This window comes from Pseudomonas sp. SCB32 (assembly GCF_009189165.1).
GTDB lineage: Bacteria > Pseudomonadota > Gammaproteobacteria > Pseudomonadales > Pseudomonadaceae > Pseudomonas.
Map to the genome: position 1 here is coordinate 3,729,878 of NZ_CP045118.1, position 55,854 is coordinate 3,785,731.

The 55,854-nt window shown below is 65.3% G+C and carries 53 protein-coding genes (2 of these 53 only partly in view); 28 read left to right on the plus strand and 25 right to left on the minus strand.

All coding sequences use genetic code 11. The features are described 5' to 3' along the window. From GA645_RS16975 to sdhC, 5 genes are all read right to left on the minus strand, one after another. Positions 1-2,228, minus strand: partial view of a 2-oxoglutarate dehydrogenase E1 component gene (locus GA645_RS16975; protein ID WP_152224165.1) — the 5' portion only. Its footprint begins 604 nt before the window's first position; the window shows 2,228 of its 2,832 coding nt (coding positions 1-2,228); its start codon is at positions 2,226-2,228; the stop codon falls past the left edge of the window. 246 nt (positions 2,229-2,474) lie between these two features. Beyond that, positions 2,475-3,182: a succinate dehydrogenase iron-sulfur subunit gene (locus tag GA645_RS16980; RefSeq protein ID WP_152224166.1), complete on the minus strand. Its 708-nt coding sequence runs from the start codon at positions 3,180-3,182 to the stop codon at positions 2,475-2,477. 11 nt (positions 3,183-3,193) lie between these two features. Next, the gene (gene sdhA / locus GA645_RS16985) at positions 3,194-4,966 is read right to left on the minus strand and encodes a succinate dehydrogenase flavoprotein subunit (RefSeq protein ID WP_152224167.1); all 1,773 of its coding nucleotides are present in this window, start codon (positions 4,964-4,966) and stop codon (positions 3,194-3,196) included. A 3-nt stretch (positions 4,967-4,969) separates the two neighbouring features. After that, positions 4,970-5,338 carry a succinate dehydrogenase, hydrophobic membrane anchor protein gene (gene sdhD, locus GA645_RS16990; protein WP_152224168.1) on the minus strand — a complete coding sequence of 123 codons (369 nt, stop codon included), beginning with the start codon at positions 5,336-5,338 and terminating at the stop codon, positions 4,970-4,972. Continuing rightward, positions 5,332-5,718, minus strand: a complete 387-nt coding sequence (gene sdhC, locus GA645_RS16995; RefSeq protein WP_178119568.1) for a succinate dehydrogenase, cytochrome b556 subunit — start codon at positions 5,716-5,718, stop codon at positions 5,332-5,334. Before sdhC ends, sdhD begins: the two co-directional genes overlap by 7 nt. A 352-nt stretch (positions 5,719-6,070) precedes the next feature. Here sdhC and gltA point away from each other — a divergent pair, with 352 nt between their 5' ends. Beyond that, the gene (gene gltA / locus GA645_RS17000; RefSeq protein ID WP_152224169.1) at positions 6,071-7,354 is read left to right on the plus strand and encodes a citrate synthase; all 1,284 of its coding nucleotides are present in this window, start codon (positions 6,071-6,073) and stop codon (positions 7,352-7,354) included. 274 nt (positions 7,355-7,628) lie between these two features. On the opposite strand, the gene GA645_RS17005 is transcribed toward gltA, so the two are convergent. Both GA645_RS17005 and GA645_RS17010 read right to left on the minus strand, forming a co-directional pair. Continuing rightward, entirely contained in the window at positions 7,629-8,237 is a 609-nt protein-coding gene (locus tag GA645_RS17005) for an START domain-containing protein (RefSeq protein ID WP_152224170.1), read from the minus strand. A 112-nt stretch (positions 8,238-8,349) separates the two neighbouring features. Beyond that, a complete protein-coding gene (locus tag GA645_RS17010; protein WP_152224171.1) occupies positions 8,350-8,604 on the minus strand; it encodes a YkgJ family cysteine cluster protein in 255 nt (84 codons plus the stop codon). Positions 8,605-9,282: 678 nt separating this feature from the next. Here GA645_RS17010 and cax point away from each other — a divergent pair. Together cax and GA645_RS17020 are read left to right on the plus strand one after the other, a co-directional pair. Beyond that, positions 9,283-10,353 carry a calcium/proton exchanger gene (gene cax / locus GA645_RS17015; protein WP_152224172.1) on the plus strand — a complete coding sequence of 357 codons (1,071 nt, stop codon included), beginning with the start codon at positions 9,283-9,285 and terminating at the stop codon, positions 10,351-10,353. Between the two features lie 352 nt (positions 10,354-10,705). Beyond that, positions 10,706-11,371 carry a hypothetical protein gene (locus tag GA645_RS17020; protein WP_152224173.1) on the plus strand — a complete coding sequence of 222 codons (666 nt, stop codon included), beginning with the start codon at positions 10,706-10,708 and terminating at the stop codon, positions 11,369-11,371. 232 nt (positions 11,372-11,603) lie between these two features. Here the strand turns inward: GA645_RS17020 and tcuA are convergent, their stop codons facing one another. From tcuA to GA645_RS17035, 3 genes are all read right to left on the minus strand, one after another. Beyond that, complete coding sequence (gene tcuA, locus GA645_RS17025; RefSeq protein ID WP_152224174.1) at positions 11,604-13,067, minus strand: FAD-dependent tricarballylate dehydrogenase TcuA; 1,464 nt, start codon at positions 13,065-13,067, stop codon at positions 11,604-11,606. 12 nt (positions 13,068-13,079) lie between these two features. After that, positions 13,080-13,388, minus strand: a complete 309-nt coding sequence (locus GA645_RS17030; RefSeq protein ID WP_256675948.1) for a hypothetical protein — start codon at positions 13,386-13,388, stop codon at positions 13,080-13,082. A gap of 247 nt (positions 13,389-13,635) precedes the next feature. Next, positions 13,636-14,514 carry an NAD(P)-dependent oxidoreductase gene (locus GA645_RS17035; protein ID WP_152224175.1) on the minus strand — a complete coding sequence of 293 codons (879 nt, stop codon included), beginning with the start codon at positions 14,512-14,514 and terminating at the stop codon, positions 13,636-13,638. A gap of 102 nt (positions 14,515-14,616) precedes the next feature. On the opposite strand from GA645_RS17035, the gene GA645_RS17040 reads away from it, so the two are divergent. Together GA645_RS17040 and GA645_RS17045 are read left to right on the plus strand one after the other, a co-directional pair. Continuing rightward, positions 14,617-15,168 (plus strand): exonuclease domain-containing protein, encoded by a 552-nt coding sequence (locus GA645_RS17040; protein ID WP_152224176.1) that lies wholly within the window; start codon positions 14,617-14,619, stop codon positions 15,166-15,168. 110 nt (positions 15,169-15,278) lie between these two features. Beyond that, positions 15,279-15,560: a pyrimidine/purine nucleoside phosphorylase gene (locus GA645_RS17045; protein WP_152224177.1), complete on the plus strand. Its 282-nt coding sequence runs from the start codon at positions 15,279-15,281 to the stop codon at positions 15,558-15,560. Positions 15,561-15,703: 143 nt separating this feature from the next. Here the strand turns inward: GA645_RS17045 and GA645_RS17050 are convergent, their stop codons facing one another. Together GA645_RS17050 and GA645_RS17055 are read right to left on the minus strand one after the other, a co-directional pair. Next, a complete protein-coding gene (locus tag GA645_RS17050; RefSeq protein ID WP_152224178.1) occupies positions 15,704-16,621 on the minus strand; it encodes a GTP-binding protein in 918 nt (305 codons plus the stop codon). Next, positions 16,618-18,366 carry an amidohydrolase gene (locus GA645_RS17055; RefSeq protein ID WP_152224179.1) on the minus strand — a complete coding sequence of 583 codons (1,749 nt, stop codon included), beginning with the start codon at positions 18,364-18,366 and terminating at the stop codon, positions 16,618-16,620. The genes GA645_RS17050 and GA645_RS17055 overlap by 4 nt, the downstream gene beginning before the upstream one ends. A gap of 123 nt (positions 18,367-18,489) precedes the next feature. On the opposite strand from GA645_RS17055, the gene GA645_RS17060 reads away from it, so the two are divergent. Beyond that, positions 18,490-19,536, plus strand: a complete 1,047-nt coding sequence (locus tag GA645_RS17060) for an AraC family transcriptional regulator (protein WP_152224180.1) — start codon at positions 18,490-18,492, stop codon at positions 19,534-19,536. A gap of 83 nt (positions 19,537-19,619) precedes the next feature. Here GA645_RS17060 and GA645_RS17065 read toward each other — a convergent pair whose 3' ends face one another. Then, on the minus strand, positions 19,620-20,036 hold the full coding sequence (locus GA645_RS17065) for a VOC family protein (RefSeq protein ID WP_152224181.1): 417 nt from the start codon (positions 20,034-20,036) through the stop codon (positions 19,620-19,622). A gap of 17 nt (positions 20,037-20,053) precedes the next feature. Continuing rightward, positions 20,054-20,479: a YciI family protein gene (locus GA645_RS17070; RefSeq protein WP_152224182.1), complete on the minus strand. Its 426-nt coding sequence runs from the start codon at positions 20,477-20,479 to the stop codon at positions 20,054-20,056. Between the two features lie 410 nt (positions 20,480-20,889). Between GA645_RS17070 and GA645_RS17075 the strand changes: the two genes are divergently transcribed. The 6 genes from GA645_RS17075 to GA645_RS17100 all read left to right on the plus strand — a co-directional run bounded on the left by GA645_RS17075 (position 20,890) and on the right by GA645_RS17100 (position 27,405). Next, positions 20,890-21,357 (plus strand): YbaK/EbsC family protein, encoded by a 468-nt coding sequence (locus GA645_RS17075; protein WP_152224183.1) that lies wholly within the window; start codon positions 20,890-20,892, stop codon positions 21,355-21,357. 275 nt (positions 21,358-21,632) lie between these two features. Next, complete coding sequence (locus GA645_RS17080) at positions 21,633-22,856, plus strand: SfnB family sulfur acquisition oxidoreductase (RefSeq protein WP_152224184.1); 1,224 nt, start codon at positions 21,633-21,635, stop codon at positions 22,854-22,856. Positions 22,857-23,035: 179 nt separating this feature from the next. Continuing rightward, positions 23,036-24,406, plus strand: a complete 1,371-nt coding sequence (locus GA645_RS17085) for an LLM class flavin-dependent oxidoreductase (RefSeq protein ID WP_152224185.1) — start codon at positions 23,036-23,038, stop codon at positions 24,404-24,406. Beyond that, complete coding sequence (locus tag GA645_RS17090; protein ID WP_152224186.1) at positions 24,406-25,071, plus strand: methionine ABC transporter permease; 666 nt, start codon at positions 24,406-24,408, stop codon at positions 25,069-25,071. Before GA645_RS17085 ends, GA645_RS17090 begins: the two co-directional genes overlap by 1 nt. 311 nt (positions 25,072-25,382) lie before the next feature. Next, complete coding sequence (locus GA645_RS17095) at positions 25,383-26,153, plus strand: MetQ/NlpA family ABC transporter substrate-binding protein (RefSeq protein ID WP_152224187.1); 771 nt, start codon at positions 25,383-25,385, stop codon at positions 26,151-26,153. A 190-nt stretch (positions 26,154-26,343) separates the two neighbouring features. Further along, positions 26,344-27,405: a methionine ABC transporter ATP-binding protein gene (locus tag GA645_RS17100; RefSeq protein ID WP_152224188.1), complete on the plus strand. Its 1,062-nt coding sequence runs from the start codon at positions 26,344-26,346 to the stop codon at positions 27,403-27,405. 9 nt (positions 27,406-27,414) lie between these two features. Here GA645_RS17100 and tatA read toward each other — a convergent pair whose 3' ends face one another. Beyond that, positions 27,415-27,627, minus strand: a complete 213-nt coding sequence (gene tatA, locus GA645_RS17105) for a twin-arginine translocase TatA/TatE family subunit (RefSeq protein ID WP_152224189.1) — start codon at positions 27,625-27,627, stop codon at positions 27,415-27,417. 285 nt (positions 27,628-27,912) lie between these two features. Here tatA and GA645_RS17110 point away from each other — a divergent pair, with 285 nt between their 5' ends. Further along, positions 27,913-28,809: a transporter gene (locus GA645_RS17110; RefSeq protein WP_152224190.1), complete on the plus strand. Its 897-nt coding sequence runs from the start codon at positions 27,913-27,915 to the stop codon at positions 28,807-28,809. Between the two features lie 45 nt (positions 28,810-28,854). Here GA645_RS17110 and GA645_RS17115 read toward each other — a convergent pair whose 3' ends face one another. Further along, entirely contained in the window at positions 28,855-30,735 is a 1,881-nt protein-coding gene (locus GA645_RS17115) for a sigma-54-dependent Fis family transcriptional regulator (protein WP_178119569.1), read from the minus strand. Between the two features lie 422 nt (positions 30,736-31,157). Here GA645_RS17115 and GA645_RS17120 point away from each other — a divergent pair, with 422 nt between their 5' ends. The 6 genes from GA645_RS17120 to GA645_RS17145 all read left to right on the plus strand — a co-directional run bounded on the left by GA645_RS17120 (position 31,158) and on the right by GA645_RS17145 (position 37,528). After that, entirely contained in the window at positions 31,158-32,633 is a 1,476-nt protein-coding gene (locus GA645_RS17120; protein WP_152224191.1) for an aldehyde dehydrogenase family protein, read from the plus strand. Positions 32,634-32,661: 28 nt separating this feature from the next. Next, positions 32,662-32,991, plus strand: a complete 330-nt coding sequence (locus GA645_RS17125; protein WP_152224192.1) for a cytochrome c — start codon at positions 32,662-32,664, stop codon at positions 32,989-32,991. Positions 32,992-33,001: 10 nt separating this feature from the next. Continuing rightward, positions 33,002-33,670: a hypothetical protein gene (locus GA645_RS17130; protein WP_152224193.1), complete on the plus strand. Its 669-nt coding sequence runs from the start codon at positions 33,002-33,004 to the stop codon at positions 33,668-33,670. 13 nt (positions 33,671-33,683) lie between these two features. Then, a complete protein-coding gene (locus GA645_RS17135) occupies positions 33,684-35,246 on the plus strand; it encodes an FAD-binding oxidoreductase (RefSeq protein WP_152224194.1) in 1,563 nt (520 codons plus the stop codon). Positions 35,247-35,722: 476 nt separating this feature from the next. Next, positions 35,723-36,664: a hypothetical protein gene (locus GA645_RS17140; RefSeq protein WP_152224195.1), complete on the plus strand. Its 942-nt coding sequence runs from the start codon at positions 35,723-35,725 to the stop codon at positions 36,662-36,664. 201 nt (positions 36,665-36,865) lie between these two features. Beyond that, a complete protein-coding gene (locus GA645_RS17145) occupies positions 36,866-37,528 on the plus strand; it encodes a glutathione S-transferase family protein (RefSeq protein ID WP_152224196.1) in 663 nt (220 codons plus the stop codon). On the opposite strand, the gene GA645_RS17150 is transcribed toward GA645_RS17145, so the two are convergent. After that, the gene (locus tag GA645_RS17150) at positions 37,486-38,709 is read right to left on the minus strand and encodes an EAL domain-containing protein (protein WP_152224197.1); all 1,224 of its coding nucleotides are present in this window, start codon (positions 38,707-38,709) and stop codon (positions 37,486-37,488) included. The two genes, GA645_RS17145 and GA645_RS17150, sit on opposite strands and share 43 nt — an antisense overlap. A 515-nt stretch (positions 38,710-39,224) precedes the next feature. On the opposite strand from GA645_RS17150, the gene GA645_RS17155 reads away from it, so the two are divergent. Together GA645_RS17155 and GA645_RS17160 are read left to right on the plus strand one after the other, a co-directional pair. Next, positions 39,225-39,737 (plus strand): thioredoxin family protein, encoded by a 513-nt coding sequence (locus tag GA645_RS17155; protein WP_152224198.1) that lies wholly within the window; start codon positions 39,225-39,227, stop codon positions 39,735-39,737. A gap of 244 nt (positions 39,738-39,981) precedes the next feature. Then, positions 39,982-40,650, plus strand: a complete 669-nt coding sequence (locus tag GA645_RS17160; protein WP_152224199.1) for a TIGR04211 family SH3 domain-containing protein — start codon at positions 39,982-39,984, stop codon at positions 40,648-40,650. A 48-nt stretch (positions 40,651-40,698) separates the two neighbouring features. Here GA645_RS17160 and GA645_RS17165 read toward each other — a convergent pair whose 3' ends face one another. Then, on the minus strand, positions 40,699-41,088 hold the full coding sequence (locus tag GA645_RS17165; RefSeq protein ID WP_152224200.1) for a VOC family protein: 390 nt from the start codon (positions 41,086-41,088) through the stop codon (positions 40,699-40,701). 116 nt (positions 41,089-41,204) lie between these two features. Further along, positions 41,205-41,705 carry a VOC family protein gene (locus GA645_RS17170; protein ID WP_152224201.1) on the minus strand — a complete coding sequence of 167 codons (501 nt, stop codon included), beginning with the start codon at positions 41,703-41,705 and terminating at the stop codon, positions 41,205-41,207. A 290-nt stretch (positions 41,706-41,995) separates the two neighbouring features. On the opposite strand from GA645_RS17170, the gene GA645_RS17175 reads away from it, so the two are divergent. Beyond that, on the plus strand, positions 41,996-42,637 hold the full coding sequence (locus GA645_RS17175) for an HD domain-containing protein (protein WP_152224202.1): 642 nt from the start codon (positions 41,996-41,998) through the stop codon (positions 42,635-42,637). Here GA645_RS17175 and GA645_RS17180 read toward each other — a convergent pair. Further along, positions 42,634-43,557, minus strand: coding sequence for a LysR substrate-binding domain-containing protein (locus GA645_RS17180; RefSeq protein WP_152224203.1), 924 nt, complete (start codon positions 43,555-43,557; stop codon positions 42,634-42,636). The two genes, GA645_RS17175 and GA645_RS17180, sit on opposite strands and share 4 nt — an antisense overlap. Positions 43,558-43,685: 128 nt before the next feature. Here GA645_RS17180 and GA645_RS17185 point away from each other — a divergent pair, with 128 nt between their 5' ends. The 3 genes from GA645_RS17185 (at position 43,686) to GA645_RS17195 (ending at position 46,054) form a co-directional block, all read left to right on the plus strand. Beyond that, complete coding sequence (locus GA645_RS17185) at positions 43,686-44,444, plus strand: SDR family NAD(P)-dependent oxidoreductase (protein WP_152224204.1); 759 nt, start codon at positions 43,686-43,688, stop codon at positions 44,442-44,444. Positions 44,445-44,571: 127 nt separating this feature from the next. Continuing rightward, positions 44,572-45,099: a cysteine hydrolase family protein gene (locus tag GA645_RS17190; RefSeq protein WP_152224205.1), complete on the plus strand. Its 528-nt coding sequence runs from the start codon at positions 44,572-44,574 to the stop codon at positions 45,097-45,099. 28 nt (positions 45,100-45,127) lie between these two features. Beyond that, positions 45,128-46,054: a LysR family transcriptional regulator gene (locus GA645_RS17195; protein WP_152224206.1), complete on the plus strand. Its 927-nt coding sequence runs from the start codon at positions 45,128-45,130 to the stop codon at positions 46,052-46,054. A gap of 146 nt (positions 46,055-46,200) precedes the next feature. Here GA645_RS17195 and GA645_RS17200 read toward each other — a convergent pair whose 3' ends face one another. From GA645_RS17200 to GA645_RS17215, 4 genes are all read right to left on the minus strand, one after another. Beyond that, entirely contained in the window at positions 46,201-47,481 is a 1,281-nt protein-coding gene (locus GA645_RS17200; protein ID WP_256675950.1) for an OprD family porin, read from the minus strand. A gap of 58 nt (positions 47,482-47,539) precedes the next feature. Beyond that, positions 47,540-49,378 (minus strand): amidohydrolase, encoded by a 1,839-nt coding sequence (locus GA645_RS17205; RefSeq protein ID WP_152224207.1) that lies wholly within the window; start codon positions 49,376-49,378, stop codon positions 47,540-47,542. A gap of 19 nt (positions 49,379-49,397) precedes the next feature. After that, entirely contained in the window at positions 49,398-49,952 is a 555-nt protein-coding gene (locus tag GA645_RS17210; protein WP_178119570.1) for an antibiotic biosynthesis monooxygenase, read from the minus strand. Positions 49,953-50,016: 64 nt separating this feature from the next. Beyond that, positions 50,017-50,673 (minus strand): hydrolase, encoded by a 657-nt coding sequence (locus GA645_RS17215; RefSeq protein WP_152224208.1) that lies wholly within the window; start codon positions 50,671-50,673, stop codon positions 50,017-50,019. A 465-nt stretch (positions 50,674-51,138) separates the two neighbouring features. Here GA645_RS17215 and GA645_RS17220 point away from each other — a divergent pair, with 465 nt between their 5' ends. After that, the gene (locus GA645_RS17220; protein WP_152224209.1) at positions 51,139-53,142 is read left to right on the plus strand and encodes a U32 family peptidase; all 2,004 of its coding nucleotides are present in this window, start codon (positions 51,139-51,141) and stop codon (positions 53,140-53,142) included. Positions 53,143-53,305: 163 nt separating this feature from the next. Continuing rightward, entirely contained in the window at positions 53,306-53,707 is a 402-nt protein-coding gene (locus GA645_RS17225) for a hypothetical protein (RefSeq protein WP_152224210.1), read from the plus strand. A 136-nt stretch (positions 53,708-53,843) separates the two neighbouring features. Here the strand turns inward: GA645_RS17225 and GA645_RS17230 are convergent, their stop codons facing one another. Further along, positions 53,844-54,464: an FMN-binding negative transcriptional regulator gene (locus GA645_RS17230; RefSeq protein ID WP_152224211.1), complete on the minus strand. Its 621-nt coding sequence runs from the start codon at positions 54,462-54,464 to the stop codon at positions 53,844-53,846. 205 nt (positions 54,465-54,669) lie between these two features. On the opposite strand from GA645_RS17230, the gene GA645_RS17235 reads away from it, so the two are divergent. After that, a protein-coding gene (locus tag GA645_RS17235; RefSeq protein WP_152224212.1) for a GGDEF domain-containing protein crosses the window boundary here: on the plus strand, positions 54,670-55,854 show its 5' portion. 9 nt of this gene lie beyond the right edge of the window; the window shows 1,185 of its 1,194 coding nt (coding positions 1-1,185); its start codon is at positions 54,670-54,672; the stop codon falls past the right edge of the window.

A 55,854-nucleotide genomic window follows, 5' to 3' on the forward strand; every position in this document is an offset into this window, starting at 1 on the left:
TCCAGACGCGCGGAGGAGTGCTCCGGGCCCTGGCCTTCATAGCCATGCGGCAGCAGCATGGTCAGGCCGCAGAGGCGCTGCCACTTGGTCTCGCCGCTGGTGATGAACTGGTCGATCACGACCTGCGCACCGTTGGCGAAGTCACCGAACTGGGCTTCCCAGGTCACCAGCGCGTTCGGCATGGTGGTGGCGTAGCCGTATTCGAAAGCCAGTACCGCTTCTTCCGAGAGATAGGAGTCGTACAGGCTGACGCGCGGCTGACCGTCGAACAGGTGAGCCAGCGGGATGTAGACCGAATCGTCCTTCTGGTTGTGCAGCGCCGCGTGGCGGTGCGAGAAGGTACCGCGGCCGACGTCCTGACCGGTCATGCGCACCGGGTGACCTTCGAACAGCAGGGTGGCGTAGGCCAGGTTCTCGGCGAAGCCCCAGTTGATCGGCATGCCGCCGGCAGCCATCTTGGCGCGGTCTTCGTAGATCTTCTGCACCTGACGCTGCATGACGAAGCCGTCCGGAGTCTCCAGCAACTTGGTGGAGAGTTCCTGCAGGGTCTTCAGATCGAAGCGAGTGTCGTGACGCGCGGTCCAGGCATGGCCCACGTACGGACGCCAGTCGACGAAGAGCTCCTTGTTGGGCTCCTTGACCAGGCTCTTCACCACGTGCAGGCCGTTGTCCAGGGCGTCGCGGTATTCGTCGACCTTTTCCTGGGCCTGCTCGGTGGTCTGCACGCCGGCTGCGATCAGCGAGTCGGCATACAGCTCACGGGTGGTGCGCTGCTTGGCGATCTGCTGGTACATCAGCGGCTGGGTGCCGCTCGGCTCGTCGGCCTCGTTGTGGCCGCGACGACGGTAGCAGAGCAGGTCGATGACCACATCACGCTTGAACTGCATGCGGTAGTCGACAGCCAGCTGGGTCACGAACAGCACAGCTTCCGGATCGTCACCGTTCACGTGGAAGATCGGCGCCTGGATCATCTTCGCCACGTCGGTCGCGTACTCGGTGGAACGAGCATCGTCCTGACGGCTGGTGGTGAAGCCGACCTGGTTGTTGATCACGATGTGGATGGTGCCGCCCGTCTTGTAAGCACGGGTCTGCGACATCTGGAAGGTCTCCATGACCACGCCCTGCCCCGCGAAGGCGGCATCGCCGTGGATGGAGATCGGCACGACCTTGTCGCCGCTGCCGTCTTTGCGACGGTCCTGGCGAGCGCGTACCGAGCCCTCGACCACCGGGGATACGATTTCCAGGTGCGAGGGGTTGAACGCCAGGGCCAGGTGGACTTCGCCGCCGCTGGTCATGACGTTGGAGGAGAAGCCCTGGTGGTACTTCACGTCGCCCGAACCCAGCTGGACCAGCTTCTTGCCTTCGAACTCGTCGAAGAGCTCGCGCGGGTTCTTGCCCAGGGTGTTGACCAGGACGTTCAGACGGCCACGGTGGGCCATGCCGATGACGATTTCCTTCACGCCGTAGGAGCCGGAGCGCTGGATGATCTCGTCGACCATCGGAATCAGGCTCTCGCCGCCTTCCAGACCGAAACGCTTGGTGCCCGGGTACTTGGTGCCCAGGTACTTCTCCAGGCCTTCGGCAGCGGTCAGACGCTCGAGCAGGTGGGAACGGGCGTCGGCGGAATACGCCGGACGGCCGCGCACACTTTCCAGGCGCTGGGCGAACCAGTGGCGTTGCTCGGAATCGACGATGTGCATGAACTCGGCGCCGATGGTGCTGCAGTAGGTCTGCTTCAGCGCATCGAGGATTTCACGCAGGGTCGCTTCTTCCTTGCCGATGTAGAGTTCACCGGTACGGAAAGTAGTGTCGAGGTCTGCAGCAGTAAGCCCGTAGTGTTCGAGCGACAGATCGGAGGGAGCGGTACGTACCCAGAGACCCAGCGGATCAAGCGATGCCGCCTGATGTCCACGCAGCCGGTATGCCAGGATCAGGCGCAGGACTTCAACCTGCTTTTTCTCGTGCTCGGTGCTTACGCTGCCAGCGGAAACAGGCGCAGCGCGGCGCTGGTTCTTGGCCAGGAGAACGAAATGATCACGGATAGAGGAATGCGAGACGTCGGGAGCGGGATTGCCGTCGGCGGGGAGCTTCTGGAAGTACGTGCGCCACTCTTCTGGCACAGCGTTCGGGTCGTGCAGGTAGAGCTCGTAGAGCTCTTCGACGTAGGCAGCGTTACCACCGGATAGATGGGCACTGTTCCACATCCGCTGCATTACGCTTTCGTGCATGCTTGGTCACCCTCGGTAAGGGGACTCCACCTGATGAAATCATTGGCTTGAAGTCATACACAGCGACTTCTAGCCACCGATTCCCGCAGATAGTCCGGGTACCACCCCGGATGCCCCTGCTGGTCATATATACGTTTTCAAGTCAGGACCCCCGCTTTGTGGGCTTGGGTCCGCAGTACTGCACCGCCGGATTGTTCCGGCGGCGCAGGTGTTGCTCTTGCAGTGACTCGTGGCTTGGGCCGCGAATCAGGTGCCGCTTTGCAGCAGCATGTTACGTACGTGGCCGATTGCCTTGGTCGGGTTCAGACCCTTCGGGCAGACGTTCACGCAGTTCATGATCCCGCGGCAGCGGAATACGCTGAACGGGTCATCCAGCGAAGCCAGACGCTCTTCGGTCTTGGTGTCGCGGCTGTCGGCCAGGAAACGGTAGGCCTGCAGCAGCGCAGCGGGACCGAGGAACTTGTCGGGGTTCCACCAGAAGGACGGGCAGGAGGTCGAGCAGCAGGCGCACAGGATGCACTCGTACAGACCGTCCAGCTTCTCGCGCTCTTCCGGGGTCTGCAGACGCTCGATGGCCGGGGCCGGAGTATCGTTCTGCAGGAACGGCTTCACCTTCTCGTATTGCTTGTAGAAGATGCTCATATCGACGACGAGGTCACGGATCACCGGCAGGCCCGGCAGCGGACGCAGCACCAGCTTGCCGCCCTTCAGGCCCACGGCCGACAGCGGAGTGATGCAGGCCAGGCCGTTCTTGCCATTCATGTTCATGCCGTCGGAACCACAGACGCCTTCACGGCAGGAGCGACGGTAGGAGAAGCCCTCGTCCTGTTCCTTGATCAGCGCCAGCACGTCCAGGACCATGATGTCCTTGCCGTCGGTATCGACCTGGAAGTCCTGCATATAAGGTGCAGCGTCCTTCTCAGGGTTGTAGCGGTAAACACTCACTTGCAACATGGCGGGCACCCTTAGTAAGTACGAACCTTGGGTTCGAATGCCGGAACAGTCTTCGGCGCGAAGTTGACGGCACGCTTGGCAACGCGCTTCTCACCCGGGAAGTACAGGGTGTGGCACAGCCAGTTTTCGTCATCGCGCTCCTCGAAGTCTTCGCGGGCGTGGGCGCCGCGGGACTCTTTGCGATGCTCGGCGGCGATCGCAGTGGCTTCGGCCACTTCGAGGAGGTTCTGCAGTTCCAGCGCTTCGATACGCGCGGTGTTGAAAGCCTGGCTCTTGTCGTTGATCTTGACGTTCGCGATACGCTCGCGCAGTTCAGCCAGTTGAGCGATGCCCTTCTGCATGTATTCGCCGGTACGGAATACACCGAAGTAGTTCTGCATGCACGATTGCAGCTCGCGCTTGAGCGGGGCGACTTCTTCGCCGCTGGTGCGCTCGTTCACGCCGTTCAGGCGCTTGTACGAAGCTTCCAGGTCGCTCTCGGTGGCGCCGCGGTGCTCGATACCCTCTTTCAGGGCCTTTTCCAAGTGCAGACCGGTTGCGCGGCCGAAGACCACCAGGTCGAGCAGCGAGTTGCCGCCCAGGCGGTTGGCGCCGTGTACCGATACGCAAGCCACTTCACCGACCGCGAACAGACCTTCGACGATCTGGTCGTTGCCGTTGGCGTCCATGGTCAGGGCCTGGCCATGAATGTTGGTGGCAACGCCGCCCATCATGTAGTGGCAGGTCGGAATAACCGGGATCGGAGCGACAACCGGGTCGACGTGGGCGAAGGTCTTGGACAGTTCGCAGATGCCGGGCAGGCGGCTGTGCAGAACTTCCTCGCCGAGGTGGTCGAGCTTCAGCAGTACGTGGTCCTTGTTCGGGCCCACGCCGTTGCCGGCGATCACTTCTTTAACCATGGAACGGGCAACCACGTCGCGGCCGGCCAGGTCTTTGGCGTTCGGAGCGTAACGCTCCATGAAGCGCTCGCCATGGGCGTTGATCAGGTAACCACCTTCACCACGGCAGCCTTCGGTGACCAGTACACCGGCGCCGGCGATGCCGGTCGGGTGGAACTGCCACATTTCGATGTCCTGGACCGGTACGCCAGCACGCAGGGCCATGCCCACGCCGTCGCCGGTGTTGATCAGGGCGTTGGTGGTGGAGGCGTAGATACGGCCGGCACCGCCAGTGGCCAGTACCACGGCCTTGGAGCGGATGTAGACGGTTTCGCCGGTCTCGATGCAGATGGCGATGATACCGACTACGTGACCGTCCTGGTTCTTCACCAGATCGACCGCGTACCACTCATTAAGGAAGGAAGTACCGCTCTTCAGGTTGGCCTGATAGAGGGTGTGCAGCAGCGCGTGACCGGTACGGTCAGCCGCGGCGCAGGTACGGGCAGCCTGGCCGCCCTTGCCGAAGTCCTTGGACTGGCCACCGAACGGACGCTGGTAGATGCGGCCCTGCTCGGTGCGGGAGAACGGCAGCCCCATGTGTTCCAGCTCGAACACGGCTTCCGGGCCGACGGAGCACATGTATTCGATCGCGTCCTGGTCACCGATGTAGTCGGAGCCCTTGACGGTGTCGTACATGTGCCAGCGCCAATCGTCGTTCGGGTCGGACGAAGCGATGGCGCAGGTGATGCCGCCTTGGGCGGATACGGTGTGCGAACGGGTCGGGAAGACCTTGGTCACCACGGCAGTCTTGTGGCCGCCCTGGGCCAGTTGCAGCGCAGCGCGCATGCCGGCGCCGCCGCCACCAACGATGATGGCGTCGAAAGAAAGAGTACGGTTGCTAGCCATGGATCAGTTACCCCAGAGAATCTGCACACCCCAGACGAAGAATGCGAACATGGCCATGCCGCATACTGCCTGGACGAGGAAACGTACGATGGTCGCGGCTTTGCCGAGGGCCATCGGAGTCAGGTAGTCGGTAGTGATGGTCCACATGCCGACCCATGCGTGCACGCTCAGGGCAACCAGCGTCAACAGGCTGAAGATCTTCATCAGGCTGTGAGAGAACAGACCGTGCCACTCCGCGTACGAGATGCCCGGATGCGAGATCAGGTAACCCAGCAGGAACAGAACATAAGCCGCGAGAACGACCGCGGAAACGCGTTGAGCCATCCAGTCATAGAGGCCGGAACGCGAGAAGTTAGTGACGTTAGTTACCATACCCAGACCCCCGCCAGAACGATCAGCACCAGAGCAATGGCGATGACGATTTTCGAACCACGCTTACCGCCTTCCAGCGTTTCACCGACACCTGCGTCCATGACGAGGTGACGAACACCGGCTACCAGGTGGTACAGCAGCGCAGACAGCAGGCCCCAGATCACCAGTTTGGCCAACGGGCTGGCCAGACACGCCTTCACCTGCTCGAAGCTGTCTTCCGATGCGAGGGACTTGTCGAGTGCGAACAGCAGCACGGCAATGCCCACGAACAGGATGACGCCAGAGATGCGGTGGAGAATGGACGTGTAAGCGGTGACAGGGAGTTGGATGGTCCTTAGGTCTAGGTTTACAGGTCGTTTGCTATTCACGGCTTTTTTCACACTGAGAGCCCCTTAGAAGCAGGGCTAGTTGTCGGGAGGTGCACTTGTCAGGTACCCATCACCTTCGGGAGTGACAACCACCAATCAAGCAAGGCCGGACGGCCCTTGGCGGCTGGTCGCCGAGTATAGACAGTTAGGCCCCTAATGACAACGGAAAGACCTCCACCTAAGGACTAATTGCCGCACCCCCCTAAAAGGCGTAAACAGGCAATTTTTTTCGCCAAAACAGAGGCTTGGAGGAGCCGATCTAGTCCGATTGTGCAAATTGACATTCGGATTTATCTCTCTATAGTGGTGCGGGCCCTGCGTGGGGGGTCGTACAGATGATTTCAAGCATAAATAGGAGGCCTACATGGCTGACAAAAAAGCGCAGTTGATCATCGAGGGCGCTGCCCCCGTCGAACTGCCTGTCCTCTCCGGCACGCTGGGTCCCGACGTTGTCGATGTTCGCGGCCTGACCTCCACCGGCCACTTCACTTTCGACCCCGGTTTCATGTCCACCGCCTCCTGCGAGTCGAAGATCACCTATATCGATGGTGACAAGGGCATCCTGCTGCACCGCGGCTACCCGATCGAACAGCTCGCCGAGAAGTCCGACTACCTGGAAACCTGCTACCTGCTGCTCAAGGGCGAACTGCCCACCGCCGAGCAGAAGGAACAGTTCGTCAGCACCATCAAGAACCACACCATGGTTCATGAGCAGCTGAAGACCTTCTTCAACGGCTTCCGCCGTGATGCGCACCCGATGGCCGTAATGTGCGGCGTGATCGGTGCCCTCTCCGCCTTCTATCACGACTCCCTGGACATCAATAATCCGAAGCACCGGGAAGTCTCGGCGCATCGTCTGATCGCCAAGATGCCGACCATTGCCGCCATGGTGTACAAGTACTCCAAGGGCGAGCCGATGATGTATCCGCGCAACGATCTGAACTATGCAGAGAACTTCCTGCATATGATGTTCAACACTCCTTGCGAGACCAAGCCGATCAGCCCTGTGCTGGCCAAGGCCATGGACCGCATCTTCATCCTGCACGCCGACCACGAGCAGAACGCTTCCACCTCCACCGTGCGCCTGGCGGGCTCCTCGGGTGCCAACCCGTTCGCCTGCATCGCCTCCGGCATCGCCGCCCTGTGGGGCCCGGCCCACGGTGGCGCGAACGAAGCCGTACTGCGCATGCTGGACGAGATCGGTGACGTTTCGAACATCGAGAAGTTCGTGGCCAAGGCCAAGGACAAGAATGATCCGTTCAAGCTGATGGGCTTCGGCCACCGCGTGTACAAGAACTTCGACCCGCGCGCCAAGGTCATGAAGCAGACCTGCGACGAAGTTCTCCAGGAGCTGGGTATCAACGACCCGCAACTGGAACTGGCCATGAAGCTGGAAGAGATCGCCCGCCACGACCCCTACTTCGTGGAGCGCAACCTCTACCCGAACGTGGACTTCTACTCCGGCATCATCCTGAAGGCCATCGGCATTCCGACCAGCATGTTCACCGTGATCTTCGCCCTGGCACGTACCGTGGGCTGGATCTCGCACTGGCAGGAAATGCTCTCCGGTCCGTACAAGATCGGCCGTCCGCGCCAGCTGTACACCGGCAGCGCGCAGCGCGACTTCGTGGACCTCAAGGCCCGCTAAGCGCTTCGGTGCGAATAAAAAAGGCTGCTTCGGCAGCCTTTTTTATTGCCAGCGCTTTTCTGCTGGGTCCCCCCGTTCGCGGGGATGACATGTGCGGAGTGCTACACGACAACCTCACTCCCGCGAACGCGGGACAGCGCTTGCGCTGAACGCACCTCAGTGCGGCCCGAAGGGTGAGCGCAGCGAATAGCCCAACTAGCAGTTGCGCCTACGAAAACATCGCCCATGAAAAAGACCGCCCGAAGGCGGCCTTTGTCGTCAGGGCAAACAGCGTTTACTTCTTCTCGGCAGCGCTGCGCAGGCCCTTCAGGGTGTTCATCGGCGCATCGACCACGAAGCTGTTGGCCAGCCAGGACGGAATGCTGCCGCCCGGCTCGGTCTGCACCTGGTAGGTCACCTCGGTCATGCCACCGGCCTTGGGCACCAGCTTCCACTCGCCCACCAGCTTCGGTACGCGGATCTCGCCCTTCTCTTCCGGCATATAGGTCGGCTCGGCCTTCAGGTGGCGGATCAGGCCGCCGTCGGCGGTCTTCTCGGTGGTCACGTGGATCACCACGTCACGGCCGGTGACCGGCCAGGGCATGTCGATCTTCGAGTAGGTCCAGGAGTCGGTGCCTTCGCTCTTCAGCAGACGCATCTCACCGCAGGCGTGGATCCACTTGCAGGAGCCCTTGACGTCTTCCTGCAGCGCGTTGATGGTCGCCACATCGGCCTTGATGTCGACGATGCCGCGGTAAGCCTTGTATTTGGAGCCCGGCACGCTGCTCAGGTAGACCTTGACGCCATCCTCGTCCTTGGCCAGCTGCCAGTCTTCCGCCATCGCGGTTCCGGTCAGCCCCATCACGGCAGTGGCCACCAGGGTCATACGCAATACACCACGCATCGTCTTACCTCTCTTTATTCTTGGTTTATCGGGCAAGGGTGCCCTTCGTAATCCGCGGTCTTGAGCGGGACGGGCGTCAGTATGGCCCCTAAAAACGTGACCTCCAAGTCACTCAGGCCGCGGTGATCCGCTCCCATTCGGTGAGGATCTGCAGCGCCTGTTCATTGCTCTGGCCGCAGGCCTCCGGATCGGCGTCGAACGCGGCGCAGACGGCCGGCCGCCGCGCATCGCCGAACAGCTTGCAGAGGTTGCGCTCATCCAGTTGCACGCAACGTACGCCCGCTGGCTTGCCATCGGGCATGCCGGGAATGGGTGAGGAAATCGACGGCGCCATGCAACAGGCGCCACAGCCAATACGGCACTGCATGGAAGGACTCTCGCTTCAGGCGGAAGGCGGGTAGAAATCGGGCGCCGAGAATATAGCCCGTCGTGCTTGCCGCCAAGCCGGTCGGATCAATGGGCGCCCCACCAGTGGGCGGCCCTTTCTGTCTCACCAGGCATCCATCAGGCTTTACACACCTCTCAGATGGAGCCTCCAGCCATGCCGGTCTGGCTGCAAACCGCCTTTCTCCTGGCGCTTTCCAACTATTCATGACCTTGGGATGCTCCATGAAGGGCAGCACTTGGCGAGAGTCGCCAATCCCCGTCGCTATTGGGTTGCATGCCAATCAAGTCTGCTGAAACCTGATGGATACTTTTAGTGTGCAGTCCACTTACGTCATGTCGAAGCTTTCATTAGCGCCGATCTCGAACGTTGCCGCACGAATACAACCGGCAGCAATCGGCCAGAAGCGATCAAGTGTGTCTACCAGTTCAGGCGCAATTTACGAGCTCTATTGCAGATGCCCTTTGCTATGTGTTTCTCGTTCGCCGGATAAGCCGCCCATGATCCGAGCGATTTCATGCTCTCGAACACTTCAGCTCGCCGAGAATGCTCTTCAATGATTGATGAGCCGACTCGCCAGGTAATCGAGTAAGGCGCGAGTCCCCGGCAGCGCAGTCGGTCATGCGCGCCAGATCCTCACGAGCTCCGAGGAGCGCCATCATGCTGAACTGGCTGCTACTTTTCGTTCCCCTGTCGATTGCCCTGGAATACTTGGCGCCAGCGCATTACCTGCTGGTTTTCATCAGCGCCGCGCTGGCCATACTGCCGCTGGCCGGCTGGCTGGGGCGCGCCACCGAGCAGTTGGCCTCGCACCTGGGCGAGAGCGTCGGCGGCCTGCTGAATGCGACCTTCGGCAACGCCACCGAGCTGATCATTGGCGTCGCCGCCCTGCAGGCCGGGCTATACGACGTGGTCAAGGCGTCCATCGCCGGTTCCATCATCGGCAACATCCTGCTGGTGATGGGCTGCTCGATGCTGATGGGCGGCCTTAAACATCCGGAACAGCACTTCAACGCGGTGGGCGCGCGTTCACAGTCCACCCTGCTCACCCTGGCCGCCATCGCCCTAGTGCTGCCGGCTGCTTACAAGGTGTCCACGGCTGCCAAGGTGGAATCAGGCGCGCACTACTTGAGCCTGTCCATCTCCGTGGTACTGCTAGTGACCTATACCCTATTTCTGTTCTATTCGCTGGTCACTCATAAGCAGGAGTTCAGCAGCGAAGAGCCTGACGGCCACGATGAAGAGGTTGCGTACTGGTCGGTGGGAAAAGCGCTGCTGGTGCTCGGCCTGTCCACAGTGCTGGTGGCTTGGGTAAGCGAGATCCTCATCGGCGCCATCGAACCGAGCACTCATGCGCTGGGCCTGAACAATATTTTTGTCGGAGTGTTCGTGGTCGCCATCCTCGGCAATGCCGCCGAGCACGCCAGCGCCATTTCCGCGGCAATGAAGAATCGCATGGACCTGTCGCTATCCATCGCCATCGGCTCCAGCGTGCAGGTGGCCCTGTTCGTCGCCCCGACGCTGTTGCTGACGAGCCTGCTCGTCGGTCCCGCCGCTATGGACCTGGCCTTCCCTCCCGGCCTGGTGCTGTCTGTGCTATTGGCGGTGCTGATAACCAGCGAAATCGCCGACGATGGTCGGTCCGACTGGTTCAAGGGTGTACAGCTGCTGGCGGTCTACCTGGCCCTTGGGCTGACGTTCCTGTTCTTCGCTGGCGCGCCGGGCGGATGAGGCACGGCGAATGCATCGAGTCGGTGGCGCGGATTGATGTAGCGCAAAATAGCCACCGGAGATTGCTCTAGCGTGGCGTAAGTGGGTACCTGACCACTGTAGATTTCTCCCTGAACGCGTGGATTACGAGTGTAGGCATGCCGGCCGCGGGTGCGAGAGATGCACCTTCTGAAAATTTCCGTTGAGGGTCGGAAGCTATCGCTTGCTGTGGGCAGTTTCCGGCCAGAAGCAGGCGCTCGGAGATGGAGCAGATTCACCTCCTTCTCACGGCTATGATCTGTTAGTACGCGTCCTCCGGTACGGAAGCCGATGTTCTGCCCCTTGGGAGTCGAGGTCAGAAAGGATAACGAACATGAAAGGATTTCTTCGCGCAACAACCGTATTAATGCTGCTGCTTACAAGTACCGCTAATGCCGGTTCCTGGTTTCAACCGTGCGAGACGGCCCTGACCACGCCCCCCTTTCGTAAATTGAATGACTTCTACCTCACCCACTCAGAGGAGCACAAACCCGAACTGTGCTTCCGTCTCAACGATAGAGAGTTCCTGGTCACGCTGGACGACACCGGCCGGGTCTTACAGGGCTTGTACTATTTCAACGCCACCGATGGCACATACGCTTTCCCAGACGGGTATTACAGAGCCAATCTTTCAGTTCCGCTTGAGTTTGACGGCCCCAACAAGAAGCATTTTGCTCTCCTTCTGACCAATAACCTGCATGGAGGAGTTTGGGACGCCGTCTACGAAGTGCTCTACCTCAAGCCTAAAAAAGAGGGGAAAGCATTTGAGCTGGAAGAATTGTTCTACGTGAACCAAGACCCTGGGGTTGGCATGTGTGGTGAACGTGTGCTTAACGGTGTGGCAGCTAACGTTGACTCCGTCAACGTGGAGAACGAACGGACTGCCAAGACAACACTCGTGTTCAAACTCACTGAACAGAGCTGTCCGGACGGAGATACACACTCCGTCCAGCGCCGGTTTGCATGGCAATCAAACCATTTTGTAGAACAGAAGCAGTGACGGCTTCGGGCCAATCTCAAAATGGGCCGTTCCAGTCTGAGGAGCCAGTGTCCGCACTGCCGATAACCATGGTTCGTGTTAATAGGACGATCCATGCTCCATTACTGGCCCAGTCCCCACACGAGCCTCACATTCGCGCTCTTTTCTTGAAGGTTGAAGACAGTGATCAGAGCGCTATTCGGGTCATAACGAACTATTGGTATCAATCAACCGAGTATCCAATTGAAGCGGCTCAATTCCCTGTTGACGCCAGTCCGGCGATGCGTCCAAGCACAGCCCCGGAGGTCAGTCCTGCGCCCCCTGCGTATTTGACGTAGTAGAGGTTGCCGACGAGCTCACCCGCGGCATACAGGCCGGGAATCGGTCGGTCGGCTTCGTCGAGGACTTCGGCGCGGGCATTCACCTTGAGCCCACCAAAGGTGAAGGTAATCCCGCAGGTCACGGCAAAGGCAACGAAGGGTGGTCGCTCCAGCGGGTTGGCCCAGTTCGACTTCGGCAGCGACAGCCCCTGAGTCGAGCGGCCATCGCGGATGGACGGGTTAAAGGGTACCTCGCAGCGAACTGCCGCATTGAACTCATGCAGGGTATCGAGCAGCGCGACGCGGTTGATCCCCTCCAGCTTGCCGGCCAGCTCTTCGAGCGTGTCGGCCTGGATGCGCGTGGCCTGGCGCACGCGATATTCGTCTGGCAGCAGCTCGAGGCTGTGCTGGTCGAACAGCTGCCAGGCCACGCCGCCGGGTTGCTGGAGAACCTTCGCGCCCATGCTCGAATAGGTGTAGTTGCGAAAATCCAGGCCCTCGTCGACGAAGCGTTTGCCGTCGGCGTTAACCACTACGCCGAGATGGAAATAGTTCTTCTGCTGGTTGAGCCGATCGAGATCGCCAAGCTCCGGGGCGTTAACGTCGTAGAACACCGCGTGGCAGCCGGACCAGTTGCCGTGGGCAACCGCCCCGGCATCGAGCGCCATGCGAATGCCGTCGCCGGTGTTGTAGCGAGTGCCGCGAACCTTGGCCAGGTCCCAGCCGGGCCCCAGATACTGCGCGCGCCAGGCCAGATTGGCATGGAAGCCACCAGTGGCCAGCACCACGGCCCCAGCGCGAAACTCTCTTCCGTCGGCGCAACCGATGCGCCAGCGCTGGCCATCACGGCGCAGGGTCTGTGCACGGCACTCGTAGAATATCTCCACTCCATCTCGCTCAGCACGCTGGAGCAGCGCCTCGACAAGTCCCAGGCCACCGCCGGAGACCTCGATGGTCAGGCCGCCCCAGAAACGGTACTTGCCGTCCAGCTTGAAGGCCTGGCGGCCATAGATCGGCATGAAGCGCACGCCCTTGCCGATCATCCAGCGCAGCGTCGGCAGGCTTTCAGAGACCACACTGTCGAGCACTTCGGGATCGGCGCGGTACTGGCTGAGCGTGGCCAGCTCGGCGTAGAACTCGTCCTGACCGTAGTGGCCGAAGTCGCTGTTCTCCACCTCGCTATCGAGCAGGTCGGGCATCAGTTGGCGAAGGTCGTCGACGCCCTCGTAGGCAACCCTGAAGGCGCCGCCGGTGTGCGCCGAATTGCCACCGCGAAAACGCTCCGGCGCGCGTTCGAGCAGGGCCACCCGAGCGCCCTGCTCGCGGGCCGAAAGCGCCGCGCAGAGCCCGGCATTGCCACTGCCCAGGACGATCACGTCAAATTCATGCTCATTCATCGCAATTCCTCGTCAAGGGTTGCTCACCGCCAGGCGCTGCGAACAGGCACCGAGCAGGACACGGTTGGCGTAGGCGTCAAAGCCCTGTTCCTCGGCATTCAGCCCGGCGGCCATGAACTGCAGGCCGTGAAGGTATTGGAACGCCGAATGCTTGATGTCGTCGCCCGGATAGTTGCTCCGGTAGGTTCCGGGCTGCATACCGTGCAGGTGGATTTCCGTGTCCGCTCGCGCCACTCGACGAAAGTGCGCGCGCAATGCCTCGTCATAGGCGCCGAGGTCGCTCAAGACGGTAAAGCTCTGATGCCAGATTCTGATGGTCATATCGATCCCCGTGAGCCCGGCGGCCCGTACGGCCGCCCAGTCGTGCAGGCGCAGGGCAATGGCAGCGCCCGCGCATTCGGGATCGATTATCGACGGGCCTCCGGGAATGGGGAGGCAAGGTCCGCTAAGGGGCCATTCAGCAAAACTGCATGATGTGCCGGCCTCTGCCTGCTCGGCGCGGTGTACTTCATTTTCCGCGCCTGAGGCGGACGGGGCACCGCCGCACCTGCGGCAGCGCCCTCCCCGCTCAGGACTGCGAGCCGTCCTTGAGGCGGGTGATCAGGCTGGAGGTATCCCAGCGCCCGCCACCGGCGGCCTGTACCTCGGCGTAGAATTGATCCACCAGGGCAGTCACCGGCAACTGGGCGCCGTTGCGGCGCGCCTCGTCGAGCACGATGCCCAGGTCCTTGCGCATCCAGTCCACCGCGAAGCCGAAGTCGAAGCGGCCTTCCAGCATGCTCTGGTGACGGTTCTCCAATTGCCAGGACTGCGCCGCGCCCTTGCTGATCACCTCCATGGCGGCCATGCCATCGAGGCCGGCGCTCTGGGCAAAATGCAGCGCCTCGGACAACCCCTGCAGCAGGCCGCCGACACAGATCTGGTTGACCATCTTGGTCAGCTGGCCGCTGCCCGCCGGCCCCATCAGCCGCACCATCCGCGCGTAGGTGGCGATCACCGATTCGGCGCGCCCGAAGATCAACGGATCGCCGCCGACCATTACCGTCAGCGATCCATTTTCCGCGCCGGCCTGGCCGCCGGACACCGGCGCATCGAGGAAGCCCAGCTCGCGCTCCGCCGCCAGCACGGCCAGCTCGCGGGCGACCTGCGCCGACGCCGTGGTGTGATCGACCAGCACCGCCCCCGGCTGCATGCCCGCCAGCGCACCATTCTCGCCCAGCGTCACGCTGCGCAGATCGCCGTCGTTGCCCACGCAGCACATCACGAACTCCGCCCATTGCGCCGCCTCGCGCGGCGTCGTCGCCGAGCTGCCGCCGAACTGCTCGACCCAGCGCGCAGCCCGTGACGCCGTGCGGTTGTACACGCAGACCTCATGCCCCTCGCGCTGCAGGTGACCGGCCATGGGGTATCCCATCACGCCCAGGCCGATGAAAGCGACTTTAGCCATGCCCTACCCTCGCCATCGAAAGCCGCTGAGCCTAGCACAGCGGTTTGCCGGTCCTGAAAAGCCCTTCCATACTGCGGAGACCTTCATCCGCGAGCATCCGCTATGCCCCACTGGCTGGTGATCGACCTGGAAGCCACCACCGAGGAAGGCGGCTGGCCGGTCGAGGAAATGGAAATCATCGAAATCGGCGCATCCCTCGTCGCCGACGCGGACGGCCGCGAGCTGGATCACTTCCAGCGATTCGTACGGCCGCAGCGCCGGCCATTGCTGACCAGTTTCTGCCGCGAACTCACCCACATCAGCCAGGCCAACGTCGACGCAGCGCTCCCCTTGCGCGAGGTCTGGCCGCAGTTCGAGCGCTGGCTCGCGCAGCACAGCCCGCGTCTGGCCGGCTGGACCAGCTGGGGCGACTATGACCGCCACCAGCTGGAGATCGAATGGCGCCGCCAGCGCCTGGAAAGCCACCTCACCCGCGTGCCCCACATCAACCTCAAGCAGCGCTTCGCCGAAGCCCGCCAGCTGAAACGTCAGGTTGGCCTGAATGCCGCGCTGCACCTGGCCGGCCTGCATTTCCAGGGGCAACAGCACCGCGCCCTGGAAGATGCGCGCAACACCGCCCGCCTGCTGCCGCTGGCCCTGCCGGTCATCAGCTGAACCCGGGGTTCACCACTGACCGCCCGGTCCCTGCTCCGCCTCTAGTGACGCCGCCTGCGCCCTTGGGCATACTGGCCAGCCCTTTTTCACCCCTCTAGCAGGAGCAGCCCATGTTCAAGGTCAACGAGTACTTCGACGGCACCGTCAAATCCATCGCCTTCGACATGACCGCAGGCCCGGCCACCATCGGCGTGATGGCCCCCGGCGAATACGAATTCGGCACCAGCCAGCTGGAAGTGATGCACGTCGTCGCCGGCGCGCTGACCGTCAAACTGCCGGGCAGCGACAGCTGGGAAACCTTCGAAGGCGGCAGCAAGTTCACCGTGCCGGCCAACAGCAAGTTCCAGCTGAAAGTCGCCCAGGACACCGCCTACCTCTGCGAATACCGCTGAGTTCGACGTGTCATGAAAAAACCGGCCCAGGTGGCCGGTTTTTTATTGCCTGCCGATCGGCCCTGACCTTGTAGGAGCGAGCTTGCTCGCGAAGATTATCCCGGCAACTCCTGCGCTGGGGCGGTTCGCGAGCAAGCTCGCTCCTACGAAAAGCAGCCGAGCAGCCCGGCCTCGAGATCCGCCCGCAACCCCGCATCCTTCTCCGCAATGAACACCAAGCGCGCGCCTTGTGCCGCCTCGGCCTCCGTTGCCGGACGGAACTGATAGCGCCCGCCCACGTACTGCAACCACAATGCCCCGTCCTGTCCGGCCACCCGGATCAGCCCCTTGAGCCGCAGCAGGCCTCGCGGCAGCGTCTCCAGCCAGCTTTTCAGGCGCGCACCGTCGAAGGCCGCCTCGCCCTGCCAGCTCCAGCTGTCGAACAGGTCGCCGTGATCGACACCCTCCTGCCCATGGGGCCGTAGCTTGCGCGACGGCTCGCCCAACAGCAGCTCATCGGGAATCTGCGCCTGGATGGTCTCCAGCACCCGCGCGCCATGGCCGAATCGCTCGCGCTGCGCCGCCAGGGTGTCTGCGTCCAGCAGGTCGCACTTGTTCAGCAGCAGCAGGTCGGCAGCGGCCGCCTGCATCCGTTCCAGACGGGCGTATTCGCCTTCCAGGGGCTCGCGGCGGGCAGCGTCGACCACCGTGAGCACCGCATCCAGATGCAGGCGTTTGCGCAGCTTCGGGTAGCCCAGGGTCTGCACGATGCGCTGTGGGTCGGAGACGCCACTGCACTCGATCACCACCTGCTCCAGCGGCGGATGCATGTTCGCCAGGCGCTCCAGCTGCGCCAGCAGGTCGTCCTGCACGCTGCAGCAGATGCAGCCGTTCTCCAGGCTGTACACCGCCTCTGTCTGCTCGGCGATCATCCCGGCGTCGATGTTCAGCTCGCCGAAATCGTTGACGATCACCGCCAGGCGCCGGCCCTCGCAGCGCTCCAGCAGGTTGCGCAGCAGCGTGGTCTTGCCGGCACCGAGAAAGCCGGCGACCACCGTCACCGGAATGCTCGCCGCACTCATGCGTTGACGCCTTCGATACGTGGCGGCTCACCCTTCCATACGGCTTCCAGCGGGGTGTCGCTGAACTGGCCACGGCGGTCGTAGACCGGGCGCCCCTCGACGAAGGTCAGCTGCACCTCGGTGCGGTGGATGTAGTTGCGCGCCGGCTGCGCGAACAGGTCGCGGTCGAGGACGATGAAGTCGGCCGACTTGCCCGCTTCCAGGCTGCCGGTCAGGTGCTCCAGACCCATGGCATAGGCGCCATTGAGGGTCGCCACCTTGATCGCCTGCTCCAGGCTGATCGGCTCGCCGAAGCAGGCCGGGTCGTCATTCCAGGGGTTCTGCCGGGTGACCAGGGTCTCCAGCGCCAGCCAGGGGTCGATGGACGCCACCGGCCAGTCGGTGCCGAATACCGCGATGCCACCGGCAGCCAGCACACCCTTGAAGTCATAGATGCGCTTCAGACGATCCGGACCGTAGCCGGAACGCGCGCCACTGGCGAAGGGCGTCGGGTACCAGGCCGCCGGGGAGAACTCGGCGATCACTTCCAGCTCGCGGAAGCGCTTGAGGTTGCCCGGATGCAGGATGGTGCTGTGCGCGCACTGGTGTCGCACACCGCTGAAGCCGTTGCGCCGACGCGCCTCGGCCACTGCGTCGAGGAACACGTCGGAAGCCGCATCGCCGGTGCAGTGGGCGATGACGCGGATGCCACGACGGTCCATGTCCACCACCATGTCAGTGATGTGCTCGGGCGTCAGGTTGAGCTTGCCGCGCCAGGCGTTCTCACCCGGCCATGGGGTGATCAGGAACGAGGAGCGCGGCTCGACGGTGCCGTCGAAGTGGAACTTCACCGCGTTCGCCGACAGCCGCGCACTGCGGTAGTAGTGGCGCTCGCCGCTGAGCAGCTCCCAGCGGCGGCGCACCGGGAAGATGTCGTCCTGCCAGCTGATCGCCGCTTCCACGCGCAGCGTCAGTTGCCCGGCGTCGTCCAGGTGCTTGAGGGCGTCCAGGCGGTTCTCGCAGACATGCACGTACTTGGCGGCGGTGACGCCACGGGAGCTCTGGAAATGCACGCCGTCGCGGTAGGCCTGGCGCAGCACCTTGGCCGGGGTCGGCGGCATGGCGGCGTGGATCAGCGCATAGGCGCCGTCGATCATCAGCCCCTTGGGCTCGCCGGTGAGATCGTCGCGCTCCAGGTAGCCATTGCGCGGATCGGGCGTGTCGGCGTCGATACCGGCCAGTTCCAGCGCACGGGAGTTGACCATCATGGTGCCCCACATGCGGTCGAGCAGCGCCACCGGGCGGTCCGGCATGATGCTGTCGAGCCACTCGCGGCCCGGCGTAAGTCCCGCCTCGCGGAAGGTGTAGCGGACCCAGTACTGGCCGTAGATCCAGCCGTCACCGGGGTGGCTGGCGGCGTAGTCTTGAATGGCCTTTGCAAGCTGCTCCGGGGTCGGGTCTTCGATGCCGACGTCCAGGTCGTCGGCATAACGTGGCGCCAGGGCCAGGTCCGGGTGGGTATGCATGTCATGCAGGCCGGGCATGCAGAAGGCGCCGTCCAGATCGCACACCAGGGTATCGGGGCCGACCAGGTGCTCCATCTCCTCGCGACGCCCTACCGCCAGCAGGCGGCCGTCGCGGATGGCCACCGCCTCGGCCCAGGGCTGGGCGAGGTCGAGGGTGTAGAAGCGGCCGTTGTGCAGCAGCAGTTCGGCGAAGCGGTCGGTGGGGGAATTGGAGGAGCGGAAGCGGTCCGGAGCGGTCATGGGAAGCCCTTGTAGTTCTTGTCCGTGAGCGCAGTATAGGGCTCGGCTTTTACCACCGGGCTAGCATAAAATAACAACTCGCTAGCACAAGGCGACAAACTCTCAACCCACAAGAACGCCGCCATGCCCACCGCGTCCTTCGACATCGATTACGCCGCCCGCCAGCTGTTCCGTCACTTCCTCGAGGAATGGCAGGCACGCCCCGCCCTGCCGGCGCTGGCGCCCGTGCTGGGCGGCCTGGGACTGCCGACGACCGGTGAAGCGGCCGCCGCCGGGATGAACTTCGCCCGCTACTACCGCCTGCTGCAACAGGCCGCCGGGCTGCTCGGCCCCAGCGACTTTTTCCTGCGCCTGGGCCAGCGCTACAACCTCTACGACCTGGGCGTGATCGGCTACGCGCTGATCAGCGCCGCCAACCTGCGGCGCTCCTGGGACATCTCCCTCGGCCAACCGTCGAGCCTGATGCCGCACCCCATCCACACCCAGCGCGACGAGGACGCCAGTCACATCCGCCTGACCCTGCAACTGCCGCCGTTCAGCGAGGTGGAGCGCAACGCGCTGTGCGAGGAGTGGCTGAGCAGCACCTGGCGCTGGCTGTGCCAGCGGCTGCCGGAACTGGAAGGCTGCACTGGCATGCAGATTCACCTGCCCTACCCGCCACCGGCCCATGCGAAGGTCTATCAGGAGCTGTTCTCCGGACAGTGCCGGTTCAATAGCGCGCAGGCGGAACTGTGGATTCCCCGGGAATTCCACGACCGCCCCTTCTCCACCGCCAACCCCACGGTGACGCGCCTGTGCCAGGCCCAGGGCGCGGCAACCCTGGCCAGCTTCGAGCGCGGCCAGACGCTGCCCGACGACGTGCGTTTCTATCTTTTGCAGAACGCCCGCATCCCCCTGCCCGACCTGGAGCAGACCGCCGCCTGGCTGCGCATGCCGCCCTACACGCTGCAGCGACGCTTGCGCGAGCATGGCCTGACCTTCAAGGGCATCGTGCTGGAGGTACGCATGGCGCTGGCCCAGCGTTACCTGCTGGCCAGCCGGATGGCGTTGCAGGAAATCGCCTTCCTGCTCGGCTACGAGCATGTGACCAGTTTCCACCGGGCATTCCAGCGATTTACCGGGACGACGCCAGAGCGCTTTCGCGCAGCGGGTGGGATTTCGGATGGGTGAAGCGATCGCGGACAGAGTCCGCTCCTACGCCACGGTTGGCTCCTGTAGGAGCGGACTCCGTCCGCGATTGTCTCGGTGCGCGATCAGGCATCCTTCTCGCAGTTGATCAGCCACGGCACCCCGAAGCGATCCTCCAGCGAGCCGAACAGCGCGGCCCAGAACGTCTTCTCCAATGGCATGGTGACCTTGCCACCCTTGCCCAGGGCCTCGAAGATACGCCGGGCCTCGGCCTTGGTGTCGACGTTGAGGGTGATCGAACAGCCCTTCACCCCCTCGTACGTGCCGCACTGCGGCGAAGCGTCCGACCCCATCAGTACGTGGCCGTCGACCTCAAGGCGCACGTGGATGATGCGATTCTTCATCTCCGCCGGCATGTCTTCGCAGCCCGGCGCATCGGAGAAGCGCATAAGCGCCGGCAGCTTGCCGTTGAGCACTTCGGCGTAATGGCGGAAGGCTTCCTCGCAGTTGCCGTTAAAGGTCAGGTAGGCATTCATCAACATGGCGGTTTCCTCCGATATCAGGATTTGCGAGCGATCTGCTCGCGGATGCGGTCTTCCTGCTCACGCAGTTCCGGGGTGAATTCGGTGCCGAAGTCCTCGGCCTCGAAGATTTGCCGGATCTCGATCTCCGACGGTCCCTCGAAGGGATTGGGGCTACGCCTGACCCAGTCGATGCACTCCTGCAGCGAGGCGGTCTGCATGATCCAATAGCCGGCGATCAGCTCCTTGGTCTCGGCGAAGGGACCGTCGATGACCGTCCGCGAGGGGCCGTCGAAGCGAACTCGCGCGCCCTTGACGCTGGGTTGCAGCCCTTCGCCGGCGAGCATCACCCCGGCCTTGGCCAGTTCCTCGTTGTAGGCGCCCATCGCCGCGAGCAGTTCTTCCTTGGGCATCACACCGGCTTCGGATTCGGCGGTGGCCTTGACTATCACCATGAAACGCATGGGTTCTCCTCCTGTAAGGGTCAACGTGGCGGCCGGACATTCCCGGTTGCTGACTAGTAGTCGAAAGACGCGGAGTGAAATCGACAGCGTCCCGGAAATTTTTTCGCAGCGCCGCGCAGGATGCCTGAGCATAGGCCGGAATCTTCGGAGCGCATGACTGCCACGAGCCCGCCGACGAAAAGGCGAGAACCGCGACACGCAACGCCTGCGAGTACACGTTGGGGGCGCCTCGGCGCGCGCAGCAGGCGTCACGCGGCGAACCCCGTCGGGAATGACCAACCGATGAAGCCATGGGCAGCGGATTTGTCGGGACGTTCAGCAAACCCGATGACAGGTCCGCCCCCCGCAACTGGACAGGCCCTCCTCCGCTCCCTAGATTGCAACGTTTTCCCTGTACAGGATGCCTGCCCATGAGCCTGGAATCGGTTCGCGCCTTCTTCGCCGAAAAGGCCCCCGACATCGCCATCATCGAGCTGGAAACCAGCACCGCCACTGTCGCCCTGGCCGCCGAGGCCCACGGCGTGGAGCCGGGCCGCATTGCCAAGACCCTGTCCCTGCGGGTGGGAGAACGCACTGTGCTGGTGGTCGCCCGCGGCGACGCGCGGCTGGACAACCGCAAGCTCAAGGAGGCGTTCGGCGGCAAGGCCAAGATGCTTGGCGCCGAAGACGTAGTGGCGCTGACTGGCCACCCGGTGGGCGGCGTCTGCCCGTTCGGCCTGGCCACGCCGCTGCCGGTGTATTGCGATGTGTCGCTGCAGGCGTTCGATGAAGTGCTGCCAGCGGCGGGCGCGGTGCACAGCGCGGTGAGGATCGAGCCGCAGCGCATGGCGCAGCTGGTCGCGGCGGATTGGATCGATGTTTGTCAGGAATTGGGCTGATCATCCATACGACCGTATGTGTCACCTGTAGCAGCGCACCATGCGCGCGATCGCGGGCATGGCCCGCTCCTACAGGTGCGCGTCACTGCTCCAGCACTGTTGCTCCAGCAACACCCGCCCAACACTTTGCTGTCCGCCCAGCGCCGAAACTGTTGGAGAAAAACACCAACCAATTGATTTAAAAGGAATTTAATTTCCGGCACAGCTTGTGCAATGACCCAATCAGACAGACCCGAACGCCGGGTCGATTCATCTGCCGAGGTCGCTGTACTGCCATGCCCCAACTCCCCGAATCCGCCCATTACGACATCCGCGAGCCCAACGCACAGCGAATCGGCTCCGACGCCGAAGCAATCGAAGTCGCCCACAAGGTCGCCGCCTTCCTGCTCGAAGGCGCCACCGAGCGCGACCGCAACCGCGCAGTCCCGCCCGAGGTCGTCGAGCTCTACTCCAACAGCGGCCTTTGGGGGATCACCGTGCCGCGCGAGTTCGGTGGCGCCGAGGTGTCCTACGCCACCCTCGCCGAAGTCATTGCCATCGTCTCCGCCGCCGATCCGTCGCTGGGGCAGATTCCGCAGAACCACTACTGCCTGCTGGAAGACATCCGCCTGCAGGGCAGCGACGAGCAGAAGCGCTTCTTCTTCGACCTCGCGCTCAAGGGCAACCGCTTCGCCAATGCGCTGTCGGAAACAGGCGGCAAGAACGTCCAGGACATCCAGACCCGCCTGCGCCATGACGGCGACAGCGTGGTCATCGATGGCCGCAAGGGCTACTGCACCGGCTCGCTGTACGCCCACTGGATCGGCGTGCTCGGCCTGGACGAGCAGAGCAACGCCCAGCTCGCCTTCGTCCCGCGCGGCACGCCGGGGCTGGTGATCGTCGACGACTGGGCCAGCATCGGCCAGCGCACCACCTCCAGCGGCACCGTGCGGGTGGAAGGCCTGCGCGTGCCGGCGTTCAACGTGTTTCCCACGCACCGCTCCTACGACGTGCCGACCCTCGCCGGCCCGTTCGCGCAGATCACCACCGCCGCCATCGACGCCGGCATCGCCCGCGCGGCGCTGCGCGACACCATCGCCTTCGTCCGCGAGCAGGCGCGTCCGTGGATCGACGCTGGTGTGGAGAAAGCCAGCGAAGACCCGCTGACCATCATCCAGGTCGGTGAACTGGGCATCCGCATCGAAGCCGCCGACGCCCTGCTGGAACGCGCCGGCAAGGTGATGGACGCCGCCCGCCCGGCGCCGGACGAAGACAGCGTGGCCCGCGCCTCGGTCGCCGTGGCCAAGGCCAAGGTGCTGACCACCGAGGTCGCCATCGACGCCTCGAACAAGCTGTTCGAACTGGGCGGCACCCGCTCCACCCTCGCCCGTCACGGCTTCGACCGTCACTGGCGCAACGCCCGCGTGCACACCCTGCACGACCCGGTGCGCTGGAAGTACCACCTGGTCGGCAACTGGCTGCTGAACGACAAGCGCCCGCCGCGCCACGACTGGAACTGAAAACGATGAATACGCCTGCTGCGCGAACCGATAGCGGCGTGACTCGCATTCGGCGGTTCAGGCGAAATCGCCTGTGCGGCGGTACTCACACTCTCTGTTCGATATGTCTCGTCGCTGCGCGCCGTCCGCCTTGCTCTCGGATCGCTCGCGACGGCCTATTCACCGTTTTGGTACCCGCTATGAAAGAGATCCGCCTCAACGCCTTCGCCATGAACTGCGTCGGCCACCTTTCCCCCGGCCTCTGGCGCCACCCGCGCGACCAGCAGGCCGCGCGCTACACCGACCTCCGCTACTGGATCGAGCTGGCGAAAACCCTCGAACGCGGCAAGATCGACGGGCTGTTCCTCGCCGACGTACTGGGTGTCTATGACGTCTACCACGGCAACGCCGACGCAGCCCTCAGCGCCGGCGCCCAGGTGCCGGCCAACGATCCGCTGCAGATCGTCCCGGCCATGGCCGCGGCCACCGAGCACCTGGGTTTCGGCATCACCGCCTCGGTGTCCTTCGAGCACCCATTCCCCTTCGCCCGGCGCATTTCCACGCTGGACCACCTGACCCGTGGCCGCGCTGGCTGGAACATCGTCACCTCCTACCTCAACAGCGGCGCGCGCAACCTGGGGCTGAAGCAGCAGCTCAACCACCAGCAGCGCTATGCCCTGGCCGAGGAGTACCTGGAGGTCTGCTACAAGCTCTGGGAGGCCAGCTGGGACGATGACGCGGTGGTGGCCGACCGCGCGAGCGGCGTCTACGCCAACCCGAGCAAGGTGCACCCCATCGAGCACAAGGGCGAGCACTTCGAAGTGCCCGGCTTTCACCTCAGCCAGCCATCGCCGCAGCGCACGCCCGTGCTCTACCAGGCCGGTGCGTCGAGTCGCGGCAAGGCGTTCGCCGCCGGCAATGCCGAGTGCGTGTTCGTCGCTGCACCGACCAGGCGCATCCTCCGCGACCAGGTGACCGACCTGCGCCGCCTCGCCGTGGAAGCCGGCCGCCAGCCGAACGACGTGCTGGTGCTGAACCAGCTCAGCGTGATCGTCGCGCCGACGGATGCGCAGGCGCTGGCCAAGCTGGACGACTATCGCCGGTACAGTGACCGCGAGGGCGCCCTGGCGCTGGTCTCCGGCTGGACCGGCATCGACTTCGGCCAGTACGCGCCGGATCAGGTGTTGCGCCACGTACAGAGCGACGCGATCCAGTCCGCAGTGGATGCCTTCAGCGCCGCCGACCCGGAGCGCCAGTGGACCGCCGCCGAGATCGCTGACTACTGCGCCCTGGGCGGCGACGGCCCGCTGCTGGTGGGTTCGCCGCAGACCGTGGCGGACCAGTTGCAGGCCTGGGTCGAGGAAACCGACGTCGACGGCTTCAACCTCTCCAGCCTGGTGGCGCCGGAAACCTTCGTCGACATCGTCGACCTGCTGGTGCCCGAGCTGCAGGCGCGCGGTCTGTTCAAGCGCGAGTACGAACAAGGCACCCTGCGCCACAAGCTGTTCGGCCAGGGCGACCGCCTGCGCGCACCGCACCGTGCCGCGAAACTCAGGCGAGGTGGAGCCTGATGGACGGCTGGTTCCGCAACCTCGACTGGCACGACCTCGGCCAGGCCTGCCTGGACACCCTCGCCATGCTCGGCGGTGCGCTGGCCTTCACCGTGTTGCTGGGCCTGCCGCTGGGCGTGCTGCTGTACCTCACCGGCAAGCGCCAGCTGCATGCCAGGCCCGGCCTGTACCGCGCGCTCTCGGTGGTGGTGAACATGCTGCGCTCGCTGCCGTTCATCATCCTGCTGATCGTGCTGATCCCGGTCACCACGCTGATCACCGGCACCTCGCTGGGCGTCGCCGGTGCGATTCCTCCGCTGGTGGTGGGCTGCACGCCGTTCTTCGCGCGACTGGTGGAAACCGCCCTGCGCGAGGTCGATCGCAGCCTGGTGGAAGCCACCCAGGCGATGGGCGCCAGCACCTGGCAGATCATCTGGCACACCCTGCTGCCGGAAGCGCGCACCGGTCTGATCGCCGCCGTGACCGTCACCGCCATCGTGCTGGTGGACTACACCGCGATGTCCGGCGTGATCGGTGGTGGTGGCCTCGGCGACCTGGCCATCCGCTTCGGTTACCAGCGTTTCCAGACCGACGTGATGATCATCACCGTCGCCCTGCTGATCCTGCTGGTGCAGGCCCTGCAGATGAGTGGCGACCGCCTTGTAGCGCGCTATACGAGGCGCTGAGTTGTTGGCTTTTCTTTGGGTTCCCGCGTTCGCGGGAATGACGCTCGGGGAGATCATGAAGTACCACAGTACACCGTCACTCCCGCGAACGCGGGACAGCGCTTGCGCTGAACGCACTTCAGTGCGGCCCGAAGGGTAAGCGAAGCGAATAGCCCCGTAAGCGAACCGGTAACCACGGACGCACGACTGGATTCCCGACATCACGGGAATGACGAACAGGGAAACACCCGCCGACAGCCGGCCCCGCTGTCACCAAGGCCCCACGTCCACCCCACGACGGCCCACCCACTACTGTTCAAGGAGCAACACCCATGAAAAAGGCCATCGCCATTCTGGCAGCCGTCGTCGCCTTCTCCGCCCACGCGGGGGAGAAACTCATCGTCGGCGCCACCCCGGTGCCCCACGCCGAGATCCTCGAATTCGTCAAACCGGCACTGGCCAAGGAAGGCGTCGACCTCGACATCAAGGTCTTCACCGACTTCATCCAGCCCAACCTGCAGCTCGCGCAAAAAAACCTCGACGCCAACTACTACCAGTACCGCCCCTTCCTCGATGACTTCAACAAGACCCGCCACACCGACCTGGTGCCGGTGGTGGGTATCCACATCGAGCCGTTCGGCGCCTATTCCACCAAATACAAATCCCTTGCCGAGCTGCCTGAGGGCGCCAGCGTGGCCATCCCCAACGACCCGGTGAACACCGGCCGTGCCCTGGTGCTTCTGGCCGAGAACGGCCTGATCAAGCTCAAGGACCCGGCCAACCCGCAGTCCACCGAGCGCGACATCACCGACAACCCCAAGCACCTGAAGATCCGTGAACTGGAAGGCGCCCTGCTGGCCCGCGCGGTGAAACAGGTGGACCTGGCGTTCGTCTTCGCCAACTACGCGCTGGAAGCCGGCATCGACATCAAGAGCGCGCTGATCGTGGAGAAAGGCAAGGACCTCTATGCCGAGTTCCTCGTCGCCCGCCCGGACAACATCCAGGACCCGGGCATCCAGAAGCTGGCCAAAGCGCTGAATTCGCCGGAGGTCCGGCAGTTCATCCTGACCCGCTACAAGGGCGAGATCGCACCGGCGTTCTAAGCGCACGCCAAACCTTGTAGGAGCGAGCTTGCTCGCGAACCCGGACCCGCTGCGGGGCTCGTTCGCGAGCAAGCCCGCTCCTACGAAAACCGCACTAACTGAACAGGCCCCAGGACATAGGGCGGATAACCCGTTCCGGGTTATGCGCCCTACGAGTGCACCCTTTCTTCATTCAGGTACAGGCCCCCAGATGGTCAGCTTCAACCGCACTCTCGAACTCGCCAGCCAGCACATCGCCCTTCGGGGATTGAGCAAGACCTACGCCGGCCACCACGGCCTGGTGGAGGCGCTCAGCGGCATCGAACTCTCCGTCCGCCGTGGCGAGGTGTTCGGCATCATCGGCCGCAGCGGCGCCGGTAAAAGCTCGCTGATCCGCACCCTCAACCGCCTGGAAACCCCCAGCGTCGGCCAGGTGCTGATCGACGGCGAAGACATCGGCACCTTCGATGCCCGGCAACTGGTCGGCCTGCGCCGCCGGGTCGGCATGATCTTCCAGCACTTCAACCTGATGTCGGCCAAGACCGTGGCGCAGAACATCGCCCTACCTCTGCGCGTGGCCGGCGTGCCGAAAGCACGCATCGCCGAGCGGGTGGACGACCTGCTGCAACTGGTCGGCCTGACCGACAAGCGCAACGCCTACCCGGCGCAACTTTCCGGCGGGCAGAAGCAGCGCGTCGGCATCGCCCGCGCGCTGGTGCACCAGCCGGAAATCCTGCTCTGCGACGAAGCCACGTCCGCGCTGGACCCGGAGAGCACCCAGGCCATCCTAGCCCTGCTGCGCGACATCAACCGCCGCCTTGGCTTGACCATCGTGCTGATCACCCACGAGATGGCGGTGATCCGCGAAATCTGCGACCGCGTGGTGGTGCTCGAACGTGGGCGTATCGTCGAACAGGGCGAGGTCTGGGAAGTCTTCGGCAACCCACGACACGAGGTCAGCCGCACCCTGCTCGGCTCGCTGCAGCAGCACCTGCCGCCGGACCTGCTGGCACGCCTGGAGAGCCCCTCCGACCATGAAGTCATCCTTGACCTGCACTACACCGGCGTGCGCGACCGCGAGCCCGACCTGCTGGCCATCGCCCAGGCCCTGGGCAGCCGCGTCAACCTGCTGCACGGCAGTATCGAACGTATCCAGGGTCGCGCCCTGGGCCGCCTGCTGCTGAGCGTCGACGCGCCCACCACCAGCGCGCCGGAACTACTTGAACGTGCCCGCGACGTTGCCGACCGCCTGGAGCTGCTCTCTCGCGCCTGAACGCCTGCTTCAGCGCGAGTGGCCCTGATCCAGTTCGGCGGCGACCACTTGGCGCACAGCTTGAACCGGCGGCTCCGGCGTCTCTTCCTCGGCGATCGAACGGCGGAAGCCCTTGATCGCCTCGCCCAGGTCGGCACCCACGTTCTTCAGGCGGCGGGTACCGAATACCAGCACCACCACCGCCAGCAGCACTAGCCAGTGTTTCCAGTCGAACAGTCCCATGACGCAGTCCTCGGTTGATCGGGTCGCCGAAGGTTAACGGGATTTGCCCAGTGCCGAAGCCATCGCCGGGCGAACTCCGGGCGCTGATCGAACGCGCTGGCGGCGAACTTTCCGCAGGCGATGGAATTTCTTAACGAAATCCCCCGTGCCCGGCCCGAAAGGCTCAGGCATGAATCGCAGGAAAAACACCTATCTAATTGATATTTAAGAATTAAAAATAACTTACGGAAGGTGGCACAAAGCTTGAGTAAGGCGCCTCGACAACAACAAAAAAGGCATGCCTTCATGAATCGAATCAACCCCGCCCTCGGTCTGTCCTGCGCTCTCCTGCTGGGCAGCACCTTCCCCACCGCCCAGGCCACCGAAGGGGGCGGATCGTCCTGGCCCATGGGCATCGAGAACTACCTGATGGGCGCGGTGCCGCCTCCCGGCTTCTACGGCCAGGTGTTCGCCGCCGACTACCGTGCCGACAGCCTGCGTGGCAACGACGGCCGGGAGCTGCCGCTGGACTTCGACCTGCACGTGAGCTCCATCGTCCCGCGCTTCATCTGGGTCACCGAGCAGCAGATGCTAGGCGGCAACCTGGGCTTCCACGCAGTGATACCGCTGAACCGCATGCAGGTGGAGGTGCAAGGCCAGCGCGAGACCAAGAGCGGCCTGGGCGATATCCACGTGGGGCCGTTCCTCGGCTACCACTACAGCGACAAGCTGCACGCCGCCACCGGGGTCGACCTGGTGCTGCCCACCGGCTCCTACGACAAGCACGACCTGATCAACCTCGGGCGCAACTACACCACCCTGCAGGCCATCTACGCCGTGAGCTACATCGACCCGCAGGGGCTCAACGCCGACGTGCGCCTGATGTACGACTACAACTTCGAGAACCACGCCACCGACTACCTGTCGGGACAGGAACTGCACGCCGACTACGCCCTCGGCTGGGGCCTGGGCAATGGCTGGGTGGTCGGCGTGGGCGGCTACGTCTATCGCCAGGTGACCGACGACGAACAGGACGGCCATCGCCTCGACGACACCCGTGGCAGGGCCTTCGCCATCGGCCCGTCGGTGCAGTACAGCGCGGCGTCCGGTTGGCACCTGAGCGCCAAGTGGCAACAGGAGAGTGATGTACGCAACCGGCCGGAAGGCGCGGCCTACTGGCTGAAGTGGACCTTCCCGCTCTGACCCGCACAGCGACGGCGCCCCGGTGGCGCCGTCACTGCATCGGCCTCAGCGCTTGAGCCGATAGCTGACCTGGGCGCGGCTCATGCCGAGCATCTGCGCGGCGGCGGTGATGTTGCCCTGGCTGCGCTCCAGGGCCAACTTCACCAGCAGGCTTTCGATGGCGTCAAGGCTGGTGCCCAGGGCGCCATCGCGGCCAGCGATGAAGGCCTGCAGGCTGGACAGCACCGGCTCGCCGGAGGTGCCCCGGCTTTGCTCGCTCTCGAACGCGGCTTGCAGCAGTTGCGCGTCCGCCAGCGCGGTGGCGTGCTGCTCGCCGGGCAAGGGCAGGCTGCCGAGGCGGCCGGACGGGGTCAGGCCCACGGGCGCCGCGATACTACGATCGCCGCCCAGGGTCAGGTGGCTGATATCCATGGCCGCACCGTCCGGGCAGGCGATCACGCCCCGCTCGATGAGGTTCTGCAATTCGCGGATGTTGCCGGGGAAGGCGTGGGTCAGCAGTGCGTTGAGCAAGCGTGTGGTGAAGCCCGCGAGCCGCCGCCCGTGCCGCTCGCTGAAGCGGCGGAGGAAGTGGTTCATCAGCAGCGGGATGTCTTCGCGCCGCTCACGCAGGGGCGGCAGGTGGATCGGGAAGACGTTGAGGCGGTAGAACAGGTCCTCGCGGAAGCGCCCCGCCGCCACTTCGACCCGCAGGTCAAGGTTGGTCGCGGCGATCACCCGCACGTCCACACGGATCGGCGCGTTGCCGCCGACCCGCTCGATCTCGCCCTCCTGCAGAGCCCGCAGGATCTTGCTCTGCGCCGCCAGGCTGAGGGTGCCGATCTCGTCGAGGAACAGCGTGCCGCCGTCGGCGCGCTCGAAGCGTCCGGCCCGCGTGCGCTCGGCGCCGGTAAAGGCACCGCGCTCGACGCCGAACAGTTCGGCTTCCACCAGGTTTTCCGGCAGGGTCGCGCAGTTCAGCGAAATCAGCGGCCGGCTCTGGCGGCTGCTGGCCCGGTGCAGGTTCTCGGCGAAGAGTTCCTTGCCTACCCCCGATTCGCCGGTCAGCAGCACCGTGGCCTGGGTTGGCGCCACGCAGCCAAGCAGGTGACTGGCTGCGACGAAGGCCGAGGAGATGCCCACCATGCGCCGCGCGTCACGCTCGTCCGGCGGCGCAGCATCCAGCTTGGCGATTTCCATCTCACTGGCGAAGGCATGGGGCGCGCGGCTGATGAAATCGCGGGCGTCCAGATGAGCGAGGTCGCGCTGCACGTCGTCCCACTGCTCGGCGGGCTTGCCGACGATACGGCACACCGACTGCCCGCAGGCGCGACACTCCACCTCGCGGAACACCACCAGGCGACCGAGCAGCGACGAGGCATAGCCGCTGGCGTAACCGATGGCCATCCAGCAAGCGCTGTCGTTGCCGATGCCGTACTGGGCGATGTGCACGTCGGCTTCCACCGAGTTGTGCCAGAGGAATTCGGCGTCGAAGTGGCCCAGGCTGTTGTCCATCTCGAAGCGCAGCGCCTCGACGTTGAGCATGCCTTCGAGCATGTGCAGGCGCGGCCCGGCGGAGAACAGTGCGCTGGGATCGCCCTGCGGCCACTGCTCGCTGACCTGGGAGGCGTCAGCCGCCCCCGCCTGCCAGCCGATGCGGGTGAACACCTCGCGCGCCTTGAGGGTGCCGAGGTTCTCCACCAGCTCGCGGCGCAGGGTGCCGAGGGTCGAGGTCTGCATCAGCACCATGCGCTGGCCGCACAGCCAGATGGAGCCATCCTGGGGCGAAAAGGCCACCGTCTCGGCCAGCTCGCCGGCGGACGGGCAGCCACGGTTCTCGAGGCCGGTGGTGCTCTCCACGATCAGTCGCTTGCGACTCTTCAGGAGATGCTCCAGGAACCGCTCTTCGAGATTCGCGCGGTCATTGTCGTTATGTCTTGAGGCTGTCATGTCGGGCAGGCACGGGCAGGGAATCGGCTCCAGTATGCCCGCCCGGCCCCGGCGGTCAATTGCCACTATCGACCACCCACCCACCGACGTTCGATCAACGCACCGCGCAAGCGAGGCATTTCGACGAGGCGGCGAAATCTCTTCACAAAATTCCGCGAAACGAACGTTCGCCGGCCCTGTTCGCCGACTCAATAACAAACATATCTAATTGATTTAAAAGAATTTTATTAATAATAACCGCTTCTGGCACGTCCCTTGTTAAGGCCTTCTTCAAAGCGCCCAGCGCATACAACAAGACGGTGCCCGTGCCATGACCCGCTACCCCTCCCCGCTTTACCCGCCAACGCCCCCGATCAGCCGTCCGCTGCCGGCGGCCTGATCCGCTTCGCGCTTCCCCACTGAACAACAAGAGAGAGGACTCCATGAGCTTCCCCCTGCCCCCCTATGCCGATCTGGATCTGCAGCCGCTCGCCGGCCAATGGCGACACGGCGCCTCGCCGCGCCAGCTGGAGGTGCGCGATCCCTATACCGACCAGTCCCTGCTGAGCCTGCCGCTGGCCACCCGCGACGACCTCGACCAGGCCTACCAGGCCGCCCGCAAGGCCCAGGTCGACTGGGCCGCGCAGGCGCCCTCGGCACGTGCGGCGGTGCTGCTGCGCGCGGTCGAGCTGTTCGACCAGCGCCGCGAGGAAATCATCGGCTGGATCATCCGCGAGTCCGGCAGCACCCGGATCAAGGCCGAGATCGAATGGGGCGCCGCCCGCGCCATCACCCTGGAGGCGGCCTCGTTCCCGAGCCGGGTGCACGGGCGCATCCTCGAGTCGGACATCCCCGGCAAGGAAAGCCGCGTCTACCGCCGCCCGCTGGGCGTGGTGGGGATCATCAGCCCGTGGAACTTCCCCCTGCACCTGACCCAACGCTCCCTGGCGCCGGCCCTGGCGCTGGGCAACGCGGCGGTGGTCAAGCCGGCCAGCGACACGCCGGTCAGCGGCGGCCTGCTGCTGGCGCGCCTGTTCGAGGAAGCCGGGTTGCCGGCCGGCGTGCTGAGCGTCGTGGTGGGCGCCGGCAGCGAAATCGGTGACGCCTTCGTCGAGCACCCGGTGCCAGCGCTGATCTCCTTCACCGGCTCGACCCCGGTGGGCCGCTCCATCGGGCGCATCGCCAGCGGCGGCGCGCACCTCAAGCACGTGGCCCTGGAGCTGGGCGGCAACAGCCCGTTCGTGGTGCTGGCCGATGCCGACCTGGAGCGCGCGGTGCACGCCGCGGTGGTGGGCAAGTTCCTCCACCAGGGGCAGATCTGCATGGCGATCAACCGCATCATCGTCGAGCAGCCCCTCTACGCGGCGTTCTGCGAGCGCTATGCCGAGCGCGTGAAAGCGCTGCGCTGCGGCGACCCGAGCGACCCGGCCACGGTAATCGGCCCGGTGATCAACCAGCGCCAGCTCGACGGCCTGCTGGGCAAGATCGACACGGCCCGCGCCGAGGGCGCGCGCGTGCTGGTGGACGGCGCCGTGAGCGGCCGCGTGCTGCCACCCCATGTGTTCGCCGACGTGCGCCCGGAGATGGAGATCGCCCGCGAGGAAATCTTCGGCCCGCTGGTCGGCATCCAGCCGGCACGCGATGCCGAGCACGCGCTGGAGCTGGCCAACGCCAGCGAGTTCGGCCTGTCCAGCGCGGTGTTCGGCGGCGACCTGGAACGCACCGTGCGCTTCGCCCGGCGGATTCACGCCGGCATGACCCACGTGAACGACATTCCGGTGAACGACGCGCCCAACGCGCCCTTCGGCGGCGAGAAGAACTCCGGCATCGGCCGCTTCAACGGCGACTGGGCGATCGACGAGTTCACCACCGACCACTGGCTGAGCGTGCAGCACGGCCCGCGTCCCTATCCCTTCTGACCGAACAAGCACAACAACGGAGAAGCCCATGCCTTGCATCCTTTCCCGCGGCGCTCGCCGCATCCTGCCTGCCGGCCTGGCGCTGGCCCTCGCCAGCATCACGCTGCCGGCCCTGGCCGATGGCGATGGCCAGTGGCACGGCGGCGCCAATGTCTACGCCAAGGTCTGCGGCCACTGTCACGAGGCCGGCGTCGGCCCGGTGATCAAGGGCCGCCAGCTGCCGGCGGAGTACATCAGCGCCGTGGTGCGCCATGGCTTCCGCGCCATGCCCGCCTTCCCCGCCGCCTACATCGACGACAACGCACTCAAGGACGTGGCGCAGTACATCCAGCAGTCCGCCGCGCCAGTGACCAAGTGAGGACATCGCGATGAATCTCGAACGTCGAACCCTGCTCAAGGGCATGGCCCTGGGCGCCGCTTCCGGCGTGGCGTTGAGCCTGCCGGGAAGCGCCTTCGCCAATGGCCTGGCGCAACCGCGAAGCGGCGCTCCGGCGCTGGTGCTGCTGGAGCGCCCGGCCCGCGACTCGGCCTTCCTCCAGGGCATCCTCGCCGCCGCGCCGGACGCCTCGCCGCGCGTGCTGCAGGCGTCCGTCGATGGTGCCTTCCTCAAGGCCCTCGACGCGCAGCTGCGTGCCGGTGGCGAAGTGCTCGGCCTGCTCGATGACGCCAGCGCCCTGCTCGCTGTGGAGCACGCCCGCAGTGCCGGCGCGCGGGTGCGCTGGCTCGGACAGCACAGCGTGGACGACGGCCGCTCGCGCCACCGCCTGCTCAGCGCCGACGCCAGTCACGGCTGCGCCAGCCGCCTGGGGCACGCCCTGGCGCTGTGCGGCGCCGGCTTCGCCCTCGACGAATCCCGCTTCGACGGCGCCCGCGCCCCGTTGCAACTGCAGGCCGCCCCCCGCAGTGCCGGCCAGGAGCAGCAATGGGCCGCCGCCCTCGGCTTCGCCCTCGCCGGCGCCGCCCCCGGCCGTCTCGCCCCCAGCGCCGTCGCCAGTGGGCTGAGCGGCCATTTCGTGTCTTTCTCGATCCAGGCCTGAAGGAGCCCGTCCCATGACCGAAACCAAGCAGAACGCCGTGCTCCCGCGTGGCGTGAAGAACACCGAATTCGCCAAGGCCGTGACCAAGTTCCGCGCCTTGCTGGGCGAGGACAACGTGCTGCTCAAGGATGACCAGCTGGTGCCCTACATGAAGATCATGATGCCGGTGCCAGACGCCGAGCACGCGCCCTCGGCGGCACTCACCGCCACCACCGTGGAGCAGGTGCAGGGCGTGGTGAAGATCTGCAACGAGCACCACATCCCGATCTGGACCATCTCCACCGGGCGCAACTTCGGCTACGGCTCGGCGGCCCCCGGCCAGCGCGGCCAGGTGATCCTCGACCTGAAGAAGATGAACAAGATCCTCCACGTCGACCCGGAGCTGTGCACCGCGCTGGTGGAACCGGGCGTCACCTACCAGCAGCTGTACGACTACATCGAGGAGAACAACCTGCCACTGATGCTGTCGATGTCGGCGCCCTCGGCCATCGCAGGCCCGGTGGGCAATACCCTCGACCGTGGCGTGGGCTACACCCCCTATGGCGAGCACTTCCTCATGCAGTGCGGCATGGAAGTGGTGCTGGCCAACGGCGACGTGCTGCGCACCGGCATGGGCGGGGTCAAGGGCGAGAACAGCTGGCAGGTGTTCAAGTGGGGCTACGGCCCGAGCCTGGACGGCATCTTCACCCAGTCCAACTTTGGCGTCTGCACCAAGATGGGCTTCTGGCTGATGCCCAAGCCGCCGAAGTACAAACCCTTCGCCATCCGCTTCGAGAACGAGAGCGACATCGCCGAGATCGTCGAAGCGCTGCGGCCACTGCGCATCGCCCAGATCATCCCCAACGCCCTGGTGATCGCCAACGTGCTGTGGGAAGCCGGCAGCGCCAACGTGCGCCGCAGCGACTACACCCGTGAGCCGGGCGCGACCCCGGACACGGTGGTCAAGCAGATCATGAAGGACAAGGGCCTGGGCGCCTGGAACGTGTATGCCGCGCTGTACGGCACCGAGGAGCAGGTCGAGGTCAACTGGAAGATCGTCCAGCAGGCCATCGCCGCACTCGGCAAGGGCACCCTGATCACCGAGGAGCAGGCGGCCGGCACCCAGCCGTTCGACTACCGCGCCAAGCTGATGAAGGGCGTGCCCAACCTGCAGGAGTTCGGCCTGTACAACTGGCGCGGCGGCGGCGGCTCGATGTGGTTCGCCCCGGTCAGCCAGGCGCGCGGCAGCGAGACCGACAAGCAGATGCAGCTGGCCAAGAAGATTCTCAACAAGCACGGCCTGGACTACGTCGGCGAGTTCATCGTCGGCTGGCGCGACATGCACCACGTGATCGACGTGCTCTACGACCGCACTGACCCTGCGCAGACCCAGGCGGCCCACGCCTGCTTCAGCGAACTGCTGGATGAGTTCGAGAAGCTCGGCTACGCCGTGTACCGGGTCAACACCGCGTTCATGGATCGCGTGGCCGACAGTTACGGACCGGTGAAGCGCCGCGTGGACCATGCGATCAAACGTGCGCTGGACCCGAACAACATCTTCGCCCCCGGCAAGTCCGGCATCGACCTCGACGCCTGATCCCCCCGCGCGGCCCCGGCCGGGACCGCGCGCTCTTTCCCTGCGCCCTGTAGGAACCAACCGTTCCTCACCACCCTCGGCGCGACTTCCCATTTCCCGGCAAATCGCCGATAGCGACCTAAACTGCATCAGGGCGCCGATTGACCGCGCCCGTCCAACGCCGGATGGAATCGGCTCCCGCCCCCGAAGGCAGAAGTCCGATAGCGAGCTCTGCAAACCGGCGCCCGAACCAGCGCACAGCCCTGAGCATCGCCATGGCAGATCTGCACCCGCTCTCGTCGAAAGCGCCACCCGTGCAATTGCAGGCGCAGATCCGCACCTTGGCGCAGGCTTTGCCCCAGCCACTTTCCGGCCTGTCACGCGCTCAGCTGTTCACGGCTCGCCTGGGCCCTCTCGCCCGCGCCTTCGCGCGGCGGACCACAACACCCGGCACGATGCTGACGGCCGACTCGAAGGATCAGTTACAGGAGACCAGCATGAGCATTCGCAATTCCAGGGAGCCCGCGGAAGACGCCCGCCAACCTGATCCGCAGCGTCCCTTCGCCCATCCGGACGATCATCTGTCGCAGCTCTACGATCTGCCACCGGGCCAGTTACCGGATATCCTGGGCGGCGCTCCCGGCCCGGCATCCACCTACTCCGCAGGCGGTGCCGACTACGCCCTTAAACAGCAGCAGAGCGCACAGCACACCCTGGACCAGCTCGACCAGCTGGATGAGACCCTCCAGCGGGAGGCGAGCCGGCCCGCCGTGATGGCTGCCAGCGCGCCAACTGCCCTCCCCGACAGCGCGCTCAGCCAGGCCGATCAACTGCTGGCGGCGGCGGTCTCGCCGCAGGCCAGCGACACGGAGAACGTGCTGCACGACGTGCAGACCACCCTGGACTCCCTTGCCGGCATGGCCCAGGGCCTGTCGCAGCAGCGACTGGAATCCATCAAGGAACGCGAGACCCTGGACGTGCGCCAGGAACAGGCCGACGAGCGCGAACGCCTGCTCAAGGAGCGTGAAGACACCTTGCGCCAATGGGAGCAGCGACTGCAGCAGGAGAAAGCCGCCCTCGCCCGGCTCGGCGAGCAACAGGCCGCCACCCTGGCCGAACGCAGCGCCACGTTGCAGGCGCTGGCCGAGAGCGTCGACAGCCGTGACCGCGCCACGGCCAAGCGCACCGAAATGCTACAGGCCGAGCAGCAGCAGCTGGAACGCAAACTGGCGCAGATGCGTGTCCGTCACACCGAGCTGGACGGCCGCGAAACGATGCTGCAACAGAAGGACAACGAGCTGACCGAACGCTTCAAGCAACTGGTGGACGCAAAGGAACGCTTCAGCTCCATCGTCCGCAGCTTCAACGAAACGGTGCGCTTCAACACCGCACTCAGCGCCATTACCAGAACAGTGGGCGGAGGGGACGACAGCATCTGATCGACCCTGCGGCAACCGGGGCCCGGTAGCCCCGGTTGCCAGCGGTTCGGCGAATGGGGAAAGCCGGCAAGTCTGCGCCGGGAGGGTGCACATGCCATGGGAGGCGCCCGCGATCAGCTTCCGCCTTGCCGCGAACGCCACGGGCAACTAGGGTGAAACCACCCGCGAACGCCGCGCCGTGCAACAGCAGGTGAGCCCGTCATGTCCCTCGTACTCTTTGGCCATCCCTTTTCGTCGTACACCCAGAAAGTCCTGATCGCCCTGTACGAGAACGACACGCCCTTCGAGTTCCGCTGCCTCGGGCAGGACACGCCGGAGCACTCGAAGGAGTGGCTGCGGCTGTGGCCTATGGCCAAGTTCCCAGTGCTGCAGGACGGTGAAAGCAGCATCGCCGAATCGAGCATCATCATCGAGTATCTGCAGCTCACCCAGGGCGGCGCGCAGCGTTGGTTGCCCGCCGAGCCGATGGATGCCCTGCAGGTGCGGTTCCTCGACCGCTTCTTCGATCTGCATGTGATGAGCCCGGTGCAGCATGCCGTCTCCGGCGCCCTGACCGGCGACGCGAGCAAGCGCCAGGATGGCCTCTCGGTCGCAGCCCAACGGCTCGAACTCGCCTACCGCTGGCTGGAAGGCCACCTGGCCGCCAGCGAGCTGTGGGCGCATGGCGATGACTTCACCCTGGCCGACTGTGCGGCGGCGCCGGCGCTGTTCTACGCCGACTGGACCCACCGCATCAGCGACGCCTACCCGCTGTTGCGGGCGTACCGTGCGCGCCTGCTGGCGCGTCCCTCGTTCGCCCGCGCCGTCGACGAGGCCCGCCCCTACCGCCCGCTGTTCCCGCTCGGGGCGCCGAACAGGGATTGAGCCCCAGGACGTAACGAGCAGGATCGACCAACGCCATGAAGGAAGGTCGATGCTTGCGTGCGCCGGCCATCCGCTGCGTAGCAGGTGATCGAGCTGGCCGCCCATGGGCGGCCCAGTTCCAGCAGGTTGCCCAGCACGGCGCGGCGGCGTGGATCGGTATCCGCGCCGGCCACCAAACTGCCGTCCAGCTTGAGCTCGGTGAAGGGCAGTTCGAGCAGGCGTTGCAGCGTGGAGTGGCCGCTGCCGAAGTCATCGATGGCCAGGCCGCAGCCGAGCAGGCGCAGCCGCAGGAGGTTGTCCAGGCTGATCGCGGGAGCCTGCAGCAGCCCCGTCTCCGTCAGCTCGAAGGTGATATTGCGCAGCCGGGCATCCAATCGGCGCAGCTGGAACTCCGCCCGCGCGGCGAAGCCCGGCTGGGCGATCTGCCCAGGCTCCAGGTTGAAGGACAGGCCCAGATCGGCGCGCCGGTAACGGTGCAACTGGCCCAGCGCCTGCTCCATCAACTCGAAGAGCAGCGCATCGAGCAGGCCGGCGCGGCGCGGCGCCGGCAGGAAGCATTCAGGCAGTGCCACTTCGCCACCCGGACGGCGCCAGCACGCGAGCACCTCGAAGCCACAAACCTGCCCCTGGTCCAGCGAGACGATCGGCTGCAGGGCCGCGTGATACTCACCGCGACCCAGCGCGCCGATCACCTCCCGGTCACTGGGCATTTCGCGCAGGGATGGCAACACCGGGGCATTCGCCCGCAGTTTGACGAAGCGGCCCAGCAAACCCTGCAAACGTCCGAAAGTCACCGGCCCGTTGCCGATGCACTGGGCCGGCAGCCCGTGCAGGGTGAGCAGGCGCGACAGGGCCGGCCAGGTGCCCGTCGCCAACTCGCCCAGCACGACGACCTCATGGGCGAAATGCAGGCGCGCCACTGCCTGGAGAAACTCCAGGCGCACCGCGGGACTCATCGCCAGGTCGCACAGCAGCAGGTCCACTGCGCCACTGTCACGCAGCCGGGCCAGGGCCTGGTTCTCACTGGTCATCTCCAGCACTTCGCTGTAGCCGAGCCGCTGCAGCGAGGCGGTTGCGAGGGCCGGATGGACGCCCGGCGACTGCAGGATCAGCGCCGTGGCGATGCGCCGGCGGCGACGCTCGCCCGGCGAGAGATTCCGGGAGTTGGGACGGATCATCATCGGCAGCCGCTCCCCCACTATCCCTGCACTGCGCAGGATGCCTCGGGTTCCTGCGTACCCGTTGCGCAGCGGGCCCGCTCGATACCCGGCGTCTCACTCCTCTCCGGAGCCCCCCCGGTTTCGTCCTCCGGCGCCGGGGCGTGGATGAGCAAGCCCAGGGGACTCGTGACGGCGTACGGCGCAAGGCCACCTGCGTCGAATGGGATGAGCATCAGCGTGGCAATGCAGAGCGACAGAGTGGCAATGGTCAGCCCGCCGGGGCTGGCGGACAGATGTCGGGATATGGCAAGGGAAAGTGACATGGACACCCGCTATCAGTCGGTAATGAACGTGCCGTCATTCTCTGGATCGGATGCGGGCGCATCTTCCGTGGTGCGCTCATGATTTTGTCGGTAAGTCTCAGGTGGAAAACGGCTCTGACAGACCCCGTGCGGATGGTCGGCCAGGACTCACGGTTGCCCTCGCCGAGCAATTCTGCTGGGATGCCGGTTCCCCCGTTTGCATGAGAAACGCCCATGGCCTCCTACGAGGAACTCTTCTCCATCGGTGAAGGATTCGCCGCCTTCGTCGCCCACGGACTGCCGGACGAAATCGCCGGGGTGCACGCGGTACAGGCCAGGCTGGCCACCGCCGATGCGGTCAGCGCCGCCACCCGCCAGCGCATGCAGGCCGTATCGCGGCGCTATCACCTGCTGGTGGCCGGGGAAATGTGGTGCCCGGACTGCCAGATCAACGTCACCGTGATGGACTTCCTGCAGCGTACCCAGCCGCGCATTGACCTGGCGGTGATCACCAAGGGCCGCGCCGAGGACGACCTGCGCGAACGACTCGCGCTGGAACGCATCCCGATCCCGGTGGTGGCCGTGCTGGATGAGCGCTTCGAACTGGTCGGCCGCTTCATCGAGCGTCCGCAGGTGGTCGTCGCCGGCGGCGATGCGCTGAAACCGGACTACCGCGCCGGGCAGTACCTGGAAGACACCCTGACCGACCTGCTGGATATCATCGAAGCGGCGGAAGGCCGCGCCTGATCGCCCCCTGACCTCCCGGCCGTCCCGCTCGCGGACAGCCGCCCATCCCCCGCCTCGCCACGCAGTGAACTCCTGGCGCCCATCGGCTGTCTGTCAGCTGTCGGCCCACCTGGGCGGGTTACATGGCATTTCGCCATTTGACGCTGAATCGCGTCATTTCCCGCCTTGTTCACAACAATTCACCAGGCCGGCGATTCCACTCCCGCTCGCCGGGTTTGTTCCTATCGCCATGTGAAGAAGACCCATGTCCCTATCCCGTTCGCTCACGCCCCGTGTTTCCCCCCTCCAGACCCGAGCCCTGAGCGCCTGTCTGCTCGGTAGCCTGCTGACGGCCACGCTGCCGGCCCAGGCCGAGGAGGCGCCAGGCAACACCCGCTGGGTGAACGACAGCCTGACCACCTACGTGCGCAGCGGCCCGACCGATGGCTACCGCATCGTCGGCACCCTCGTCTCCGGGCAGAAGGTCGAGCTGGTGAGCACCCAGGGCGACTACAGCCAGGTGCGCAGCGAGAGCGGCAGCACGGTATGGATTCCCAGCCGCGACCTGCAGGACAAGCCCGGACAGGCAGAGCGCCTGCCGCAACTGGAGCAGAAGGTGGCCGAGCTGAGCAGCCAGCTCGACGGCATCAACGACAGCTGGAAGACCCGCGTGCAGGGCATGCAGGAAACCCTGGATGCGCGCAAGAAACTGATCGACGAACTGCAGACCGCGCGCACCTCGCTGGACAACGAACTGAGCCAGGCGCGCTCCGACCTGCGCTCGGTGCAGGCGCAACTGGGCGACGAGAACAAGCAGGAGCTGATGCGCTACATGGCCTACGGTGGCAGCATCGCCGGTGCCGGGCTGCTGGCCGGCCTGATCCTGCCGACCCTGCTGCGCGTACGTCGCAAGCGCAACGACCAGTGGGTCTGAATCGGATCTGACGCCACTCCCGCGCCGTCCGTGGGTGGTTGCCGGCTTTCACTCATCCAGGTGGCAGACGCAACACAGCTTGTTGCCGTCCAGGTCGCGCACATAGGCGCCGTAGTAAGTGGGCGAGTAGTTCAGACGCAGTCCCGGCCCGCCCTCGTCGGCGCCACCCAGCTCCAGCGCGCGCCGGTGGAAGGCATCCACCTGCGACCGGGTCCGCGCCTCGAATGCCACCAGACTGCCGTTGCCGACGCTGGCCGGGCGCCCGTCGATGGGCACGTAGACGCAGAAGGCGATGTCACTGTCCGGATGGGTGAACACGGCGCGCTCCGGATTGTGACGGTGCGCCAGCAGGCCGATCCCCAGGGGTTCGAGCAGTCGCCGGTAGAAGCCGATGGCCCGTGGCAGGTCCGCGGTCCCGACGGTGATGTGGCTGAACATCGCTGAGTCCTCGTGGCGGCAGGCAATCGGTACCGGCGAAGGCTGTCTGGCGCCCCACAGCCCCGCCCTGAACTATACCCGCGCGCCTGCCATCCTCGGCGGCGCCCGGACGGACGTCAGTTGCCGGCGTGGGCGCGCTCGATGGCGGCCATGTCGAGCTTCTTCATCCCCATCACCGCCTGCAGGGTGCGCGAGGCTCTCACCGGGTCCGGATCGGCCACCATGTCGCCGACATGCCGCGGGCAGACCTGCCAGGACACCCCGAAGCGGTCCTTCAGCCAGCCGCACATCTGCGCCTCCACCGGCCCGCCGGCGGAGAGCTTGTCCCAGAAGTCGTCGATCTCCTTCTGGCTGTCGCAGTACACCTGCAGCGAGATCGCCTCGTTGAAGGCGAAGGCCGGCCCGCCGTTCAGGGCGATGAAGGTCTGGCCGTCGAGCACGAACTCCACCGCCAGTACCGAGCCGGGCACGCCACCGTGGCGGTCCTTTTCCGCCTCGGGGTAATAGCTGGTCTGGACGATCCGCGAATTGGGGAAGATGCCGGTGTAGAACTCGGCGGCCTCCTTGGCCTTGCCGTCGAACCACAGGCAGGGGCTGATGCGTTGCAGGCTGGACATGATGAATCTCCTGATTCTCGCGCGGTCGGCATGACCGGCATGCAGCTTGGTCGCCTGGGCGACGACGGAATCGACAAGTCTAGGCGGACTTTCCCGGAGCGCCGGGCGACCGGTCCGGCGGTGTGGCGACCCTTTCGCTGCGCGGCGGGCAGGTCCTGGCAGCAAACGGGCGACAGCTGTCCGGATTCGCTCCCTCGCCCTCGTTGTCGCGGCCCTGCCACGGATTTTCAATGACGGGAACCGCGACGCACCCCGCGCCGCCTCCTGAGAACCCAGCCCTGGAGCCCGCCATGAGCCTCGACCTGAACGGCGTGAAAGTCCCCGACAGCGCCCTCGCCCGCGCCATCACCGAGATGGTCCGCGACAACGCCACGCCCCTGCTCTTCCACCACTCTTCGCGCGTCTACTACTGGGGCGCACTGACCGGTGCGCGTCGGGGCCTGCGGTACGACGCCGAACTGCTCTACGCCGGCGCCATGTTCCATGACATGGGCCTGATGCCGCGCTACTGCAGCCAGTGCGAACGCTTCGAAGTGGACGGCGCCGATTGCGCCGCCGACTTCCTGCGCAGCCACGGCATCGGACAAGGCGATATCGACACCGTGTGGACCGCCATCGCCCTGCACACCACGCCGGGCATCCCGCAGCACATGAAACCGGAGATCGCCCTGGTCACCGCCGGCGTGGAAATGGACGTGCTGGGCATCGCCCACGACCAGTTCCCCGATGCACAGCGCGAGGCCGTGCTCGCCGCCCACCCGCGCGGCGGGCAGTTCAAGCAGGACATCCTGCAGGCCTTCTACGACGGCATCAAAGGCAAGCCGGAAACCACCTTCGGCAACGTCAAGGCCGACGTACTGGCGATGAAGGACCCCAGCTTCAAGCGCGGCAACTTCTGCGAAGTGATCCTCGGCTCCGCCTGGGACAGCTAACCCCGGGCCGGCACGGGCGAGCCCAGCACACCGGGCTCGCTCAGCAGTTGCGTCAGCCAGAGCATGAACACCCGCACCCGCTGCGGAAGGAGACGGTGGGCATAGAGCAGCGAGACGTCCATCGGTGGCAGCGCCACATCGTCCAGCACCCGCACCAGACGCCCCGCCTCCAACTCGTCGCGCACCCCGTGCAGCGGCGCCTGGATCAGCCCCAACCCGCCCAGGCAAGCGCTCTCATAGGCCTCGGCATTGTTCACCGACAGCGCACCGGCCATCGGCAGGCTGCGCGTCTCGCCGTGCTCCAGGTACTCGAAGCCCACCGGTCGCGAGCCCAGCACACTGACGTAATGGATCAGCCGGTGCCCAGCCAGGTCCGCCAGGCTCTTCGGTACGCCGTGGGCCGCCAGGTACGCGGGACTGGCGCAGGTGACCTGGGGCGAGCGGCCCAACAGGCGCGCCACCAGCGCCGGATCGTTCACCGCGCCGGCCCGTACCACGCAATCGAAGCCCTCGCGTACCAGATCGACGCGGCGGTCGGTGCAGCTCACCTCCAGCTCCAGCGCCGGATGCCGCGCCATGAACTCGCCCAGGCGCGGCATCACCAGCTTGCGCGCCATCACCGTCGGCATGTCCACCCGCAGCCGCCCACTCAATGCCTCGTCCTGCTGTCGGAACAGCCCCTGCAAGTCGTCCAGCTGGGCCAGCATGTCCTTGCTGCGTTCGTAGAGCACCAGGCCGTCCTGGGTTGCCGTGACCTTGCGCGTGGTGCGCTGCAGCAGGCGCGTGCCGAGCTGGGTTTCGAGGGTCTGGATGTGCTCGGACACCGTGGAGCGCGGCAGGCCCAGCTGCTCGCCGGCCTGGGTGAAGCTGGCCAGCTCGGTGACGCGGACGAAGGTGCGCAGCAGCTCGGGTCGGATCATGGCGGCTTATCGCTACTATTCGGGCTATTGTTCGGAACACCCGACCAGTATTTCCGAAACCAGCAGATTTATCACCACGGTAACGAACAATAAGCTCTCTCCATCCCCACCCGAACCGGAGCTTCGCCATGACCCGCAAGATCGCCCTCATCACCGGTGCCAGCCGTGGCCTTGGCCGCAACGCCGCCCTGCACCTCGCCGACGCCGGCATCGACATCATCGGCACCTACCGCAGCCAGGCCGACGAAGCCCGTGCCGTGGCCGCCGAAATCGAGAAGCACGGCGGCCGCGCCCTGATGCTGCCGCTGGACGTGGCCGACAGCGCCAGCTTCGATGCCTTCGCCGATCTGGTCCGCGACGGCCTGCGCAGCACCTTCAACCGCGACCGCTTCGACTTCCTGCTGAACAACGCCGGCATCGGCATCCACGCCAGCTTCGCCGAAACCACCGAAGCGCAGTTCGATCAACTGCTGAACATCCAGTTCAAGGGTCCGTTCTTCCTCACCCAGAAACTGTTGCCGCTGATCGCCGACAGCGGACGCATCCTCAACGTCTCCAGCGGCCTGACCCGCTTCGCCCTGCCCGGCTATGGCGCCTACGCAGCCATGAAAGGCGCCATGGAAGTGCTGACCCGATACCAGGCCAAGGAGCTGGGCGCTCGCGGCATCGGCGTCAACATCATCGCCCCCGGCGCCATCGAGACCGACTTCGGCGGCGGCCTGGTGCGCGACAACGCCGAGATCAACCAGCAGATCGCCAGCAACACCGCCCTGGGCCGCGTCGGCCTGCCGGACGACATCGGCGGCGCCATCGCCGCGCTGTTCGCCGACGGCAGCCGCTGGATCAACGGCCAGCGCGTGGAAGCCTCGGGCGGCATGTTCCTCTGAACCGCCCTCCGCTCCCGCCTCGTGCGGGAGCGCAGCTACCCGCGCCGCGTTCGCCAGCATTGGCCCAGCCGACGCGGGCAGCTACCATCCTGCGGTCGCCCTTTCCAGAGCCCCCAGGATTCCCACCATGAGCACCGCCCTGCTGATCATCGACGTCCAGTTCGACCTCTGCTCCGGCAGCAACCCCAACTTCGACATCGACAACGTGCTGCAGCGCATCAACGGCATGAGCCGCGCCGCCCGCGACGCCGGCGTGCCGGTGGTGCTGATCCAGCACGAAGACAGCGACATGCCCTACCAGAGCGAAGCCTGGCAACTGGAGCCGCGCCTGCTGACCGGCGAAGGCGACCTCAGGGTGCGCAAGACCACCCCGGACTCCTTCCTGCGCACCGAGCTCGCCGACCTGCTGCAGGTGCGCGGCATCGAACACCTGGTGATCTGCGGCCTGCAGAGCGACTACTGCGTCGACACCACCACCCGCCGCGCCCTCGCCCAGGGCTACGCGGTGACCCTGGTACGCGACGCCCACTCCACGGTGGACAATGCCGTGCTCAGCGCCGCGCAGATCAGCGCCCACCACAACGCGGTGCTGGGCAGCATCAGCAGCTTCGGCCAGCGCGCCAAGGTCATCCCCGCCGCCGACGTCCGTTTCTGATCGCCGACCGGACCGTGAGGAGAGCGCCATGAACTTCGACTGGAACGATATCCCGATCCTTCTCGCCCTGGCCCGGCATGGCAGCATGAGCGCCGCCGGACGGGCGCTCGGCGTCGACCCCTCGACCATGAGCCGGCGCCTGGTGGCGGCCGAGGCGGCATTGCAGACCCGCCTGTTCATCCGCGACAACACCGGCTACAAGCCCACTGAGGCCGGCGAGGCATTTCTCGCCCACGGCGAGCGCATCCTTGGCGACGTGCAGAGCATGCTGCTGGAAACCCGCAACGAGGCCAGTGCCATCACCGGCTCGGTGCGCCTGACAGCGATCGACTTCCTCTTCAGCCACTGGCTGGTGCAGCACATGCCGCAGCTGTCGCGCACCTATCCGAACCTGCAGCTGCAACTGATCCCGGCCAACCGCGCGCTGTCCTTCACCCGCCGCGAGGCCGACTTCGCCCTGCGCATGGCACGCCCGCAGGAAGACGCCGCGCTGGTGATGCGCAAGGTCGCCGACATCGGCTTCGCGGTATACGCCGCAACCGCCTTCGCCGAGCTGCCGCCGCAGGACTGGCCGCAGCAACCCTGGCTGGCCTATGGCGAGGAGCTGGACGACACCCCTGAAATGCAGTGGTTGCGCCACTTCGCGCCCAACGCCAGCTACGCATTGCGCGCCAGCAGCGTGACCACCCTCACCCACGCCTGCGAAACCGGCCTGGGCATGGCCCTGCTGCCGTGCATCCTTGGCGAGCGCAACGGCCTGGTGCGCCTGACCGGTCCGGTGGTGGCGCGGGAAATCTGGCTGCTCAGCCACCGCGACGCCGGGCGTATTGGCCGCTTCCAGGCGGTGAGCGACTGGCTGCGCGATATCTTCGACCAGGACGCGGCGCAGTTCAGCGGCGAGAACCTGGCCTGCCGCGACATCGGCTGCGCGCCGTTCGAGCCGACCCACCGCTAGGGCTTGGTTCTGTACGAGAAGTCGTCGAGCGAAGGTGAGGCTAGGCAAAAATCGGCGAGGAAGCGGAGTTTACGTGCTGTATATGAGCATTCCGAGCCGGCTTTTAACGACGCATCACCGATGCGCAGACACTTCTCGTGCGGAACCTAGAAGACACCCTTGAGCGGGTACTCAACGATCATGTAGAGCCGGTCAATGTCGGCGCCGGGTTGATCATCATTGCCGCGATGGCTGACCTGGGAGAAGTGCAGGGAAAGGTCCTTGGCCGGACCGTTCTGGACCACGTAGCGCAGGTCGCTGTCGCGCTCCCAGTGACGTCCGTCGGAGCCGTACTGCCCGGCATAGGCGCCATCGGCCGGCGCATGGTTGCCGTCGATGCCGCTACCGCGTACATAGCGGGTCATGAAACTCAGGCCGGGCAAGCCGAACACGCCCAGGTCGAGGTCGTAGCGCGCCTGCCAGGAGTGTTCGCCGGGGCCGTTGAAGTCGGCGTACTTGATCGAGTTGGCGAGGTAGATGGAATCGCCACCGACGAAGTCGAACGGTGTGTCGCCCTCGATTTTCTGGTAGCCCAGCATCACGCTCTGCGCACCGAAGCGGTAGCGTGCCGCCAGGCTCCAGGCCGTGGTGTCGATGGCGCCGGCGCGGGCCTGGCCCTCGTCTCGGGTGCGGTAGAAATTGCCGTCCAGCCAGAAGCCACCCTCGAGGTAGTGCAGGTTCAGGTAGTACTGGCGCCAGGTGTCGTCGAGCTGGCCGGCGAACAGCGAACCGCCGTAGTGGTCGGAGGGGCTGAAATCCGCGCCGGCGAAACTCACCGCGCTGTTGCGGGTGGTGGCGCCGTAGCCGTCGAAATCGCCCTTGCTGGTGCTCTGGTCCTGGTTCTTGAAGGCGGTGAAGCGCCCGGCCTGGAAGCGCACGCCGTCCAGCTCGCGGGAATCGATCAGGGTGCCGGTGGCGTACTCGGGTTGCAGGCGCTTGTCGCCGGTATCGAACACCGGCGTTTCCACGGTCATTTCGCCGTACTTCAGGGTGGTCTGCGACAGGTCGAGCTTCAGCGCGCCGCCGGCGGAGGAATAGTCGTCCTCCGCCCGCCCTTCGGAATCCAGCGGCAACAGGCCGGTGCCGGCCCGGCCGCGGCCACTGTCAAGTTTGACGCCGAGGAAGGCATGGGCATCGACGCCGAAGCCGAGCGTCCCTTGGGTGAAGCCGGACTGAATATCGGCGATGAAGCCCTGCGCCCACTCCTGGCGATAGCTCTGCCCGCTGGGCGAAGGCTCGGTGCGGTAGTCCGTCTGCAGGAAGTAGTTGCGGCTGAGCAGCGACCAGTTGGCGTTTTCCAACAGGCCGTCGTGCGGGGCGGCCGAGGCAGCCGCGCCAGTCAGCACCAGGAACGGCAGGGAAACCGAGCGAAGCATGTAGCGGGCCATGACAGGGTCTCCAGCCTGGCAGAAAGAAAGCGCGGGCCATGAGGCCCGCGCAGCATCGTCAGAAGGCGAAGCAGGAACAGCCGAAGGCGCCCCAGAAGCCCTGGAAGTCACTCACCGGCACGCTCGACTGGCGCGCCCGCTCGTGGCTGTGGCCATGCACGCCGCAGGAGCCGGCGCACTGGTGCACGGCCTGTTGCAGCGGGCCCTGCGGGCGCCAGTGCCCCGGCACCTTGGCCACCGGCGACCAGTCCGGTAGCACCGGCAGTGCGGTCGGCGCCTGACGCTCGAAGTCGCCACTGCCGAATACCACCCGGCCGTCGACCACGGTGAGCACCGACTCGATGCCCTTGATCTCCTCCTCCGGTACGTTGAAGAAGTCCGCCGAGAGCACCGCGACGTCGGCCATCTGGCCCACCTTGATCATGCCCTTGCGGCCCTGCTCGTTGGAGAACCAGGCGCTGCCGTGGGTGTACAGCTCCAGCGCGGTGGCGCGGGACAGCCCTTCGGGGTACAGCTCCATGCCGCCCACGGTCTTGCCGCTGACCATCCAGTACAGCGAGGTCCAGGGGTTGTAGCTGGACACGCGGGTGGCATCGGTGCCGGCGCCCACCGGCACGCCCTCGGACAGCATGCGCTTGATCGGCGGGGTCATCTCGGCGGCCAGCTTGCCGTAGCGGTCGACGAAGTACTCGCCCTGGAAGGCCATGCGGTCCTGGATGGCGATACCGCCGCCCAGCGCCCTCACCCGCTCGATGTTCTTCGGCGTGATGGTTTCGCAGTGGTCGAAGAACCAGTGCAGGCCATTGAACGGAATGTCCCGGTTGACCTTCTCGAACACGTCGAGCATGCGCGAGATGGATTCGTCATAGGTGGCGTGCAGGCGGAACGGCCAGCGCTGCTCCACCAGGTGGCGAACCACCGGCTCCAGCTCGGCTTCCATGGTGCCGGGCAGGTCCGGGCGCGGTTCGAGGAAGTCCTCGAAGTCGGCGGCGGAGAACACCAGCATCTCGCCAGCGCCGTTATGCCGGAAGAAGTCGCTGCCCTGGCCGTACTTGACGCTGCCGGTCCAGTTCTTGAAGTCGGCCAGCTCTTCCTTGGGCTTCTGGGTGAACAGGTTGTAGGCGATGCGCACGGTGAGCTGGTCGTCTTTTTCCAGCTGCTGGATCACCTGGTAGTCGTCCGGGTAGTTCTGGAAGCCGCCGCCAGCGTCGATAGCGCTGGTGACGCCCAGACGGTTCAACTCGCGCATGAACTGGCGGGTGGAGTTGACCTGGTATTCGAACGGCAGCTTCGGCCCCTTGGCCAAAGTCGCGTAGAGGATCATCGCGTTGGGCCGGGCGATCAGCATGCCGGTGGGGTCGCCGTTGCTGTCGCGGACGATCTCGCCACCGGGCGGGTTCGGGGTGTCCTTGGTGTAGCCGACGACGCGCAGCGCAGCACGGTTGAGCAGCGCGCGGTCATACAGGTGGAGGACGAACACCGGGGTGTCCGGCGCCGCCTGGTTCAGCTCCTCGATGGTCGGCATGCGTTTTTCGGCGAACTGGAATTCGTTCCAGCCGCCCACCACCCGCACCCACTGCGGCGAGGGCGTACGCAGGGCCTGGTCCTTGAGCATGCGCAGTGCGTCGGCCAGGGACGGCACGCCTTCCCAGCGCAGTTCCAGGTTGTAGTTCAGACCACCGCGAATCAGGTGCAGGTGCGAATCGTTGAGACCGGGAATCACCGTGCGCCCTTTCAGGTCGATGACGCGGGTGGCGCCACCACGCAGGGTCATGGCTTCGGCGTCGGTGCCCACGGCGATGAACTTGCCGTCGGCGATGGCCACCGCAGTGGCGTTGGGCTTCTCGCGATCGACCGTGTGGAAGCGGCCGTTGGTCAGGATCAGGTCGGCATTCATGGAAATGGTCCTCTTTCGATCAGCGGGCATTAAGCCAGGCGGAGAACAGGCGCGTGACCCGTGGCATGAAAACGTAGACCACCAGCAGCACGATGGTGATGGTGATCAGCATGTTGGCCGGCACGAAACCACCCAGCGGCGGCACCCGGCTGAACAGGGGTTGCCAGAGCTGCGGCACCAGCATCACCAGCGGCAGGATCACCAGGTACGACACCGCCGCCTGCTTCCAGCGCGGGGGTTGCCGCTGGTCGCTTTGCCCGGGGGTGAACCAGAACTCGTGGTCACTGTGCAGTTCCTGCTGGTCGCCGTCCGTCAGCAACGGCGTGGCGCGTTCGATCAGCTCCCGGCGCTTCGCGGAGTCCAGCCAGACCTGCAGCTCGTTGGCGCTTGCGAAACGCAGTACGGAGGTGAAGTCGTCGCCCTGGTGCATCACGTCCACGCCCAGGTGTCCGGGAAACTCGCTGGCGGCGTGGGTCAGTTCGCGCAGGATGGCTTCGTACTCCGCCGCACGGCCGGGCCTGGCGCGGTGGCGGATGATCAGCGTCACGGACTCTTGATTGACTGGGCTGTTCATGGGACTCCCTCCTGGGTGGTCTCCCCCGCCGGAGCGAGGGAGGGGTTCGTTGCCAAGGGCTCGATCAGTGGCCTTCGCTGGCGTTGAACATGGTCTTGGCGTAGATCAGGCCCAGGCCATAGGCGCCGCCGTGCTCGATGGAGGTCTTCACGGTCTGGTCGTAGGTTTCGCCACGGGCCCAGTCGCGTTGCAGTTCGAGCAGGTATTGCAGGGAAGTCATCGGGCGCGCGCCCAGCTGGATCATGCGCTGCAGGGCCATTTCATGCGCTTCGGTGGACACGTCGCCACAGGCATCGGCGATCACGTACACCTCGAAGCCCTGGTCGATGGCCGACAGCGCCGGGCCAACGATGCACACCGAGGTCCAGAGGCCGGCGAGGACGATCTTCTGCTTGCCGAACTTGTTGACCTCCACGGCGATTCGCGGGTCTTCCCAGGTATTCATACTGGTACGGTCGATGATGTTGTGCTCGGGGAATACCGACTTGATTTCGCTGAAGATCGGGCCGGAGAAGCTCTTCTCGGCAACGGTGGTGAGGATGGTGGAGACGTTGAATTCCTTGGCGGCCTTGGCCACCAGGGCGGCGTTGTTGCGCAGGGTCACCGCGTCGATGGATTTGGTGGCGAAGGACATTTGCGACTGGTGGTCGATCATGATCAGGGTGTGATCGGCCGGGTTCAGCAGGGTTTTGCCCGGAGCAGCTTTGGCGATAGCGGTCATGACATGTTTCCTTCTGCGTTGCGTGAGTGGGGTGGGTCTTGGTATCGATCGGATTCGGCGGATTCGAGGGTGGTGCCGAACCGTGGAGCCATCTTTGCCCATCACCCGAAGGCGCGGAACAGACAGCATTGCAGGGCCACTTTGCAGTTCTGCAAGGGGGCCTTCAGGGGCGTTGCAGAACCGCCGGAGGCTACGAATTCAACCTGTAGGAGCGCCCCATGGGCGCGATCGCGGGCATGGCCCGCTCCTACAGGGTGCGCATGGTGGTCGGCTGTAGGAGCTGGCCATGCCTGCAACAGTGTCCGCACCGGAACATCGCGGACGCAGTCCGCTGGCACAGTCGCGGGATGGGTGGAGCTGGCTGGCGACCAGGGGTTACGCCGCCCGGCACGCCACGGATGCCGACGCGGCATTTGGCCGGTACAATGGGCGATTGCCCGTGCCACGCCTGATAAAGAAGAAACCATGTCCCTGCCCAAACACCATCTGGAACTGCTCAGCCCTGCCCGCGATGTGTCCATCGCCCGCGAGGCCATCCTGCATGGCGCCGACGCCGTCTACATCGGCGGCCCGAGCTTCGGCGCCCGGCACAACGCCAGCAACGATGTGAGCGATATCGCCCAGTTGGTGGAGTTCGCCCGTCGCTACCACGCGCGGGTGTTCACCACGATCAACACCATCCTCCACGACAACGAGCTGGAAGCGGCGCGCACGCTGATCCACCAGCTCTACGACGCCGGTGTCGATGCGCTGATCGTGCAGGACATGGGCATCATGGAACTGGACATCCCGCCGATCGAGCTGCATGCCAGCACCCAGACCGACATCCGCACCCTGGAGCGGGCAAAGTTCCTCGATCAGGCCGGCTTCTCCCAGCTGGTGCTGGCCCGCGAGCTGAACCTTGCGGAAATCCGCGCCATCGCCGACGAGACCGATGCCGCCATCGAGTTCTTCATCCACGGCGCGCTGTGCGTGGCCTTCTCCGGCCAGTGCAACATCTCCCACGCCCAGACCGGCCGCAGCGCCAACCGTGGCGATTGCTCCCAGGCCTGCCGCCTGCCCTACACCCTGAAGGATGACCAGGGCCGCGTGGTTGCCTTCGAGAAGCACCTGCTGTCGATGAAGGACAACAACCAGAGCGCCAACCTCAGCGCCCTGGTGGACGCCGGCGTGCGCTCCTTCAAGATCGAAGGGCGCTACAAGGACATGGGCTACGTGAAGAACATCACCGCCTATTACCGCCAGCGCCTGGACGGCATCCTCGCCGAGCGCCCGGACCTGGCCCGAGCCTCCAGCGGCCGCACCGACCACTTCTTCGTGCCGGACCCGGACAAGACCTTCCACCGCGGCAGCACCGATTACTTCGTCAGCGACCGCAAGATCGACATCGGCGCCTTCGACTCGCCGACCTTCACCGGCCTGCCGGTGGGCACCGTGGAAAAGGTCGGCAAGCGCGACATGCTGGTGGTGACCAAGGACCCGCTGTCCAACGGCGACGGCCTCAACGTGCTGGTGAAGCGCGAAGTGGTCGGTTTCCGCGCCAATATCGCCGAGCCCAAAGGTGAGTTCGAGGAAGACGGCGAGAAGCGCTACCGCTACCGCGTCGAGCCCAACGAGATGCCCGAAGGCCTCTACCGCCTGCGCCCGAACCACCCGCTGTCGCGCAACCTCGACCACAACTGGCAGCAGGCGCTGCAGAAGACTTCCGCCGAGCGCCGCGTCGGCCTGTCGTGGGTCGCCAAGCTGCGCGAGGAACGCCTGGAGCTGACCGCCACCAGCGAGGAAGGCGTCACCGCCAGCGTCGCCCTGGACGGCCCGTTCGGCGTCGCCAACAAGCCGGAACAGGCACTGGACCAGTTGCACGACCTGCTCGGCCAACTGGGCACCACCCAGTACCACGCTGACAGCATCGAGCTGGACACCCCGCAGGCCTTCTTCATCCCCAATTCTCAGCTCAAGTCGCTGCGCCGCGAAGCCATCGAGGCGCTCACCGAAGCCCGTGTTCAGGCCCACCCGCGCGGTGGCCGCAAGGCCGAGACCAGCCCGCCGCCGGTATACCCGGAGTCGCACCTGTCCTTCCTTTTCAACGTCTACAACGAGAAGGCCCGCGCGTTCTACCACCGCCACGGCGTGCAGCTGATCGACGCCGCCTACGAGGCCCACGAGGAAACCGGCGAAGTGCCGGTGATGATCACCAAGCACTGCCTGCGCTTCTCCTTCAACCTGTGCCCGAAACAGGCCAAGGGCGTCACCGGCGTGCGCACCAAGGTGCAGCCGATGCAGCTGATCCACGGCGACGAAGTGCTGACCCTGAAGTTCGACTGCAAACCGTGCGAGATGCACGTGATCGGCAAGATCAAGGGCCACATCCTCGGCCTGCCGCAGCCGGGCAGCGACGGCGTGAGCAACATCGTCGGGCAGATCAGCCCGGAAGACCTGCTCAAGACCATTCGCAAGCCGGCGCATTGAGGCCGGCTGTCACCTTCACTGTAGGAGCGAGCTTGCTCGCGAACAGCCCTGGCGCCTGAGCTGCCGGGAAATTCGTTCGCGAGCAAGAACTAGGCGTCCCCCTCACTCCTACAAAGAGCAATCCCCCTGCGCAATTCCCCGATCCCCCGCTATGATCGGGAACATGACCTCCACTCCCCCGCTCCGCCAGCAATGCCCACCCGGTGCCTGCGACTGCCACCGCGAGCGACTGCTGGAGAATCCCAATGCTGATATGCGCATCCTGCTGCTGACCCGGCACGAGGAGCAGCGACTGCTGGAGCGTCTGGAAAACCTGAAAGACCTGGCCGACCTCGAGCGCATGCAGCACAAGCTCTTCGAGCAGCTCGGCATCCGCCTGCACATCGCCCCCGGCTTCAACGAAGTGCGGACCACGCGCGGCATCGAGTTCGACTTCGACGAGCAGCCCGGCCTCTGCCGCAAGACCCGCCAGGCCATCCCCGCCGCGATCCGCCGGAGCATGGAGAAGAACCCGGAAATCGCCTGGCGCCTGCTGGACTCCCACGATCTGCTAGGCGGGCTCTGATAGCCATTCTTCAGGAGCGCCCAAGCACGCTGATCGCGGACAAGGTCCGCCCAGGCCAGCAACGTAGGAGAGGATCTTATCCGCGATCCGGCCGCCAGACCGGCCACAGCCGATATCGCAGACGAAGCCGGCAGCCCTACTCCTTCGCGGCCCGCATCGCCCCGGCCAACTCCGAACTACCGCGCTGCTCCAGCTCCCCGGCAGCACCCAGCCGATCACGATCCTCCTTGTTCTGGCTCAGCTTGGACTTGCCGACAATCTGGCCAATCTCCACCTCGATGCCGACGATATTCGCCAGCATCCCGCTGATGAACTCCGGCGTGGAATCGCTCATCTTCCACGGCCGCTCCTCGCCCGCCTCATGGGTGCGGGTCAGGCGCCCGACCAGGCCGCGCACGAAGCGCTCCTCGTCCATCACCGTCAGGCGGCCGCGCACATGCACCACCTGGTAGTTCCAGGTCGGCACCTGGCGGTGCTCCTCGTGCTTGCTCGGATACCAGTTGGGCGAGACATAGGCGTGGTCGCCACGGAAGATCACCAACACCTCCTCCCCGTCGGCCTCCCGCCACACCGGGTTATTTCGCGCGACGTGGGCGCGCAGCAACGGCTTCTCGCCGTCCAGCGCCAGCTCGAAGGGCAGGTGATTGGCATCCAGCACGCCGCCATGGGCGGTCACCAGGATGCCCAGCGGATGCTCGCGGATCAGCCGGTTCAGCTCGTCCGGGCGGTTTTCCTCAAAGTGTGCAGGTACGTACATGGGGGGCCTCGAAACCAGGGAATGCCACCATCATGCCGATGCATTGGCACTCCATAAAGATCCATCACTGGCGAAGATGAAAGATCCAATTCAGCCGTATGTTCGCTGCGATGTATACCAACCTGCTGGACGGCGGTCGTGCCGCCCCCTACTCTAGCCACTGGCCAGCATTCGCCCAGGACGGCAGACACAGGCTCCCACCCCGATGACCCTACCCGAGTATCCCGCCGAGCCTTCCCGGCAGTTCCAGGGGAAGATGCCGCCAAGCCTGCAAGCCGCCTACAAGGCCTATGTAATCCAGCATTACCGGCGCTTCCTGCTGGCGATCAACTTCATCGCCATGGCGGCCTACGACTCCTACGTGCTGGCCGACGCGCTGCTGATCCCGGACATGGTCAAGGAGTCGCTGCTCCTGCGCGCCGGCCTGAGCCTGATCGGCCTGCTCAACATCTTCCTGGTATTCCGCTTCAGCCGCAGCGTGCTGGTGATGGACCTGCTGATGCCGGTGCACGACATCATCTCCACCCTTGCCTGGTTCGAGCTGCTCAAGCGCAGCGCCTCGCCCGACGTGCCCTTCTTCCTCTATGCCTCGGTGGTCTTCATCCTCCTCGGCAACCTGGGGGTGCGCTATTCGTTCAAGGGCATCGCGCTGATCTCGGCGGTCATCTCGACCATCATTCTCTACAACGTCTGGCTGATCCACCACGGCGCGGCCAAACCCGTGCTGACCTTCACCCTGGTCTACCTGCCAGTGGCGCTGTTCAGCCTGTTCATCAGCTGGACCAACATCAGGGGCGTGCGCCAGGCCTTCCTCGCCGACCAGGAAGAACGCCGCCAGCGGGTCGAACTGGATGCGCTCAACCTGCGCCTGCAGGAGCTGGCCAGCACTGACGCGCTGACTGGCGTCGGCAACCGCCGCGCCCTGGACGCCCAGCTCAAGGCCAGCTGGGACGGCATGCGCGCCCACGGTCGCCCCTTCGCCCTGTTGCTGGTGGATATTGACTACTTCAAGCCCTACAACGACCATTTCGGCCACCAGACAGGCGACCGCTGCCTGTGCCGCGTGGCCGAATCCCTGGTGGGCAGCCTGCGCGGAGGTCGTGCCAGCGTCTATCGTTATGGCGGTGAGGAGTTTGTCGTGCTGCTCGAATCCGGCAGCGTCGACGACCTGCGTCGTGTGGCCGAGCGCTTGCGCGAGCAGGTGGCCAGCCTGAACATAGAACACCTGCACCGACCCGACGCCCTGCGGCACCTCACCATCAGCCTCGGGGGGGCGATGGCCAATGAGGAGGGCCTGAACCAACCGCGCGATCTGCTCGCGCGATGCGACCAACGCCTTTACTGCGCCAAGCAGGACGGACGCAACCGCGTGCAACTCAGTGGTCCGTCG

Bases quoted from the DNA above. Each gene is read 5' to 3' on its own strand.
- GA645_RS17225 (WP_152224210.1), top strand. From the start codon at position 53,306: ATGACCTCCACTCCCCCGCTCCGCCAGCAATGCCCACCCGGTGCCTGC.
- GA645_RS17205 (WP_152224207.1), bottom strand. From the start codon at position 49,378: ATGAATGCCGACCTGATCCTGACCAACGGCCGCTTCCACACGGTCGAT.
- GA645_RS17070 (WP_152224182.1), bottom strand. From the start codon at position 20,479: ATGCGTTTCATGGTGATAGTCAAGGCCACCGCCGAATCCGAAGCCGGT.
- GA645_RS17230 (WP_152224211.1), bottom strand. From the start codon at position 54,464: ATGTACGTACCTGCACACTTTGAGGAAAACCGCCCGGACGAGCTGAAC.
- GA645_RS17155 (WP_152224198.1), top strand. From the start codon at position 39,225: ATGGCCTCCTACGAGGAACTCTTCTCCATCGGTGAAGGATTCGCCGCC.
- GA645_RS17210 (WP_178119570.1), bottom strand. From the start codon at position 49,952: ATGAACAGCCCAGTCAATCAAGAGTCCGTGACGCTGATCATCCGCCAC.
- GA645_RS17175 (WP_152224202.1), top strand. From the start codon at position 41,996: ATGAGCCTCGACCTGAACGGCGTGAAAGTCCCCGACAGCGCCCTCGCC.
- sdhA (WP_152224167.1), bottom strand. From the start codon at position 4,966: ATGGCTAGCAACCGTACTCTTTCTTTCGACGCCATCATCGTTGGTGGC.
- GA645_RS17140 (WP_152224195.1), top strand. From the start codon at position 35,723: ATGAGCATTCGCAATTCCAGGGAGCCCGCGGAAGACGCCCGCCAACCT.
- GA645_RS17080 (WP_152224184.1), top strand. From the start codon at position 21,633: ATGCCCCAACTCCCCGAATCCGCCCATTACGACATCCGCGAGCCCAAC.
- GA645_RS17195 (WP_152224206.1), top strand. From the start codon at position 45,128: ATGAACTTCGACTGGAACGATATCCCGATCCTTCTCGCCCTGGCCCGG.
- GA645_RS17085 (WP_152224185.1), top strand. From the start codon at position 23,036: ATGAAAGAGATCCGCCTCAACGCCTTCGCCATGAACTGCGTCGGCCAC.
- GA645_RS17005 (WP_152224170.1), bottom strand. From the start codon at position 8,237: ATGCGTGGTGTATTGCGTATGACCCTGGTGGCCACTGCCGTGATGGGG.
- GA645_RS17165 (WP_152224200.1), bottom strand. From the start codon at position 41,088: ATGTTCAGCCACATCACCGTCGGGACCGCGGACCTGCCACGGGCCATC.
- GA645_RS17200 (WP_256675950.1), bottom strand. From the start codon at position 47,481: ATGGCCCGCTACATGCTTCGCTCGGTTTCCCTGCCGTTCCTGGTGCTG.
- tcuA (WP_152224174.1), bottom strand. From the start codon at position 13,067: ATGAATGAGCATGAATTTGACGTGATCGTCCTGGGCAGTGGCAATGCC.
- GA645_RS17150 (WP_152224197.1), bottom strand. From the start codon at position 38,709: ATGATGATCCGTCCCAACTCCCGGAATCTCTCGCCGGGCGAGCGTCGC.
- GA645_RS17050 (WP_152224178.1), bottom strand. From the start codon at position 16,621: ATGAGTGCGGCGAGCATTCCGGTGACGGTGGTCGCCGGCTTTCTCGGT.
- cax (WP_152224172.1), top strand. From the start codon at position 9,283: ATGCTGAACTGGCTGCTACTTTTCGTTCCCCTGTCGATTGCCCTGGAA.
- GA645_RS17040 (WP_152224176.1), top strand. From the start codon at position 14,617: ATGCCCCACTGGCTGGTGATCGACCTGGAAGCCACCACCGAGGAAGGC.
- GA645_RS17090 (WP_152224186.1), top strand. From the start codon at position 24,406: ATGGACGGCTGGTTCCGCAACCTCGACTGGCACGACCTCGGCCAGGCC.
- GA645_RS17185 (WP_152224204.1), top strand. From the start codon at position 43,686: ATGACCCGCAAGATCGCCCTCATCACCGGTGCCAGCCGTGGCCTTGGC.
- GA645_RS17170 (WP_152224201.1), bottom strand. From the start codon at position 41,705: ATGTCCAGCCTGCAACGCATCAGCCCCTGCCTGTGGTTCGACGGCAAG.
- GA645_RS17030 (WP_256675948.1), bottom strand. From the start codon at position 13,388: ATGACCATCAGAATCTGGCATCAGAGCTTTACCGTCTTGAGCGACCTC.
- GA645_RS17110 (WP_152224190.1), top strand. From the start codon at position 27,913: ATGAATCGAATCAACCCCGCCCTCGGTCTGTCCTGCGCTCTCCTGCTG.
- GA645_RS17100 (WP_152224188.1), top strand. From the start codon at position 26,344: ATGGTCAGCTTCAACCGCACTCTCGAACTCGCCAGCCAGCACATCGCC.
- GA645_RS17060 (WP_152224180.1), top strand. From the start codon at position 18,490: ATGCCCACCGCGTCCTTCGACATCGATTACGCCGCCCGCCAGCTGTTC.
- gltA (WP_152224169.1), top strand. From the start codon at position 6,071: ATGGCTGACAAAAAAGCGCAGTTGATCATCGAGGGCGCTGCCCCCGTC.
- GA645_RS17160 (WP_152224199.1), top strand. From the start codon at position 39,982: ATGTCCCTATCCCGTTCGCTCACGCCCCGTGTTTCCCCCCTCCAGACC.
- GA645_RS17130 (WP_152224193.1), top strand. From the start codon at position 33,002: ATGAATCTCGAACGTCGAACCCTGCTCAAGGGCATGGCCCTGGGCGCC.
- GA645_RS17120 (WP_152224191.1), top strand. From the start codon at position 31,158: ATGAGCTTCCCCCTGCCCCCCTATGCCGATCTGGATCTGCAGCCGCTC.
- GA645_RS17180 (WP_152224203.1), bottom strand. From the start codon at position 43,557: ATGATCCGACCCGAGCTGCTGCGCACCTTCGTCCGCGTCACCGAGCTG.
- sdhD (WP_152224168.1), bottom strand. From the start codon at position 5,338: ATGGTAACTAACGTCACTAACTTCTCGCGTTCCGGCCTCTATGACTGG.
- GA645_RS17115 (WP_178119569.1), bottom strand. From the start codon at position 30,735: ATGACAGCCTCAAGACATAACGACAATGACCGCGCGAATCTCGAAGAG.
- GA645_RS17095 (WP_152224187.1), top strand. From the start codon at position 25,383: ATGAAAAAGGCCATCGCCATTCTGGCAGCCGTCGTCGCCTTCTCCGCC.
- GA645_RS17145 (WP_152224196.1), top strand. From the start codon at position 36,866: ATGTCCCTCGTACTCTTTGGCCATCCCTTTTCGTCGTACACCCAGAAA.
- GA645_RS17125 (WP_152224192.1), top strand. From the start codon at position 32,662: ATGCCTTGCATCCTTTCCCGCGGCGCTCGCCGCATCCTGCCTGCCGGC.
- GA645_RS17035 (WP_152224175.1), bottom strand. From the start codon at position 14,514: ATGGCTAAAGTCGCTTTCATCGGCCTGGGCGTGATGGGATACCCCATG.
- GA645_RS17065 (WP_152224181.1), bottom strand. From the start codon at position 20,036: ATGTTGATGAATGCCTACCTGACCTTTAACGGCAACTGCGAGGAAGCC.
- GA645_RS17020 (WP_152224173.1), top strand. From the start codon at position 10,706: ATGAAAGGATTTCTTCGCGCAACAACCGTATTAATGCTGCTGCTTACA.
- GA645_RS17220 (WP_152224209.1), top strand. From the start codon at position 51,139: ATGTCCCTGCCCAAACACCATCTGGAACTGCTCAGCCCTGCCCGCGAT.
- GA645_RS17190 (WP_152224205.1), top strand. From the start codon at position 44,572: ATGAGCACCGCCCTGCTGATCATCGACGTCCAGTTCGACCTCTGCTCC.
- GA645_RS17010 (WP_152224171.1), bottom strand. From the start codon at position 8,604: ATGCAGTGCCGTATTGGCTGTGGCGCCTGTTGCATGGCGCCGTCGATT.
- tatA (WP_152224189.1), bottom strand. From the start codon at position 27,627: ATGGGACTGTTCGACTGGAAACACTGGCTAGTGCTGCTGGCGGTGGTG.
- GA645_RS16980 (WP_152224166.1), bottom strand. From the start codon at position 3,182: ATGTTGCAAGTGAGTGTTTACCGCTACAACCCTGAGAAGGACGCTGCA.
- GA645_RS17135 (WP_152224194.1), top strand. From the start codon at position 33,684: ATGACCGAAACCAAGCAGAACGCCGTGCTCCCGCGTGGCGTGAAGAAC.
- GA645_RS17045 (WP_152224177.1), top strand. From the start codon at position 15,279: ATGTTCAAGGTCAACGAGTACTTCGACGGCACCGTCAAATCCATCGCC.
- GA645_RS17055 (WP_152224179.1), bottom strand. From the start codon at position 18,366: ATGACCGCTCCGGACCGCTTCCGCTCCTCCAATTCCCCCACCGACCGC.
- GA645_RS17215 (WP_152224208.1), bottom strand. From the start codon at position 50,673: ATGACCGCTATCGCCAAAGCTGCTCCGGGCAAAACCCTGCTGAACCCG.
- GA645_RS17075 (WP_152224183.1), top strand. From the start codon at position 20,890: ATGAGCCTGGAATCGGTTCGCGCCTTCTTCGCCGAAAAGGCCCCCGAC.